This is a genomic window from Polaromonas sp. P1_F8 (genome assembly GCF_056405635.1).
The window spans coordinates 113,232-169,046 of the sequence record NZ_JBFUBS010000009.1 but is presented as its reverse complement, the minus strand read 5'-3'; the positions used below and the strand labels follow the sequence as shown (position 1 = coordinate 169,046).

Sequence of the window (55,815 nt, the reverse complement as noted above, 5' to 3'; positions counted from 1 at the left end):
CCTGCGCCAGTTGCGCGAACGCATCCTGCGCGTGCGCGAACTGCTGGACGCCCTGCTTTCGCCCAAACCCGGCATGGCTGCGCTGAAACTGCTGACGCGCCGCGTCATCACGGCGCAGGAGAGCAAAAGCATAGGCGCGCTGATCAGCGCCAACTCCACGCTGCTGTCGGCCAAGATGGCTGAGCGCAGCGCGGAGACCGGGGAAACCTACATCACCCGTACCCGCGAGGAATACCGCGAAATGCTGGGCAAGGCCATGGGCGGTGGAGCGATCACCGCTTTCACCACGCTCCTGAAATTCATGGTCGTCGCCGTTGGTCTTTCTGCCTTCTGGGGGGGCTTCTGGTCCAGCGTCGTCTATGCCGGCAGCTTTGTTGTCATCCAGCTGCTGCATTTCACATTGGCCACCAAGCAGCCAGCCATGACCGCACCGGCGATGGCGGCCAAGCTCAAGGACATCGGTTCGGTCGATACGACCGGCCCCATTGAAGCGTTTGTCGACGAGGTGACGCACCTGGTGCGTTCGCAAGTTGCGGCGGTGTGCGGCAATGTATTCATGGTCGTGCCGGCCGTGCTGCTTGTCAACACGCTGATCCAGGTCGTTCTGGGCCGGCCCATGATCAGCATCGCCGACGCGCACCACGTGCTGGAAACCCTCACCGTGATGGGCCCCGCTCTGCTATGGGCCGGGTTCACCGGCGGCATCCTGTTCGCAGCCAGCATGATCGGGGGCTGGACCGAGAACTGGTTTGTACTGCATCATCTTGACTCGGCGATGCGCCACAACCCGCGCATCACTTCCGTGCTGGGCGGCGAGCGCGCTGCGCGATGGTCCGGCTTCATGCGCGACAACATTTCGGGTTTCGCGTCCAACATCGCACTGGGTTTCATGCTCGGCCTCATACCGGCCTTCACCGGTTTTTTCGGGCTTGAACTCCAGGCCCGCCACGTCACCCTGTCAACCGGACAACTGGCGGCGGCCGGCGCCTCTCTCGGGCTCGAAGCATTCCGGCACTGGCAAATCTGGTCCTGCATTCTTGCCATTCCCCTGATAGGCGCGCTCAACCTCGGCGTGAGTTTTTACCTGGCGTTTCGCCTGGCCCTGCAGGCGCACAACGTGAGCAACCTGGACCGGGCCCGCATACGCATCGCCATCTGGGCACGCCTGCGCAGCCATCCGCGCAGCTTCTTTATGCCCTAAAAGCTGGCTCCCCCTGTCCAGGCTCACTGCGTGTAGCCTGTTCTCCCCTCAAGGGGACGGCGCCTGCAGGCCGGCAAAGCCGGACCTGCGGCCCCTACTGACTTGGAACTGGGCGCACTGCTGAAGCCGGGGCTCTTCAACCAAGCAGGGGCCGCGGAACCGGCTTTGCCGGGCCGCAGGCGCAGCGGCCCCCTCGGGGGGCAGGGAGCGACACGCAGTGCGCGACCGTGGGGGCCACATTCAGGCCTTGTCCTACAGCCCCCGCCGCGAGGCGCCTGTAAATTAATGCAACGTTTCTTTTCAGGAACACCACCGGGCTTCATGCCGCCAAGGCTGGCCACTCAACGCGCAACATGCTGCAGACACAGGGCATGCTTGTAGAAGAAGTCCTGACGACAGTGGAGACCACCCCGTATGAACGAAATCCTGGCCATATGGGCTGAATGGATCAAGCCGTCGGCAGGTTTGCCGACCGTGCAATGGTCCATCCTGCTGGCGGTAGCCGCCGCCGCCGGCCACCTCGCCAACCGCTACACCGGCCTGCCCAAGGTCATCGGCTATTCACTCGTCGGCGGCCTGGCCGGCCTGGCCGGTTTTACCGGCGCCGTGTGGCCATTGCAGGGCACCGGGCTTTTCCTGCTGGAGCTCGGCGTTGCCGTGGTGCTGTTTGAAGCGGGCGGGCGCATTCCGCTGCGCTGGTTTCGCCACAACCCCATGGTGCTGGTGCAAAGCCTGGCTGAATCTGCCCTCACCTATGTTTTTGTCCACTGGGCCCTGAGCAAGCTGGGCGTACGCGAGATCGTTGCGGAGTCGCTCGCGCTGCTGGCCATGGCCGCATCACCGGCCGTTCTCTCGCGTGTGGCGATCGACACAGGTGCCGCCGGACCGGTGACGGAACGTGCCCTGGTGCTGTCAACGCTGGGCACGCTGTATGCCCTCACGCTGTGCAGCGCCCGCGCCGGCCTGATGCCGCGGGGCGAAGCCGCGCTGTCAAGCCCGCTCTATGCGGTGCTGGTGGTGCTGGGCCTGTCTGTCGTGGTCGGCGCTGTGCTCGCCCTCACATTGCGCATCGCGTTGCGGGTGATGAGCCCCACCAGCGAAAACACCGCCATCCTGCTGCTGGCACTGATCGCCACTGGCGCGGCGCTTGCAGCCCACTTCGGCGGCTCGGCGCCGCTGGCGGCCCTGCTGGGCGGCATGCTGCTCAAGCAACTGAACCCGCGCCCCTGGTCATGGCCGCGGCAGATGGGAACGGCCTCGTCGATGCTGACCATGTTGATGTTTGTGCTGGTCTCCGTGGTCGCCGCGCAAGCAGACTGGAGCGGGCCTGTTGCCGGGCTCGTCATCGGTATGGTCGTGGCCCGCATGATTGCCAAGATTGCCGGTGTCGCCATCGGCAACGTGGGCAGCGGCGCCAGCTGGAAGCAGGCCCTCTGGGTCGGCTGCGCGATGTCGCCGATGTCATCGGTGGCGCTACTGCTGGTCTCACAGTTTGCGGCAGCCTCGGGCGCCACAGGGCGCCAGATTGCCAGCGTGGCCCTGCCTGCAATCTTGCTGATGGAAGTGCTGGGTGCCGTGCTCGCCACCGTGGCCATCTACCGCTCGGGCGAAAGCTCCAAACCCTGGGCACCGCTCACACGCAGCCCTTCAACAGGACCTGTTCATGAGTCTTGAGCCTTTCCAGAAATCCGCGGCCCTCTCGCTGGGTGTCGAGCTTGAACTGCAGCTCGTCAATACCCACGACTACGACCTCGCGCCGTATGCCGAAGACATGCTGCGCCTGATGGCCAAAATTCCGCTGCCCGGCGCCGTGGTGCCGGAGATGACGTCCAGCATGATCGAAATCTCGACCGGCGTGTGCCATAACGCCTCGGAGGTACTGGGCCAGCTTTCGCAGATTCGCGACGCGCTCGTCAAGAGCGCCGACAAGCTCAACATTGCGGTGGTCGGCGGCGGCACGCATCCGTTCCAGCAATGGCACGAGCGCCGCATTTACGACAAACCGCGCTTTCGCGAACTGTCGGAGCTGTACGGCTACCTTTCCAAGCAGTTCACGATCTTCGGCCAGCACGTGCACGTGGGCTGCCCCGACGCCGACAGTGCCTTGCTGACGCTGCACCGCATGTCGCGTTACATCCCGCACTTCATCGCCCTGTCGGCGTCTTCACCCTATGTGCAGGGACAAGACACGGCGTTTGATTCGGCGCGGCTCAACTCCGTGTTTGCCTTTCCGCTGTCGGGCCGTGCGCCGTTTGCCCTGACATGGGACGACTTCACCGTCTACTTCGACAAGATGACGCGCACAGGCGTGGTCAAGAGCATGAAGGACTTTTACTGGGACATCCGCCCCAAGCCGGAGTTCGGCACCATCGAGATCCGCGTGTTCGACACGCCACTCACGGTGGAGCGTGCCACCGCCCTGGCCGGTTTTGTGCAGTCGCTGGCCTCCTGGTTCATGCACGAACAACCCTTCATGCCGACCGAAGACGACTACCTGGTCTACACCTATAACCGCTTCCAGGCCTGCCGCTTCGGGCTGGACGCGGTCTATGTCGACCCGGCCACCGGCGGCCACATGCCGCTGCGCGAGCACATCCTGCTGACCATGGCGCAGATTGAACGCCATGCCACCGGCATGGGCGCCGGTGCATCGCTGCACCTGCTGCGCAACAGCGTGGAACGTGCCGACAACGACGCCCGCTGGCTGCGTGAGAAGCAGGGCGAGGAGCACCTGCTGGCCGAAGTCATACGCCAGGCGGCCGACCGTTTCCGCGGTGGCGTCACGCACCAGCAGCATCCCTGATCCGGCTTTTCCGGATGCCCTCGGCTCCTGGAACCTGTTCACGGGCCTGTATGCTCGCTGTATGGGTGAATTTGACCTGATCGCACGCTATTTCACGCGCCCCGCCAGCCGGGCCGTCCTGGGTGTCGGTGACGACTGCGCATTGCTGCAGCCCGCGCCCGGCACACAGCTGGCCATCTCCAGCGACATGCTGGTCGAGGGGCGGCATTTCTTTGCGGAGGTGGATCCTTTTACGCTGGGCCACAAGGCCTTGGCCGTCAATCTCAGCGACCTGGCCGCCAGCGGCGCCCAGCCCCTGGCATTCACACTGGCCCTGGCCTTGCCCCGTATCGACGAGGCCTGGCTGGCCGCGTTTTCGCAGGGCTTGCTGGCGCTGGCCGACGCGCACGGCTGTGAACTGGTGGGCGGCGACACCACCCAGGGTCCGCTCAACATCTGCATCACGGTGTTTGGCGAAGTGCCTGTGGTCGGCGGCAAGAGCCAGGCGTTGCTGCGCTCCGGCGCAAAGCCCGGCGACGACATCTATGTCAGCGGCACGCTGGGTGACGCCCGGCTCGCACTGGAGGCGCTGCGCGGCGCCCTGGCCCTGCCTCCAGGCGTCCTTGCACAGACCCGGCAGAGGCTCGAACAACCCACGCCGCGCGTCGCCCTCGGCCTGGCCCTGCGGGGTATTGCTTCTGCCGCCATCGACGTGAGCGACGGCCTGCTGGGTGACCTGCAACACATCCTCAAGGCATCCGGCGCCGGCGCTACCATCGACACCTCGCCTACTATTAATTTGATAGCTGCCCGCGCCCGTCCTGATTGGACCGAAGGCACAATTCCCCATGAAAAGCAGCTGGAATGCGTACTGGCCGGCGGGGATGACTATGAGCTCGCCTTCACCGCGCCGCCCTCCGCGCGTGAGGCCGTGCGGGCAGCTTCACGGCTTGCCGCAACGCCCGTCACCCGCATCGGGCAAATCGACTCCCAGCCGGGCCTTCGCCTGATCGACGCACAGGGAAAAGCTGTTTCGCAGCAGTTTTCCTCGTTTGATCACTTTGCCCGGAAGTAAGAAGCGTCGGAAGAAAGCGTCTGCGCCTTTACTTCGCGTCCACCAGGGTGCGAATGTCCAGCAAGGTCAGCTCATTGGCATCCGGCTTGCCGATTTCACGGCCTGACGAATACGGGAAATTGTTGTCGTTGACCAGCACGATGTGCGTGGCGTCAACAATCGCCAGCCCTTCAGGGCCCAGGTGCGGCAATGAAAACACCGCTTCATTGGGCTCCAGCCTGGCCAGCCGCTGCGGATTGGCGATGCGGGTCAGGTCGACATAGGCCACCTTGCGCACAAAGCCGTCCGCATCGCTTGCCGCCAGGTCGATCTTGTAGACACGCTTGAAACGCGCGGGCCGGGTGAAGCAGTCGGTGCGCGCTTCGCCTGGGCACGCCGGCGACTGGCCTTCGGTGCTGTCGTCGCGTTCAATCACCAGACCGGTCGTGGCGTCCAGCAACTGGAAGTCGGCGGCGACGTTGCCCACTTCTTCCAGCAGGTACTTCCACTGCTTGCCGGTGAAACTGCGCGAGGCTGCATCCACCTCATTGATGCGTACATAGGTTTTGTCGCCTGCCTTTTCCACGCTTTTGGCGGCGGTATCGAACAGCGGGCCTTCAAACATCGGGTACAGCTTGCTGCCGTCGGGCGATCGGGCCATGGCTTCAAACCCGTTGGAACGGCGCACCTCAAACAGGGCCTCGCCCGGCAGGTTGGGCAAACGGCCCTGCATGTAGTGATCGGGCGATGCCAGCAGCTTGCCGTTGATGACCGTCTCGGTCACGCCCAGCACGCGGCCCTGAAAGTCCGTGCGCAAGAGGTAGGGACCATACTCGTCGCCGATCCACCATTCGTTGCCCACCACCTGGATGGACTCGGGATCGAAATCGATGCCGGTGAGATAACGGCGCTGGCTGTTTTCGTTCTGGATGTGAAAAGGCACACGCTTGTCGGGATCGCTCAGGAAGACGGTGCTGCGCCGCCGGACCTGGCCTTTGGCCCAGTCCACCGACAACCGGTGCACCATCAGCAGCGCGTCCTGCGAATTGACCTTGTTGCCAAAACCGTTGTCGGTCAGCGCCAGGAAGTCACCTTTGCCCAGGGACACAATACCCGAAAACCCCTGCACCGACTGCCCCTTCATGGGCAGGGTGCCGCCGGAAGCACGCGGGTATTTGGGGTCGCCCACAAAAGTGTTGGCGCTTTCGCTGCCCAGCCGCTCATTGCGCTGACGTTTTGCATTGGCAAATTTCCCCGCCGTGGCGAAAAAAGGACCTGCATCGCGAGGCGCTGCCACGGCCGTGGTGGCACTCAGGGCTGCATGGCCGGCAAGAACCGCCTCCACCGCCGGGGCCGCCTGTGTCTGCGCGCGCCCGGCACCTGAAGCCAGGCACAACGCGCAAGCCGCCGCCAGGGTCAATCCATTCATCTTTGTCAAAACCGACATGCTCATCCTCCGTATTGAAGCGGTGGACTTTGACGCCTTTCTGTGAAGCGGCTGTGACAGGCGGGTGCACCCGCGTGTTCAGGTCTCCGTCTGTTTGCGCAGCCGGGCATGGCGCGCCAGACTCTGTACAAACCGGGTTGCGGCCCGCAGGGCGGCCGGGCCGGCCCCGTTGCCGAAATTCTCCACGGCCTCGCGGCGCAATTGCCTGGCACGCTGCCCGGCCAGACCGATCAGGCGATTGTGCTCGTCAAGCGAAAGGGTGCGGTTCATGATGTTTTCCTTTTCTGCCCCCGGGGTTCGCGGGGGATGAAAGCACTGTAGGAAAAGCACGGCCTGCCGGAAACGGCATGGTCCGCAAATGGGTCTTGCGCTGGCTGCAAAGCCGCTCGCAGGCCCTGTACTGGTTACCATTGGCCCATGCGCAACCTTGGCTTCGACGACATGCTCCTCTTTGCCCGCGTGGCCGAGCTGGGCACCCTCTCGGCTGTTGCCCGCGAACGCGACGTGCCGGTCAGCCAGGTTTCGCGCAGCCTGAGCCGCATCGAAAAGGCCTGCGGTACACGCCTTATCCATCGCTCCACGCACGGCTTGGCGCCCACCGCCGAGGGCGAAACCTTTCTGCAGTACTGCCGCCGCATCGTGGGAACGCTCGACGAACTGGAAGGCGAATTTGCCAGCCAGTCGCGGCAAGCCACCGGCTGGGTGCGTGTGGCGGCCAGCACGGTGGTCGCCCAGTACCTGCTGGCGCCCAGTTTTGACAGCCTGCACCGGCGCCATCCGCAGCTGTGCGTGGACCTCCAGGTGGAAGACCGGCTGGTGGACATGGCACGGGACGGCATCGACATCGCGATTCGCACAGGCACCCCGGTAACCGACACAGTCGTTGCCCGGCAAATCGGTGCGCTGGGCCGGCGCCTGTATGCTGCGCCGGGCTACCTTCAGGCCTACGGAACACCCCGGCACCCCGATGAGCTGCACAGCCACCGGCTGATCACCAACAGCGGCGTGCCCATGCTCAACCACTGGCCCTTCGTGATTGACGGGAAACCCAGCGTGATCGTGCCCAAAGCATCCTGGCGCTCCGACAATACCGGCATGACCGCCACGCTGACGCTGCAGGGCCTGGGTATTTCACGCTGCGCCACGCTGGTCGCCGAACCGCTGGTGCGCCAGGGCTTGCTCGTCCCGGTGCTTGCAGACTTTGTCGACGACCAGCCCAGCCCGATTTACGCCGTGACACTTACCAACCGCCACCGCCTGCCCAAAATCAAGGCCTGTATCGACCATTGGGCCGAATGGCTGGAGAAAACCAGCACGGCCCCAGCCTCATGACCAGCATGTCCGAACTCACTCCCCCATCAGAAACCCTCAGCCCACCGCGGTTCCGGCCCAATGTCCGGTTCCTGCTGTCGCATCCTGCGCATTTCATCGCCCTCGGTTTCGGCTCGGGCCTGAGCCCGGTGGCACCCGGCACGGCCGGCACACTCTGGGCCTGGCTGGCTTTTCTGGTGCTGCAGCAGTGGCTGTCGCCGGCCGACATAGGTTGGCTGATTGCCGCCTCTACCCTGATTGGCTGGTGGGCCTGCACCGTCACCGCGAAGGCCATGAACGTGCTGGATCCCGGCAACATCGTCTGGGACGAAGTGGTGGCCTTCTGGCTGGTGTTGTGGCTGGTCATGCCGGCGGGCTTCGAAGCGCAGCTCGCCGCATTTTTGCTGTTCCGCTTTTTTGACGCCGTGAAGCCCGGCCCGGTGGCGTGGGCGGACCAGGTCTTCAAGGGCTTTGGCTGGCGCGGCGGCTTCGGCATTTTGTTTGACGATTTTGTGGCGGCGTTCTGCGCCCTGCTGGTGATCGCCTTCTGGAGATTCTGGTGAGCAATGAATTGCTATCAAAAGAGGAGCTGCTTGCGCCCATTCCTATTGGCTTGGCGGCCGATTTATTGCTTAAAAAAGGCTGGATGCTCGCCACGGCCGAAAGCTGCACAGGCGGCATGATTTCGGCGGCGTGCACCGACCTGGCGGGCTCCAGCGCCTGGTTTGAGCGTGGCTTTGTCACCTATTCCAACGAAGCGAAAAACGAACTGTTGGGTGTAGATGCTGCGCTGATTGCCGGACACGGGGCCGTCAGCGAAGAAGTGGCCCGTGCGATGGCCTCCGGCGCCTTGGCCCGCTCGCGCGCGCAGGTGTCCGTGGCCGTCACCGGAGTGGCCGGTCCGACAGGCGGCAGTGCCGCCAAGCCTGTCGGCACGGTATGGTTTGGTTTTGCGCTGCCCGGCCGGCTGGTGTCTGAAGTCCGGCGCTTTGACGGCGACCGGGCCGCGGTGCGCAGCGCCACGGTGCAGCATGCGCTGCAGCGGCTGCTGCAATTGCTGCGCGAAGCCGGCTGACGCGTGAGCGACGCCGGCCCCTACCAAAGCGCTATAGAGTCGCGAAGCCACGAGGCCACCCGAAAACAACCACCCAGGAGACAGCATGCACCCCAACCAGGCCACACTCGAGAAGTTTTACAGCGCTTTTACACGGCTGGATTCCGACACCATGGCGACCTGCTACGCCCCGGACGCCGCTTTCGACGACGAGGCGTTTTCACTGCGGGGGCACCGCGAGGTCACCGGCATGTGGCACATGCTGTGCGACGCCACAAAAGCCAAGGGCCTGGATGTCTGGAAGCTCACCTACAGCGGCCTAGAAGCGGGTGCGAGCACGGGAAAGTCGCACTGGGATGCCTACTACCGCTTCAGCGCCACCGGTCGCATGGTGCACAACAGCATTGACGGCGCGTTTGAATTCAATGAACAGGGCCTGATCACGCGGCACCGCGACCACTTTGATTTCTGGACCTGGTCGCGGCAGGCGCTGGGTGCGCCCGGCCTGCTGCTAGGCTGGACGCCTTTCCTGCGCAACAAGGTGCGCGTGCAGGCGGCAGCAAATCTGCAAAAATACCTGGTGACGCGACACTAGGCCCGCGCAAGAGTTGATTTGAACGGGGGTTTTCATGTCCTGGTTTGACGGTTTTGAATCACGCAGCTTTGAGGTCAACGGTGCGTCCATCAACGCGCGGTTTTCCAGGGTCGTGCCGGGTGATCCGCTGCGCCCGGCCCTGATGCTGTTGCATGGTTTCCCGCAGTCGCATGTGATGTGGCACCGCGTGGCGCAACGCCTGGCAAAACACTATTTCCTGGTCATGCCCGATTTGCGGGGTTACGGAGACTCTTCCAAAACCGCGGGCCTGCCCGACCACAGCAACTACAGCAAACGCAACATGGCGCACGACATGGTCGGCGTGATGGATGCCCTGGGTGTGGACCGCTTTTACCTCTGCGGCCACGACCGTGGCGGACGCGTGGCACACCGGCTGGCGCTGGACTATGCGGCACGCGTGCAAAAACTCTGCATCATCGACATCGCTCCCACACTGGACATGTACGAAGGCCGCAGCATGACGCAGCCCTACATGGCGTTTGCGCGCGCCTATTACCACTGGTTCCATATGTTGCAGCCGGCGCCGCTGCCCGAAATCATGATGGGCGCCAACCATCCTGAAACCGCCAGGGCTTACCTGCACGCCAAGCTCGGCGGCTGGGGCAGCGCGGGTCTCAATTACATCGAGCCTCAGGCCCTGGCCGAATACGAACGCTGCTTTTGCAACGCCGAAGCGCTGCATGCGGCCTGCGAAGACTACCGGGCCAGCGCCGGGATTGACCTGGACCATGACCGCGAAAGCCGCGCGCAACACTTGAAGGTGGTCTGCGATTTGCTGCTCCTGTGGGGCGAACGCGGTGTCGTGCACCGGATGTTCGATCCGCTGGCGCTGTGGGAGGCGCAATGCAGCGGCGAGGTCTCGGGCCATGCCATGCCGGCGGGCCACTTCATCCCCGAGGAGCAGCCCGTGGCGACGGCCACCGCGCTGCACAACTTCTTTCGCTGACTTCGGGGGCGGCCATGTCGACTTACACGGCAGAGGTTTTATGGGAAATCAATGGCGGTGATTTCCCGGGAAACCGCTACAGCCGAAGGCACCTGATCCGCTTCGACGGCGGCCTCGAAGTGCCGGGCTCTTCTTCACCGCATGTGGTGCCCCTGCCGATGTCGGACGCGTCAGCCATGGACCCGGAAGAAGCATTCGTCGCCTCGCTGTCGAGCTGCCACATGCTGTGGTTTTTGTCGATCGCAGCCAAACGCAAGTTTTCCGTGACACGCTACTTTGATGCGGCCAGTGGCGTGATGGAAAAGAACGCGGAAGGAAAAGTCGCCATGACCACCGTCACCTTGCGGCCCGAGGTGGCGTTTGCCGGTGAACGAATGCCGACACGCGCCGAGATCGACAAGCTTCACCACGAGGCCCACGACGCCTGCTTCATCGCGAACTCGGTGAAAACCGATGTGCGCTGCGAGCCTGTGTATGGCGACGCATGACTGACCGCAGGCCGCTGCTTATCGCTCTCGGCCTGCTGGTACTGGCCGCGCTGGTGTGGTCGGGCATGGCGCCGTATGACCGGGGCACCTGGATGCTCGAGGTGGCGCCCGCCGTCATCGCCGCGCCGGTGCTGCTGGCCACCGGCCGGCGCTACCCGCTGACGACCTTGCTGTACGTGCTGATTGCGCTGCACATGCTGGTGCTGATCATGGGTGGTGCCTACACCTATGCCAGGGTGCCTCTGGGTTTCTGGCTTCAGGACATGTTTCACCTGGGCCGTAACCCTTACGACAAGGTCGGCCACTTCATGCAGGGGCTGGTGCCTGCGATGGTGGCACGCGAGGTATTGCTGCAGCGCGGCTACCTGGGCAGCCGCCGCATGGCGGGGTTTCTGTCGGTGTGCGTGGCCATGGCCATCAGCGCGGTGTATGAACTGGTGGAGTGGTGGGCGGCCCTGGCGCTGGGTCAGGGCGCGGATGAATTTCTGGGAACCCAGGGGGATCCCTGGGACACGCAGTCGGACATGTTCATGGCCTTGATCGGAGCTGCGGTGGCGATCACGCTGCTGGGCCGGTGGCATGACCGGCAAATGCGCAAGCTTTCGGGTTTGTAGATATTTGGGCCGCAGGGCAATTGGGCTGGGCGCAAGCAGCTATTGAATTCATAGCAATCAGATGGCATCCATCCGGAAGGCGGTTCTTCCTCTTGCGACCTCAGGCCCTGCGTGCCAATCCTGCCAGAATCCCCCCATGCAATTTTTCAAAGACCTCAACCTTGCCGCCTTCACCGCGGGCTTCGTGGCAGTACTGGTCGGCTTCACCAGCTCGGTTGCCATCGTCTTCCAGGCAGCCCTTGCCTTCAACGCCACGCCTGCCGAGATTGCCTCGTGGATGTGGGCGCTCGGCATCGGCATGGGTTTGTGCTCTCTTGTGCCGTCGTTGTGGTTGAAGAAGCCGGTGATGGTGGCCTGGTCCACACCGGGTGCCGCCGTGCTGGCTACTGCAGGGCTGGCTGGCGGTTTCTCGATGGGAGAGGCGGTTGCGGCATTTATGGTCAGCGCGGCGCTCATCACCTTGTTCGGCATCACCGGCTGGTTTGAAAAAGTCATGAACCGCATTCCTGTGGCCATCGCCTCCGCGTTGCTGGCCGGTGTGCTTGCGCGCTTCGGCATCCAGGCCTTTGCGGCAGCGCAAACGGCTTTGCCTTTGGTGCTGCTGATGCTGGCGATCTACTTATTGGGCAAGCGGTTGATGCCGCGCTATGCGGTGGTGCTGACGCTGGTAGGCGCCATTGTGTTTGCCGCCGCGCGCGGGCAACTGGCGTGGTCCGAAGTCGCTTTTTCGTTGGCGATGCCGGTGTTCGTGATGCCGAAGTTCACACTGGCCGCCACTGTCAGCCTGGCCATTCCGCTGTTTGTGGTGACCATGGCTTCGCAGAATCTGCCGGGCGTGGCGGCCATCCATGCGGCGGGCTATGGGCCCGACAGTCCGGACGGCGGCATTCCGGTGTCAAAAATCATCACGCTGAGCGGCCTGGCCACGCTGGTGCTGGCGCCTTTTGGCGCGTTTGCCCTCAACCTGAGCGCCATCACGGCGGCCATCTGCATGGGCCGGGAAGCGCATGAGGACCCCGCCAGGCGCTACACCGCGACCGTTTGCTGCGGCGCCATTTACATCGTGATCGGCATATTCGGCGCAGCGATCACCGGCCTGCTGACAGCTTTTCCGAAGGAGCTGGTCGTGGCCATTGCCGGGCTGGCGCTGCTGGGTACCATCGGCAACGGCCTGGCCGCGGCGGTGAAGGAGGAATCGCACCGGGAAGCGGCGCTTATCACTTTTCTCGTCACCTTGTCGGGCGTCGTAATAGCCGGTGTGGGCTCGGCCTTTTGGGGTGTCGTCGCGGGCGCGATTGCGCTCTTTGTACAACAATACGGCCAACAGCGCCGCGAAGCCCGCTCCGGGGCGGCGCCAAACCCAGGGACACGTTCCACACCATGAACCTTCTTTTTGTTGCCGATCCGCTCGAGTCATTCAAGATTTACAAGGACACCACTTTTGCCATGATGCGCGAGGCGCAGCGGCGCGGGCACCGCATCAGCGCGTGTGAACCGGCCGACATGAGCTGGCAGACCGGCGCGAAAGTCACGGCCCAGGTGCGCCACATCACGCTGACAGGCGACGCAGATGTGTGGTTCACGGCCGATGCCGCCCGGCCCGACGGCCGCGAAGCCATTGCGGGTTTTGATGCGGCGGTCATGCGCAAGGACCCGCCCTTTGACAGTGAATACTTTTACAGCACGCACCTGCTGGAGCAGGCCGAGCGTGAAGGCGCCAGGGTTTTCAACAAACCCGCCGCCTTGCGCGACCATCCTGAAAAGCTCGCCATCCTCGAGTTCGCGCAATTCAGCGGCCCGACGCTGGTCACGCGCAGTGCGGCCGACATCAAGCGCTTTCATGCCGAACACAAGGACATCATCCTCAAGCCGCTGGACGGCATGGGCGGCATGGGCATCTTCCTCGTGAAGGAAGACGGCCTGAATCTGGGTAGCATCACCGAAACACTGAACAGGAACGGCGCCGAAAGCGTGATGGTGCAGAAATTTTTGCCCGAGATCGTCAAGGGCGACAAGCGCGTGCTGGTCATCGGGGGCAAACCGGTTCCCTTCAGCCTGGCGCGCATTCCCCAAGGCAGCGAAGTGCGCGGCAATCTGGCGGCCGGCGGCGTGGGTGTGGCGCAGCCGCTCTCAAAGCGGGATTTTGAAATTGCCGAAGCGCTGGGCCCGGTGCTCGCCGCGCGCGGCCTGCTGCTGGCCGGTGTCGACGTGATCGGCGACTATGTGACCGAGATCAATGTCACCAGCCCGACCTGTTTCCAGGAAATCCACGATCAGGCCGGCTTTGACGTGGCGGCCATGTTCATTGATGCACTGGAACAGGCTGTCACGACAGCCGGCGCCTGACAGCCCGATCACACAGGCGGGCTACGCCTGTCAGGCGGCGATGAGTGCGCCGCCTTCAAACACCTTGAGTTCCCCGGGCGCAAATGACGTCCAGGTTTCGTTGGTGGTGAGCGGCGCCGTGACCACCACAGCGACGCGGTCGGTCGGCCTGGTGTGCTCGGCAAAGTTCACGCTCACGTCCTCGTCGCTCAGCGTGGCATGCGCAAAGGGGTGCTTGCGCTCCACGTAATAGAGGTTGGTGGACGCGTGCGCCCACAAGGCCTGACCGTTGCTGAGCAAAAAATTGAAAGTGCCATGGGGAGCGATGTGCGCCGCCAGCTCCCGCAGCGTGATGCTCAGTTCCTGCACGCTGGGAACGCCCGCGTGCGACTTGGCCATCTCTTGCATGATCCAGCAAAAGGCGCGTTCGCTGTCGGTGGTGCCGACGGGCCGGAAGCTGCCGTGCAGGCGGGGTGAAAAATCTTTCAGGTCGCCGTTGTGGGCGAACACCCAGTAGCGGCCCCACAGCTCGCGCACAAAGGGGTGGCAGTTCTCCAGCGCGACACGGCCCTGCGTGGCCTTGCGGATGTGCGAGATGACGTTGCGGCTTTTGATCGGGTAGCGGCTGATCAGCTCGGCCACTGGTGAACTGCAGGCCGGCTGGTGGTCGACAAAGTGGCGCAGGCCGCGGTCGCTGCCACCGGCCACGCTGTCGTCACCTTCAAAAAAAGCGATGCCCCAACCGTCGGCATGGTGGTCGGTGTGGCCGCCCCGCTGCGCGAAGCCCCTGAAACTGAAGGTCACATCCGTTGGGGCATTACAGTTCATGCCGAGAAGTTGGCACATGTCAGTCCGCTTCCTGCTTGGTATTCGGTAAGTTATCAGGTTGGGCGGGGGGCGGCACGCGAAGCTGCCATGCGGCCACCACGGCCAGTACGCACAGGGCGGCCAGCATCAGGAAGGCTTCATTGAAAGCAGCCAGCCGCGCCGGGCTGCTGGTGGCGTTGGCCAGCGAATCGCCATGGGCCGCAAGCCGCCACTCCAGCACGATGCCGCACAGGCTCACGCCGATCGCGCCGCCCAGCATGCGCAGGAAGTTGATGGCGCTTGCGCCCTGCGATAACAGATGCTCATGCAGTGGCCGGAGTGACCCGAGGTTGAGCGAAGGCAGGATAAAACCCAGCCCGATACGCCCCAGCGTGGCCCACGCCACCAGCATCCAGAGCCCCGAAGCCAGGTTCACCGTGAGCATCAATGCAAACGAGGCTGCCAGCAAAGCCAGCCCCGTGCTGACCAGCAGCCAGGTCGGGTGTTTGTCCGCCAGCCGGCCCACGCCCGCAATCGTGGCCGCCAACACCAGGCCCGCAGGCAACAGGATGGTGCCGACGTGCGAAGCCGAGAGATTCAAGCCCAGCTGCAGGTACACCGGCAGCAGGTAGGTGGAGCCAAACAGCGCGGTGCCGTAGATGAAAGCCACGATGCTGCCCATGGCAAAAGGCCGGTAGCCAAAGAGCGCCAGGTTCATCAGCGGTGCACCGCCCGAAGCCGCCAGGCGACGTTGCCACCAGATGAATGCTGCCAGCGCCACCAGCGCGGCGCCCAGCAATACAAAGGCATGCGCGCGCCCGGCGCCGTGCAGCTCAACCATGCCGTTGAGCAGGCACAGCGTGCCCACCGCGCCCAGCAACAGGCCGCGCCAGTCGATCATCGCGCCGTTGCGGTTGGGCTCCACGCCGCCGGGCGCTGTGTCGGGCACGTAGCGGTAAGCCATCCACAGAGATACCAGGCAAAGCGGCACCACCATGAAAAAAATCGAGCGCCAGCCAAACAGGTCGACCAGGACCCCGCCTACGCTGGGGCCCAGCGCCGGCGCCAGCACCACGCCCATACCGAAGAGGCCGCTGGCGCGCCCCTGCTCGTGTGGCCCGAAGGCCCGCATGATGATGATGGCGGGAATCGGTTGCACCACACCGGCCGCCAGGCCCTCGGCCACGCGCGAACCCAGCACCAGCCCAAAGCTGTTGGCCAGACCGCCCACAATGCCGCCGGCCATCAGCAGCACCATGGTGCCCACATAGGTGCGGCGATAACCGTAGCGCGAAAGCAGCCAGGGCGTGGTCAGCATGGAGACCGTCATGGCCACCATAAAGCCCGAACTCACCCACTGCGCGCGCTCCTGCCCCAGCGTGAAGTAGTGGCTCATGTCGGGAATCGCCACGTTCACGATGGTCGACGACATGATGGAAGCCATCGTGCCGATCATGACCGACAGCAGCAGCAACCACCGGTAACGCGGACCGTGGCGCGCCTGCAGGCCGGCAAGGGATGCGGGCATGGCCCGGGTGTCCGTCGTCAGTCTCTCGGCTCGGACCAGAGTTTGCCGCCGGTCGCCCAGTTTTCGCGCTTGATGTCGGTGATCAGGATGTCCACTGAGTCAGGCTGGCCGCCGAGAATTTCGACGCTGACGCGGGTAATGGCCTCGACGAGCTTTTTCTTCTGCTCGATGGTCCGGCCTTCCATCATTTCGACGTGGTAAGTGGGCATAGTGTCCTCTGGGGTGTGGTGGTTGATGCGGGTTGAACACAGGGTTTTACGGGTGTCCGGTTAACTGGCCCGCAAACATGTCTGATACCCGATGATAAAAGCAAGAGCCCGGCCTTGTTTTGTCGGCCTCCACTGACAGCATGACAGGTGTTGGCGCCGGGCCCCGGAGGCTTCGCCGGGGCTATCCTGTACCCTCGGGTTCTCCTGCCGGGTGTTCTCCTGCCAGGTGCTTTGCGCTTTCGGCCTTGCGGGCCCACCATTCATTCGGGCAAGCCACTTGTTTTTCACCACGCCATCCAGATCCACCGACCAACCCCTGCCTTTGCTGGCCGGGCGCAACTACCGTTGCCATTGCGGGCAGCCCGTCTTTTTTCGCAACAGCAAATGCCTGGCCTGCGGCACGCCGCTGGGTTATGACTGTGAGCGCGGCCTGCTGCTGCCGTTGATGCCTGGGCCGGAAGAGGGCACCTGGCAGGAATGGCAGGCCGCCGGCGCACCGGCCGGCGCGCCGCCCGACGACATCCAGCCGCCTTTGCTCGAGGAAATTCCTGGCCAGGAATCTGCGCCTGCCGCACCCGTTGAGGAAGCCGAGGCGACGCAGGCACCGCCCGCCCAGCCTGCCGAAAGCGGCGAACCGCTTTACAGGCGATGCCTCAATCTCTCGACCCCCGCGTCGTGCAACTGGCTGGTGCCGGTGGCAGACACCGCCGACATGTGCCGGGCCTGCCGCCTCAACCGCACCATTCCGGACCTGACGGACCCAGCCCTGCCCGACAACGGTTACCTGTGGGGGCTGGTCGAGCTGGCCAAGCGCCGGCTGGTGTCCGCACTGATCCTGCTCGGGCTGCCGGTGGCGTCCCGCATGAGCGAAGACACCGAGCGCGGCCTGATGTTCGACTTCCTGCGTTCACCGGTGAACGGCCCGCACATCATGACGGGCCACAACACCGGCCTCATCACGCTCAACGTGGACGAGGCCGACGACGCCAAGCGCGAGGCGGTCCGCAAGGCCATGCGCGAACCCTATCGCACGCTGCTTGGGCATTTCCGCCATGAGGTGGGCCACTACTACTGGGACCGCCTGCTCGCCGGCACTGCCTGGATGGACGGCTTTCACGCACTCTTCGGTGACGAAACCCTGGACTACAAGACCAGCCTGCAGCGCAACTACGACGAAGGCCCGCCCGCGGACTGGCCGCTGCATTACGTGAGCGCCTACGCCAGTACTCACCCCTGGGAGGACTGGGCCGAGTGTTGGGCGCATTACCTGCACATGCGCGATGCGATCGACACCGCTTTAAGTTTCGGCCTGAGCGTCGATCACTTCGACCTGGAGTTCACGCCGTTCACGATCGATGCCTTGTACCAGCCGCAACACCCTGATGCCGAGCAGTTCCTCACCTTCCTGAACCACTGGACGCGCCTGACCACCATGCTCAACGAGATGTCACGCAGCATGGGCCAGCCCGATTTCTATCCCTTCATCCTGCCAACGGAGGCGGTCGCCAAGCTGCACTTCATTCACCTGGTGGTGTCGTCGGGCAGCTGGCTGCAGGAGCTGGCCCCAGGGGGGACGCAGACGCAGATTCAGGGTCCATCAGAGGACGAGGAAGAAAAGGAAGAAATGAAGGAATCGCAGCAACAGCAGCAAGGTAGTGAGTAATTTTCAGCTGAAAAGAAGCTGCAACCCAATAAGAACGGGCGCAAGCAGCTATTTTTTTGATAGCACCCAAATGAACTGCGATGCGTTAAAGTCGGCACAACGCCCACCCTTCACGCCCGCCCATTCATGCCCACCCGACCCAGAGGCCACCACTACAGCGTCTATGTGATCGAGCTTGGGCCCGAAGTGTGGAACGTGGCACGCTTTCGCCGCGCCAATCCGGACTACCAGCTGGGCAAGCCTTTTGTGTATGTGGGCATGACCGGGCTGGACCCGGATGTGCGTTTTGACAAACACAAGGCCGGCATTCAGTCCAACCGTTTCGCCCGTGATTTCGGCGTGCGGCTTTTACCCAAGCTGTATGAGATGTACAACCCCATGCCCTACGACGCCGCGCGCGACATGGAAGTCGAACTGGGTATTGCCCTGCGCGAAGCGGGTTACGGTGTGTGGCAAGCCTGAGCGGGGCAGCACCAGGGCCGATTATTCAAGTGCACTCACGGCCACGCCGTGCTGCTTCGAAAACGCCTGGAGTGTTGCGGCGACCTGGGGGTCCTGCAGGGTGGTCGTCAATTCAATGATCTTGTTGCCGTCGCCCTTGTGGCTGTCGCTCACCGTCACGGTGGCCGAAGGGTCGTCTGCGGCAAACAGCTTCTGCAGCGAAGGGCCCAGCGACCCCATCAGGCCGTCGCGTTCGTCCTGCGCGGCGCCGGACTGCGCGGCATACTGAACTTCAAAAGAGAAATTTGTCTTTGAGGTCATGTTGGTGCTTTCTGTGCGCCGTGAAAACTACTGACGCAATGTTGCCGAGAGCGTGATTTCGGGAACGCTGGCCAAAGCCTTGGACAGCGGGCAGCCTTTCTTCGCGGCTTCGGCAAGTTCCTGAAATTTCGCTTCATCGATGCCCGGAATCACTGCTTCCAGGGTCAATGCGATTCGGTCGATCAGAAAGCCATCCCCCTGCGGCACCAGACGGACCCTGGCGCGGGTGTCCACCGAGCTGGTGCCGAACCCGGCCTTGTCGCAGGCAAAAGAAAACGCCATGGTGAAACAGGCTGCATGCGCGGCGCCCAGCAACTCTTCAGGATTGGTGCCGCTGCGGTCGTCCTCAAAGCGGCTGCCAAAGCCGTAGGGATACGCCTTGAGCGCGGCGGTGTCGGTGCTGATCTGGCCCTGGCCCTTTTTGCCTCGGCCTTCCCAGTGAACGGATGCGGTCTTTTCGGTCATGGGGTTCTCCAGGTTTGTGCGCGTGCAGGGTATATCCGTGCAGGGCAGTGAAATGAAATGTTGAACGTTCCAGCGTGCCTGTTTTTTTGGGGGCTCGCCGTCGGACAGCGCCTCACGTGGAGGTAAGGCCTTCCCGCCGTGGCCGGATCCGGTGTGAGCCGGGATGCACCGGTCAGGCGTCGTCTGCGCCGGGGTCTTTCATGTGCCAGGTGATCCGCCCAAGCTCGGCCCTGAGCTGGGCCCGACCCTCGTCGTCCGCCAGTGCGGCAAGAGCTTGCGCCACCGAGAGCCCGCGTGCGGAAGAGGGCTTCCCGCGAGAGGCAAAAACGATGCTGTTGGTTTTTTCCTGGGCAAGAATTTCTACGGAATTGCCATCGAAACTGCGCGCAATGCGGCCCGCCAACAGCGGATAGTCCGGGTCATCGTAGTGCAGGTTCACCGCCAGTACGCCGCCCGGCGACAGTGCGGCAAAACAGTCGTCATAAAAGCGCTGCGAACAGAGAGCCGGCGGTTGCCCCTGGTGGTCAAACCCGTCGATCAGCAGCACGTCGAACCGGGAGGTACCGGCCTGCAGAAAATCGGCCCCGTCTGCGGCGATGACGCGGAACCGCGCATCATCGTCGGGCACGCGGAATTCGCGCCGCAGCGCCACCACCTGCGGGTTGATCTCCAGCACGGTCATCTGGCTGGACGGCAGCTGCCGGTGGCAGAACTTGGCCAGGGAGCCGCCTCCGAGGCCGATCATTCCGATGTGCAGGGGCGCGGGCCGAAAGAGCAGGAAACCCATCATCGTCAGCGTGTAGTCCACTTCCAGGCGCCAGGGGCTGTGCATCAGCATGCGGCTTTGCAGTTCACCCATCGTGAAATGAAGCGACCGGGTGTTTCCGTCGTCATGCACAAACGGCTGGGCATGCGCTGGGGGCGGCAGTTCAGCCGGGCCCGCGGGCACAGGATCGGCAGGAAGTTGCGTGAGGTCGGGCCAGGAGGTCATGGGATTTAAGCTGTGCGGGATGGCTCCACCATCAGGCCGGCGGCGGCAGGTTTGCCGCCCCGTTCGGGACCCGCCTCAGACCGGCTGGGATTCCGGCTGCGTCGTGGTGGCGACTTCCGAAGCGACCGCGTCCAGGGCCTGCGCCACCACACCCTGGCTGTCGACCGGCCGGAGCAGGCGTTCGCGGATCAGCCGTTCGCAGCTGCGCTTGGTCATCGAGTGGGGCTGGCCGCCGTGGCTCACGAACATGAACAGCGTGCCCTTGGTGCTGGCCCAGATCAGCTGGGCTCGCAGCCAGCGGCGCCTGGAGTACATATCCACCCAGTGGCCGGAACGCAGGCTGAGCAACAGGCGCTCGGCTTCGCTTTGGGCCATGGCCGGTACTGCATTTGCGGAGGCTGCCGCCGCGGCAAGGTATTCCGGATGGCTGGAGTCGGGCTCATTTGCCGCTTGCATGGGTTCTATCGGCGGCGGTTCGTCTTCCTCGATCGGAGCAAGTTCTCCGGGCACGGTCGGCAGCGTGTCTTCAAAACCGGCGGCGTCCAGGTCGTCGCGCGCAAGCCAGGGGTGCGCGGCGGCCTTGGCAAGACGCTGTTCAGGCGTGGCCGAATCTTCTTCGGGCTCCAGCGGTACGGCGCCCGATTCTTCGGCGTCACGCCGGCTCTTCAGGCGGCGCAGCTTGAGCACGGGCCGGTGCAGCATCATCAGGCCTTCGAAGAAGGGCTCGCTTTCGCGCGGGTCCTGCCCCAGCAGCTCCAGCCCCTCATGCAGCTTGCCCAAAAGGCTGGGAATCATCTCGATCAGTTTGGCCGGGCGTTTCAGGGTGACTTCGCGCTTGACGCTCCAGAGCAGGTCAGGCACCACCGAACCGAAGCCCATCGGATCAACCTGGTGGCGTGTATCGGAGAGTCTGGCGTGCGCCATGGCCAGCGCCCAGGGGCCGAACAGGAAGTCCAGCACCAGGCCCGGCACCTTGTCCAGGTCCGAGCGCGTGCTCAGCTCAAAGGCGATCTGGTCCGCCTGCGTCTGGCGCTCTTCGGCGAAACGCAGGGCCTGCAGCACGTTGTTGCGGTTTTCCGCTTCGAACTGGTCCTGCTCGTCCCAGCCGTATTCGAGTTCGGCCAGTGCCATCGCGAAAGGCTGGGCATCTTCGATCGTCAGGCTGTTCAGCCCGTTGAAAGCGCGCGTAACCGGCTCAAAAAACGCCAGGAACTCGGGGCTGAATTCGTCGTTGTACTTGAAGCTGCGCTGCGCCACGCGCTCCATGACGCGGCGCCCGGCGTGGCCTTCGTCGCTGAAAAAGCGCGGGTCCACCATGGCCAGACGCAGCAGCGCAGGCTCCAGCGCCACGATGGCTTCCCGCACCGGCACCAGCAGGCGCGGGTCTTGCGCGACCTGTTTGACCAGCTTGCGCACCACTTCCAGGCCCAGCACCTGGCCGACCTGCTTGGCCTCTTTCTTCAGCTGGGTCCGGACGATGGCGCGCTCGCGGGGTCGGGCGTACGAGCCCCAAACCTGCGGGCTGAGCTGGCTGCGCTCATCGACCATCCGCTGCGGACGGTCTACCGCCGGCAGGTTTTGGTATTCATGTGAGGGCGTGGCTTGCGACTCACCCAGCGGCGCGCCGGAAGAGTCGGGCGCTTCCTGCAGGGCGACCAGCTCTTCCTCGACCGTTTCGTAATACGACGGCGCCAGCCCGTGATGGGCGTTGCTGCCGCCATGGAACAGGAAATCCTGGAACAGCTCGTCGCGGATCTCATAGTTGGAGAGGTCGGCATATTGCGGGGGCGGCTGGTGGTGGCCGGATTCGACGGAGCCCCCACCGTTTCCGCCCTCACCGCCGCCGGCGCCTCCGGTACCGGCGCCTGACCCGGAGCCCGTGCCACCCGCGCCCCTGGCCCGGCCGGGGGCCGCGCCCGCAGGGGTTTGCAATACGCGGTAGCTGGCGCCCTGCACGTTGGCAAGTTCCAGCTGGTTAACCAGGCGTTCGTAGACCTGCCCGAGTTCGCGCCCCAGAGGCTCGGCAAGATACCTGAGCCACAGGGAAACGACGGCCGGACCCGCATTGCTTGCGGTGATCATTTCGCGCAGGGTCTGTGCAAACACTTCAGGGCGCAGCGGATTGAGCTCCGGGCGCACATTGGGCAGCCCCTGCACGGTGCTGATCAGCTTGTTGAGTTCGGCGAGGACGTGGTCGACCGCCGGCAGCACCAGCTGGAGCAGCCGTGACGATTCAATGGCCTGGGACACGTCCTCGTCATCAACGAGGGCGAAGCTGGCATAAGACAGGGCGGCAAAGGTGCTGGATGCGGCGGCAGCTGACGCAGCGAGCTGGTCTGGCGATGCTGCCGGCGTGCGCACCGCCTGCACCGCAACAGCCACATTCGCCTTGAAATGCACCAGCAGGTCTGCGGGGTATTGCACGACCCAGACGGGCTTGTTTTGTTGAAGTCCCCGCCAGGCCGCCGCGAGTTCGTCGCGCTCAGCCACCTTCATGCTCTGGGTCTCGGCAATCTGCAGTCCCGCCACGGCGTCATCAATGCACCGTTCCAGCGCAGGCCGGGCTGCTTTGGCAGCCGCCTGAAGACAGGATTGAAGGACGTCAGGTTGCGAAGCCATCGAGGAGTTCGGGAAAATTGGTATTAATCACATTTGCCGGCCAGCTTGCAACCAATCTGTGGCCGGAGAGAGGGGAGACGCTAGCGTAAGGGCCAACCGCGATTTCATTGAAGTACTTGCAAAGTGTTTCACTTGGTTTCCAACGCATACAAATGAATTACAGGGCTTTTGTCACGGAACGGTCCGTAACCAGCCCTTAAATCCCGCGAATGGCGATGAGCGGCCGGTTTTGCAAGATCGGCGGCCCTTTGTAAAGGTCAGTTTGGCGCAACACATCGGCAAGCTCACGGCGTGATCAACGCCCGACCACCAGCCATCCGCCACGAGGCACACCGGCGCCAGCGGGCCGGACCCAGATTTCAGGGATATTTGGCCTGCAGGCCAATAACAGCGGGCGCAAGCAGCTATCAATTCAGCAGCAACCCGACCCTGCCAGGCGCAGGCTACAGCAGGCGCAAGCCGCACGCCTGCCGCGGACTTAACGGCTTACAAGCCGGCTTTTACCTTCAGCCGCCAGGCGTGCAACAGCGGCTCGGTGTAGCCGCTGGGTTGCTCCAGACCCTTGAAGACCAGGTCGCACGCCGCCTTGTAGGCCGCCGACGTCTCGAAGTTGCCCGCCATCTTTTTGTAGAGGGGGTCGCCGGCGTTCTGGCCGTCGACCACGGCGGCCATGCGCTCGAAGGTTTCCTTGACCTGCGCTTTCGTGACCACGCCATGCAACAGCCAGTTGGCGATGTGCTGACTGGAAATACGCAGCGTGGCGCGGTCTTCCATCAGGCCAACGTTGTGGATGTCGGGCACCTTGGAGCAACCCACACCCTGGTCGATCCAGCGCACCACGTAGCCGAGGATGCCCTGGGCGTTGTTGTCCAGCTCCTGCTGCTTCTCGGCGGGCGTCCATTGGGCGTCGGGCGAGACCGGCACCAGCAGCAGCTCGGGCAGCAGGCGGGCGATTTCGGACTTCAGGTCGACCTTCTTCTCGATGTCTTTCTGCACCGCCGCCACGTTGACCTGGTGATAGTGCAGCGCATGCAGCGTGGCAGCCGTGGGCGAGGGGACCCAGGCGGTGTTGGCGCCGGCCTGCGGGTGCGAGATTTTGGCCTTGAGCATGTCGGCCATCAGGTCGGGCATGGCCCACATGCCCTTGCCGATCTGGGCGCGGCCGCGCAGGCCGCAAGCCAGGCCGACCAGCACGTTGCTGCGTTCGTAGGCGCTGAGCCATGGGCTGATTTTCATGTTGCCCTTGCGGATCATCGGGCCGGCCTGCATGGCCGTGTGCATTTCGTCGCCGGTGCGGTCCAGGAAACCGGTGTTGATGAAGGCCACGCGGCTGGAAGCGGCGGCGATGCAGGCCTTGAGGTTGACGCTGGTGCGGCGCTCTTCGTCCATGATGCCGAGCTTGACCGTGCTGCCCGGCAGGCCGAGCATTTTTTCGACGCGGCTGAAGAGTTCGGCGGCGAACGCCACTTCAGCGGGACCGTGCATCTTGGGTTTGACGATGTAGACCGAGCCCTTGCGCGAGTTCCTGATGCCGGCCTTGCCCTTGCGCTTGAGGTCGTGGATGGCGATCGTGGTCGTGACCACGGCGTCCAGGATGCCTTCCGGAATTTCCTTCGTGCTGCCATCCGCGGCGGTGTACAGCACGGCCGGGTTGGTCATCAGGTGGCCCACATTGCGCACGAACATCAGCGAGCGGCCGTGCAGTACCACTGCTTTGCCCTTGGGTCCTTTCGGCGAGGTGTATTCACGGTCCGGGTTCAGGCCGCGGGTGAAGGTCTTGCCGTCCTTGGTGACGCTTTCGGTCAGCGTGCCCTGCAGGATGCCCAGCCAGTTGCGATAGGCCAGCACCTTGTCGTCGGCGTCCACCACGGCCACCGAGTCTTCCAGGTCCATGATGGTCGACAGCGCAGCCTCTATCACCAGGTCGCTCACGCCGGCCGGATCCGTCTTGCCGATGGGCGTGCCGCGGTCAATGCGGATGTCGATGTGCAGGCCGTTGTGCTGCAGCAGCACCGACGACGGCGCAGAGGCCTTGCCCTGGTAGCCGATGAACTGGCTCGCATCTTCCAGTGCTGTGGTCTTACCGCCTTTCAGCGTGACGACAAGCTTGCCGCCCTTGATCGCATAAGCGGTCGAGTCGATGTGCGAGCCCTTTTTCAGCGGCGCGGTGCGGTCCAGCACATGGCGTGCATATTCGATCACCCTGGCGCCGCGCACGGGGTTGTAGCCTTTGCCTTTGGTGGCGCCGTCTTCCTCGGAAAGGGCGTCGGTGCCATAGAGCGCGTCATACAGGCTGCCCCAGCGCGCATTGGCGGCATTGAGCGCATAGCGCGCGTTCAGGATGGGCACCACAAGTTGCGGGCCGGCCTGTTTGGCGAGTTCGGCGTCCACGTTGGCGGTGGTGATGGTGACCTTCTTCGGCGAAGGCACGAGGTAGCCGGTTTTTTCGAGGAAGGCGCGGTAAGCCTTCATGTCCGCGATGGGGCCGGGGTGGGCCTTATGCCAGGCGTCCATCTCGGACTGCAGGCGGTCGCGCTCTGCCAGCAGGGAGAGGTTCCTGGGCGCCAGATCGGCCACGATGGCGTCAAAGCCCTTCCAGAAAGCGCCGCTGGGCACACCCGTGCCAGGCAGCACCTCGTCTTCGATGAAACGGTAAAGCCCGGTGGCGACCTGCAGACGGTGGCTGGAGGTGCGTGCGTTGGTTGTTGTGTTCATGGTGCGGTCCCTTTTCTCAAAAGCATCAGAAGAATCAAAAAAACTAAAAACAAAAAAATAGAACGTGCCTGCGAAATCAGTGCAGCGGCAGCGAGAGCACTTCACGCAGGCTGCTGCCGGTGTACAGGGGCTGCGTGCCCAGCTCTTCAAACGGCAGCTGGTAACGATTAACCCACAGCGTCTGGTAGCCATACCAGGTGGCCGCCAGCGCGTCCCAGCTGTTGCAGCTCACGAAGGCGATCTGTTTGGCCTCCAGCCCGGTGGCTTTCAGCCCGAGCGCATAGGCTTCGGGCGCGGTCTTGTATTTGCGGATGCTGTCCACGCTGATGATGTGGTCCAGCAGGCCTTCCAGCCCGGCCGACTTGACGGCCACATCCAGCATGGAGGGGTCGCCGTTGGACAGGATGCCGGTGGTGATGCCACGCGCCTTCAGCGCCTGCAGCACCTCGCGGTTTTCCGGAAACGCCGACAGGTGGCGGTACTGGTTCATGAGCTGCTCCTCACGGGCGGCATTCAAATCCAGCCCCAGACGCTTGCACGCATAACGCAGGCCAGCGCGCGTGAGGTCCCAGAACGGCCGGTAATGCGCCCCACCGCTGCTGAGGGACACCAGACGCGTGTACTCAATCTGCTTGTCGCGCCACAGCACGCCCAGCGCTTCGCCTTTGCCCGGAAAGAACTGCTCCGCCAGCAGGCCCACGCTGTACACGTCAAACAGCGTGCCGTAGGCGTCAAACAGCACGGCACGAAGCTTGGGCTGTGGGTTGGAGCGGGACTTTTCCATAAGCCTCTACTGTATTTGATACATCAAGCGCGATTAATTACCCAAGAATCGCTTTATCCATGACATTCATACCCCTAATCGGGTGACAAGCAGACATTAAAGTGCTTTCCGGCCACCGTCAGTGGTCGGGGGGACGGTTCTACGGATTGGCATAGCTCTTGCATCTCATCTTGTACACAAGTATGGATGCCTTCAATTGGTGCACACCTCTTCACTGCCGATCTCTCCCGAATCGTCCGCCTCGCCCGGGCAGGTGATGGCACCTGCAGGCGCGGATGCCGGCTGGGCTCCCGAGGCCTGGATTACCAGGACCGCCTCTTTCCCGCCTGGCCGCGGCGGTGCGCTGGCCGGACTCTCATTTGCGGCTAAAGACAATATTGATGTGGCTGGCGTGCCGACCACCGCCGCCTGCCCCGCCTTTGCCTACACCCCCACGGCGCACGCCGCCGTGGTGCAAAAGCTGCTCGATGCGGGTGCGCAGCTGCTGGGCAAGACCAACCTGGACCAATTCGCCTGCGGCCTCAACGGCACGCGCTCCCCCTACGGCGCCGTCCCCAACGCGATCAACCCCGCCTATATATCAGGCGGGTCCAGCTCCGGCTCCGCCTACGTGGTGGCGACCGGGCAGGCGGACTTCGCGTTGGGCACGGACACGGCAGGCTCTGGGCGCGTACCCGCAGGCCTGAACAACATCGTGGGCATGAAACCTTCCAAAGGCCTGATCAGCGCGCGCGGTGTGGTACCGGCCGCGCAGAGCGTGGACTGCGTGTCCATCTTCGCGCGCACCGTGGCCACCGCTGCTCGCGTGCTCGAAGCGGCCATGGGTTACGACCCGCTGGATCCCTACTCGCGCGTGCTGGCGATGGCCGACACCGCCTTGCCCGCAGGCTTTCGTTTCGGTGTGCCTTCAACACTGGGCTTCTGCGGCGACGCGCTGGCCGAGCAGGCTTTCGGCGAAGCTGTCACCCGCATGCAGGCCCTGGGCGGCGTGCCGGTGCCCATCAATTTCGCGCCGCTGGCCGAGGCGGCCGCGCTGCTCTATGAAAGCGCGCTGGTGGCTGAACGCTACACCGCCGTACGCGATTTTTTCGACGCCCATGAAGACGCAGTGATCGAACCGGTCCGCAGCATCATCGGCGCAGGCCGCCAATACAGCGCCGCCGACCTGTACGCGGCCCAAACGAAGCTGCGCGCACTGGGCCAGCAGGCGGCCGCGATGTGGCATGACATCGATGTGCTGTTGCTGCCGACCGCGCCCACGCACTACACGCTGCAGGCCATGCAGCGCGACCCCGTCACGCTGAACCGCAACCTGGGCACCTACACCAACTTCGTCAACCTGCTGGACTACGCGGCCCTTTCCGTGCCCAGCAGCCTGCGTCCCGACGGCCTGCCTTTCGGCATCACGCTGGTGGGGCTGGCGGGCAGCGACTGGCAGCTGGCCGAACTCGGACAGCGCTACCACCACGCCAGCGGTTTGCCGCAGGGCGCGTTGAACGAAGCGCTGCCCGCGCCCGCAGCGTTGCCAGGCATCCAGCCGGCAGCCACAGTCAGGCTGGCCGTGGTGGGCGCACATCTTTCCGGCATGCCGCTGAACAGCCAGCTGACCTCGCGCGGCGCCACGCTGGTGGGCCCGGCACGCACCGCGCCAGACTACCGCTTTTACGCCCTACCGGGCACGGTGCCGCCCAAGCCGGGGCTACTGCGCGTGGCGGCCAATGAAGGTGCAGGCATCGCGCTGGAAATCTGGGAGATGCCGGTGCAGCACTACGGCTCTTTCGTTGCGCTGATCCCCGCGCCCCTGGGCATAGGCACGCTGGCGCTGGAGGGCGGCGGCAGCGTCCAGGGTTTTGTTTGCGAGGCGCACGCGCTGCAAGGCGCCGAGGACATCACGCATCTGGGTGGCTGGCGCGCCTACCTCGAATCACTGAAGTCCAGCGCACCGGCCTGAAGCTTTCATCACCCTTTACCAACCCGTTCATCCACCGTTTACCCATCACCAGCAGGAGCATTTCATGAAGCCCGTTCCCACACCGTCATCCGCCCCCCACGGCCCGGCACGCCGCTCGCTGCTCAAGGCCACGGCCGCCGGCGCCACACTGGGCTTGCTGGGCATGCCGGCCTTCCTGCATGCGCAGGGCGGTCCCAAGATACGCATCGGCTACTGGCCCATCGCCGCCGGCCTGCCGTTCTACTCGGCCATCGAACTGGGCTATTTCAAGGAGGCCGGCCTGGACGTGGAGCCGCTGAAGTTCGCCGGTGCGCAGCAGGTGATGGAGGCGGTGCTCTCGGGCCGCGCCGACGGCACCGCCAACGGCACCGGCTCGGCCAACATCGCCATCGGCGAGATCGCCCAGCCCGGCACCTTCAAGATTTTCTGCTCCAACCCCAGCAACGTGAAGAACGTGCTCGACGAGGTCATCGTGCCGGCGGCCAGCCCGGCCAAGGTCATGGCCGACCTCAAGGGCAAGCGCATCGGCTCCGGCCCCGGCATCCAGAACGTGACGCTGGCCAAAACAGTGCTCGAGCGCGGCGGCGCCACCGGCGCGACCGTGGTCGAGTTGCCCATCGGCCAGCATGTGGCCGCACTCGCCGCCGGCCAGATCGACGGCGCCTACACGCTGGAGCCCACCGGCACCATAGGCCGTATGAACGGCACCACCCGCGTGCTGGAAGCCGGCGTGATTGCGCGCTATGTGCTGGGCGACCCGATGGCGCCGTGGTTCGGCGGCTCGGCTTCGCTCTCGTCGGACTTCATCAAGAAGAACCCGGATGCTGCGAAGAAGTTCGTCGCCGCTTACGGCAAGGGCGTGGCGTACGTGCGCAGCAAGTCGGTCGAGGCGCGCCAGTACCTCAAGGGCTACACCGCCATCGAAGGCCCGCTCACCGGCGAGGTGCCTCTGGCTGCCTACACCATGTACAACGAGTTCACCCCGGCCGACGTGGCGCATTTCCAGAAGTTCTTCGACCTGTTCTCCGAAAAAGGCATCTTCAGCTCGCGCCTCATCGTGGACTCCATGCTCTACAAGGGTTGAACACCATGAGTACCACCTCTCCCGTGACGGCAACGCCCGCCAAACCCTGGACGCCTCCGGCCGCACCGGCGGCCGTCGTGCAGCGCAAGCCGGCGCTGGACAAGGCCCTGCCCTTCATCGGCCCGGTGGCGCTCTTCATCATCTGGGACCTGGCCGTGCGCCTGGGCTTCATCAAGGCCATCCTGCTGCCGCCACCCATCGATGCGCTGGGCGCGCTGCTCAGCGGCCTGGCCGGCGGACCGCTGCTCAAGGACTTTGCGGTCACCGTATGGCGCACGGTGCAGGCCTTCATGATCGCCGCCGCGGTCGGCATGCCGCTGGGCGTGTTGCTGGGCAGCAATGAAAAAGCCTACCGCAGCGTGGAATTCCTGATCGACTTCTTTCGCTCCACACCGTCTTCGGCGCTGATCCCGCTGTTCCTGATGATTTTCGGCGTGTCGGACATCAACAAGGTCGCGATTGCCGCCTTCGGCGCGCTGCTGATCGTGGTGTTCAACAGCGCTTACGGCGTGATCAACGCGCGCAAGCAGCGTGTCATGGCGGCCAGGGTCATGGGCGCCTCGCGCTGGCAAGTGTTCAAGGACGTGTTGATCTGGGAAAGCCTGCAGCCGAGCTTTGTCGGCCTGCGTTCAGCGGTGTCCATGGCACTCGTCATCGTGATCGTCGCCGAGATGTTCATCGGCGCCGACACCGGCCTGGGCAACCGCATCATCAACTCGCAGCAGGTCATGAACGTGAAGGACATGTACGCGTCCATCCTGGCTGCCGGCGCCCTGGGTTATGCGCTGAATATTTTGTTTCTCATCGCCGAGCGCCGCATCGTGCATTGGAGCGGAAGATGATGTCGCCCCCACGTTCGCTCACTGCGTGTAGCTCTCTGCCCCCCGAGGGGGCCGCTGCGCCTGCGGCCCGGCAAAGCCGGTTCCGCGGCTCCTGCTTGAAGGGAGCGCCTGCTCGCTGCTTTATCAACGGTGAACCCCACTGGAGTTGGACATGTCCGCTGTAATCAACGCCCCCGTATTCGCCGATATTCCGGTGCGTGAGTTCCAGCCCGGCCCGGCCGGCACGCACATCACCATACGCGGCCTGACCAAGTACTTCGCCGGCTGGCCGCTGTATGAAGACTTCAACCTGGACATCCCCAAGCACAAGATCGTCTCGGTGTTCGGGCCCAACGGCTGCGGCAAGTCCACGCTGATCAACATGATCGCAGGCCTGATTCCCATCGACGCCGGTGAAATCCTGTTTGACGGGAAATCGCTCAAGGACACCAAGATCGGCTACGTCTTCCAGAACTACCGCGAAGCCATGTTCCCGTGGATGCGCACCATCGACAACATCGCCTATCCGCTCAAGCTCGAAGGCAGATCCAAGGCCGAAGTCGACAGGCGCATGGCCGAACTCGTGGCCTCCTTCGACGTGAAGTTCGACCTGAACCGCTACCCCTATGAGCTGTCGGGCGGGCAGCAACAGACGGCTTCCATCATGCGGGCGCTGGCGCCCAACCCCGAGGTGCTGTTTCTGGACGAGCCGTTTTCGGCGCTGGACTTCGAGATGACGCTGTTCATCCGCGAAAAGCTGCAGGAAGTGTTCATGCAGACCGGCACCACCATGCTGCTGGTGTCGCACGACCTGGAAGAAGCCGTGTACCTGGCCGACCAGGTGCTGCTGCTGACCAAGCGCCCGACGCGCGTGGCCGAAATCCTGCCTTATGGCGATGCGCGCCCGCGCACGGTAGAGACGCTGTCCGAAGCCAGCTTCATCCGCACCAAGAAGCTCAGCCTGGAAATCTTCCAGCGCGAAGTCAGGCGTTGAGAAAGCTGCAGCCATGATGGACGAAGCAAGCATTGCAAGTTATGTCGCAAGCGCCGGCGCGGTGCTGGACCTGCCGCTGCCGCCGGACCGCGCGGCACGCGTGGCCGCCCACCTGCAGCGCACCGCCGTCATGGCCGCGCTGCTGGACGCGGCGCCGCTGGCCCCGCACGACGAGCCGGCCGAAATTTACTGCCCGGCGGTTTTCCCATCCAGCGACGGCGGGCGCGAGCAGTCATGAAAAGCATGGTGTTTGATGCGTCCGCCATGGCCGCCGCCGTTGCGGCAGGGCAGGTCAGCGCGCGCGAACTGCTCGATGCCAGCCTGGCATGCATTGACAGCACGGACGGCCGGGTCAATGCCTTCACCGAAACAACCCGCACCCGGGCCCGCGCCGAGGCCGACGCGGTGGACGCGCAGCGGGCGCGCGGCGAAGCCCTGGGACCGCTGGCTGGCGTGCCGTACGCGGTCAAGAACCTGTTCGACATCGAAGGGCTGACCACACTGGCCGGCTCAAAAATCAACCGCGGCCTGCCCGCGGCTTCGGCCGATGCGGTCCTCGTCACGCAGATGAAGGCGGCCGGCGCCGTGCTCGTCGGCGCGCTGAACATGGACGAATACGCCTACGGTTTCACCACGGAAAACACACACTACGGCCCCTGCCGCAACCCGCACGACCTGACGCGCATCGCCGGCGGTTCGTCGGGCGGCTGTGGCGCGGCGGTCGCGGCCGGGCAGGTTCCTGTCACCCTGGGCTCGGACACCAACGGTTCCATTCGCGTGCCGTCGTCGCTGTGCGGTGTCTGGGGCCTGAAGCCGACGTTTGGCCGGCTGTCGCGCCGCGGCAGTTATCCCTTTGTGCACAGCATCGACCACCTGGGGCCGCTCGCCGGCAGCCTGGGCGGGCTGGCGCTGGCCTACGATGCGCTGCAGCAGCCCGACCCGCTGGACCCGGGCAGCCATGCGCTACGCGTACAGCCGGTCTCTCCAGTCCTGGGCAAGGGTGCGGGTGGCCTGCGCATCGGTGTGCTGGGCGGATATTTTCACGACAACGCCGCCCCTGAGGCGCGCGAAGTGGTGACGCTCGCCGCTGCGACACTGGGTGCGGTGTCCGAAGTTCAGTGGCCCGACGCTGCACTGGCGCGCGCGGCGGCCTTCATCATCACCGCGAGCGAAGGCGGCAGCCTGCACCTGGGCGACCTGCGCACGCGTGCCGACGAATTCGAACCGCTGTCGGTGGACCGTTTCATCGCCGGCGCGCTGCAGCCCGCTGATTGGTATGTGCGCGCACAGCGCTTTCGCCGCAGCTACCGCGACAAGGTCAACGCCCTGTTCCAGGACTGGGACGTGCTGCTCACGCCTGCCACACCGGTCGGCGCCACGGTCATCGGCACCGAGTGGCTGGACATCAACGGCGTGCGCCAGCCCTGCCGCGCCGCGATGGGCCTGCTCACCCAGCCCATCTCTTTTTCCGGCTGCCCCGTGGTCACCGCGCCCATGTGGCCGGCAGCCGGCGGCATGCCGATAGGCGTGCAGGTCATCGCCGCGCCCTGGCGCGAAGACCTGGCCTTGCGGGCCGCGCAGGTGCTCGGCGACGCCGGCGCCGCCCATATCCGGCCCGCCACACTGGTGACACAAGCATGAACCCCGGCCTTGCCATCAACCTCCCCGACGTCCTGGCCGAAGTCACGGCGGTGTTTGCGCGTTATGAGGATGCGCTGGTCAACAACAAGGTGGACGTGCTGGACGAGCTGTTCTGGAACAGCCCGCACACCCTGCGCTACGGCGCGACGGAAAACCTTTACGGCTACGCCGACATCCAGGCCTTCCGGGCGGGACGGCCGTCGCAGGGCCTGGAGCGGCGGTTGCTGAAAACCGTGATCACAACCTATGGCCGCGACATGGCGACCGCCAATACTGAATTCCAGCGCGCCGGCAGCGCCAGAACCGGCCGGCAGAGCCAGACCTGGATGCGCACGCCCGAGGGCTGGCGCGTGGTCGCCGCGCACGTGAGCCTTCTTGCCTGAGTTTCATTTCCTTGACCTCATAACCCCTGGAGCATTGACCATGAGCAACTTCCTCAATCGCCGCGATTCGATCAAGACCCTGGCCGCGCTCGGCGCCGCGGCCACCGGCCCGTTTGCCTTCGCGCAAAAACCCCTAACCGTGGGCGTGATCTACGTCGGCCCGCGCGACGACTACGGCTACAACCAGGCCCAGGCGCAAGCGGCGGCCGAGCTCAAGAAGATGCCGGGCATCAAGGTGGTGGAAGAAGAAAACGTGCCCGAAACCGCGGCCGTGCAGAAAACCATGACCGGCATGATCGCGCAGGACGGCGCCAGCCTGGTGTTTCCCACCTCCTTCGGCTACTTCGATCCGCACATGCTGGCGGTGGCGACCAAGTTTCCCGCAGCGCGTTTTGCGCATTGCGGCGGCATGTGGACGGAAGGCAAGCACCCGAAAAACACCGCCAGCTTTTTTGGTTACATCGATGAGTGCCAATACCTCAACGGCATGATCGCCGGCCACATGACCAAGAGCAACAAGATCGGTTTCATCGCCGCCAAGCCGATCCCGCAAGTGCTGCGCAACATCAATGCCTTCACCATGGGCGCGCGTTCGGTCAAGCCCGGCATCACGACCAGCGTGATCTTCACCGGCGACTGGTCCATGCCGGTCAAAGAAGCCGAGGCCACCAACAGCCTGGCCGACCAGGGTGTGGACGTGTTCACCATGCATGTGGACGGCCCGAAAGTCATTGTCGAGACCGCCGCCAAACGCGGCAAGATGGTTTGCGGCTACCACGCCAGTCAGGCCAAGCTCGCGCCTAACGCTTACCTGACCGGCGCCGAATGGAATTGGCTCACGGCCTACACCACCTTTGTGGAAGCGGCACGCAGCGGCAAGCCGCACCCCAACTTCATACGCGGCGGCCTGAAGGACGGCTACGTGAAGATGTCGGCCTACGGACCCACCGTGACCGAGGCGGCGAAAAAGCAGGCCGACGGTGTCAAGGCGCAGATGATGGCGGGCAGCTTCGACATCTTCAAGGGTCCGCTCAAGGACAACAAGGGCGGCACCATCGTGCCTGCCGGCAAGGTCTTCAAGCAGACCGACCTTGAGCTCGAGAAGATGAACTACTTGGTTGAAGGGGTCATCGGCAGTGTTTGACGAACACCCCCGAAGCGCCTGCGGCGCTTCCCCCTCAAGGGGGCGCCACCGGCGGCCCGGCAAAGCCGGTTCCGCGGTGGCCCTGAACAGGCGCGTCGGTCGCTAACGCCATTCCCATGCGCCACTCCCTCGCCAACTTCCTGTTGCCGGCAGGCGCCATCATCGCGGCGCTGGGCCTGTTCGGCGTTTTCGTCTGGTTCGCCGGTGTGAGCCCGCTGGAGGTTTGGCTGCTGCTGTTCAAGGGCGCGTTCGGTGACTGGTATTCCTGGCAGAACACGCTGCAGCGCGCCGCACCGCTGATGCTCACGGCCCTGTGTGTCGCCGTTCCGGCGCGCGCGGGCTTGACAGTCATAGGCGGCGAGGGCGCGGTGGTGCTGGGCGGACTGGCCTGCGCCGGCCTCGCGCAAAGCCTGCCCCTGCCCGCGAACATGGCGGGCACGGTGACGGTCTGCCTCGCCGCCGCGTTGGCCGGTGCCTTGTGGATTGGGTTGGCGGGCTGGCTGCGGCAATACCGTGGCATCAACGAAACCATCAGCAGCCTGCTGCTGGCCTATGTGGCCGTCGGCCTGTTCAAGCACCTGGTCGAAGGACCGCTGCGCGACCCGTCCAGCCTCAACAAGCCGTCGACTTTTTCGCTGGCCGAAGGCCTGCTCATTGGCGGCATCGCCGGCTCCGACGTGCACTGGGGGCTGGTGATCGGCGTGCTGGCCTGCCTGGCGGCAGGCCTGTGGTTTCGAATGACGCCCTCGGGCTTCGCGGTGCGCGTGGTCGGCGGCAACCCGCGTGCGGCGCAACTCGTCGGGCTACCGGCCTCCAGGCTGATCCTGCTGGCCTGTGCGCTGGGCGGGGCCTGCGCCGGCCTGGCCGGCGCCATCGAGGTCGCGGCCGTGCACACCAATGCCAACGCCGCCCTGATCGCGGGCTACGGCTACGCCGGCATCCTGGTGGCTTTCATCGCACGCCAGCATCCCGTGGCCATCATCCCGGTGGCCATCCTGTTCGGCGGCTTTGGCGCGGCCGGCAGCCTGCTGCAGCGCCGCCTGGGCCTGCCCGATGCCTCGGTGCTGGTGCTGCAGGGCATCGCCTTTGTGCTGATCCTGGCCAGCGAGGCCCTGCGCGATGTGGACTGGAAAACTTTTTTTGAGCGTATCAGCCGCTTTGGCCCTTCGGAGCCGAGCCCGATTCCTTTGCCGGAGGAAAAGCCATGACCGCCGACCAGCTCCTGATCTTTTTCGCCGGTATCGTCGGCGGCGCGCTGCGCGTCGGCGCGCCCTTCCTCTTTGTCAGCCTGGGCGAATGCATCACCGAAAAATCCGGCCGCATCAACCTGGGGCTGGAGGGCGTGCTGGTGCTGTCGGCCATGTCGGCCTTCGGCGCCTCCTGGCTCTCGGGCTCGCCCTGGGTCGGTGTGCTGGCGGCGGCGGCCACCGGCGCGCTGCTGGCCGCACTGCATGGCGTTCTCTGCTCGCTACCGCGGGTCAACGACATTGCCACCGGCATTGCATTGATGCTGCTGGGCACGGGCCTGGCCTTCTACCTGGGCAAGCCGCTGATCCAGCCGCAGGCGCCGCAACTGCCCGCCATCGCTCTGGGCGGCTGGAGCAGCTCGGCCGCCGTCCGCTCGGCGCTGCAGATCAATGTGCTGGTGCCGATCGGGCTGGCGCTGGCCGTGGCCTTGTGGTGGGCCTTTGCCAACACACGCGCTGGCCTGATGGTACGCATGGCGGGGGATTCGGCCAACGCCGCGCGCTCGCTCGGTTACTCGGTGTCCGCCATCCGCATTGCCGCGACCGCCGCCGGCGGCCTGGTTGCCGGCCTGGGCGGCGCTTCGCTCACCCTGTTTTATCCCGGCAGCTGGAACGAAGGCATCTCCAGTGGCCAGGGCCTGATCGCGGTGGCGCTGGTGATCTTCGCGCGCTGGAGCCCCCTGCGCTGCGTGTACGCCTCGCTGCTGTTCGGCGGCGCCGGCGCCATCGGCCCGGCCCTGCAGTCCGTCGGCATCAACTGGGGATACCACCTTTTCAACATTGTTCCCTATGTGCTCACCCTGCTGATCCTGGTCATCACCTGCCGGCCGGGCAGCACCGTGAGTGGCAGCCCGGGCGAGCTTTCCGCCACCCGCTAGTGACTGCAAGCACTGACAAGGAAAACATCCAGATGGAACGCTTCGTCAACGCCAACCCCTACCCATGGCCGTACAACGGCGACCTGCGGCCCGGCAACACCGCGCTTATCGTTATCGACATGCAGACCGACTTCTGCGGTGAAGGCGGCTACGTGGACAAGATGGGCTATGACATCTCGCTGACGCGCGCGCCGATTGAACCGCTCAGGGCCCTGATGGCCGGCATGCGTGCCGCGGGCTACCACGTGATCCACACGCGCGAAGGCCACCGGCCCGACCTGTCGGACCTGCCGGCCAACAAGCGCTGGCGCTCGCGCCGTATCGGCGCCCACGGCGCGGGCATCGGCGACGACGGCCCTTGCGGGCGCATCCTGGTGCGCGGCGAACCGGGCTGGGAGATCATTCCCGAATTGGCACCGCTGCCCGGCGAGGTGGTGATCGACAAGCCCGGCAAAGGCTCGTTCTACGCCACCGACCTGGAGATGGTGCTGCGAACGCGCGGCATCGAGAACCTGATTCTCACCGGCATCACCACCGACGTTTGCGTGCACACCACCATGCGCGACGCCAACGACCGCGGCTTCGAATGCCTGTTGCTGTCGGACTGCACCGCCGCCACCGACCGCGGCAACCATGAGGCAGCGCTGAAGATGATCACCATGCAGGGCGGCGTGTTCGGCGCGCATGCTTCATCGGCGGCGGTGCTGGCCGCACTGGCCACGCCATGAGTCCAGGCACCACCATCGGCAGCCTGCCGCCCGCCACCGGCGCGCTGGCGCTGGACATCTACCGCATGAGCATGCGGTTCGGCAGCTTCACGGCACTCGACGGTGTCAACATGAAGGTGGCGCCGGGAACCGTGCATGCGCTTCTCGGTGAAAACGGCGCGGGCAAAAGCACGCTGGTCAAGTGCGTGGCGGGATTCCAGCGGCCCTCGGAAGGCAGCATCGTCATCGACGGCCGTGAGCAGGCGATCGCCAATCCGGTGGTGGCTCGCGCGTTGGGCATTGGCATGGTCTACCAGCATTTCACGCTGGCGCCCGGCATGACGGTCGCCGAAAACCTGCTGTTGGCCGGCGGCAAGACGCCGGCGCTGATCGACTGGACGCAAAAACGCGCGGAGCTGGAGGCCTTTGTGCAAACCACGCCCTTCAGGCTGGACCTGGACACGCGTCCGCTGGACATGGCCGCCGGCGAGAAACAAAAGCTCGAACTGCTCAAGCAGCTCTATCTCAAGCCGCGCCTGCTGATCCTGGACGAGCCGACTTCGGTGCTGACGCCGCAGGAGGCCGACGAAGTGCTGGGCCATGTGCGCGACTTCGCACGTGCCGGCCACTGCACGGTGCTCATCATCACCCACAAGTTCCGCGAAGTCATGGCCTATGCCGACGACGTGACCGTCTTGCGCCGCGGCAAAGCGGTACACGTCACTTCGGTGCCGGCGACCGACCCGGCGCGGCTCGCGCAGGCCATGGTGGGTGATGCGGCCGCGGCCCACCCCGAAAACCAGGCCACGGAACCCAAGGTGCCTGCCACCAGCGCCGTGCGGGCTGTCGATGTTGCGGCACAAACCGCATCCCTTGATGTTCACGGCCTGCAGGTCATGGGCGACCGCGGCACGCTGGCGGTGCGCAACCTGAGCCTGTCGGTGCTCGCGGGCGAGATTCTCGGCGTCGCCGGCGTGTCCGGCAACGGCCAGCGCGAGCTCGTTGAAGCGCTGGTCGGCCAGCGGGCGCACGCCGCCGGCGTGGTGCGGGTGGACGGTCAGCCTTACGCCGCCACGCGGGGCGAGAACCACCGCCTGAAGGTGCGCAGCCTGCCTGAGGAGCCGCTGCGCAATGCCTGTGTGGGTGACTTCAGCGTGGCCGAAAACATGGCGCTGCGCGACTTCGACCGGCCGCCGCTATGCGCCGCGGGACGCTTGCGATTCGGGCTCTGGCGCAGCCGCGCGCGCGAATGGATCAAGGGCTATGGCATCAAGACGCAGGGGGAGAACGCACCCATTCGCAGCCTCTCTGGCGGCAACGTGCAGCGTGCCGTGCTGGCGCGCGAGCTGCATGGCGAGATCAAGGTGCTGATCGCCGCCAACCCGGTGTTCGGCCTGGACTTCGCCGCCGTGAAGGAAATCCACACCCGCCTGCGGGGCGTGGCGCAGCAGGGCGCGGCCGTGCTGCTGGTCAGCGAAGATCTGGACGAACTGCTTGAACTGGCCGACCGCATCGTGGTGATGAGCGAGGGGCGCATCGTCTTCGAGACCGCGGCCTCCGGGGCCCAGCGGCAGGTGCTGGGTGCGCACATGGGCGGAGGACGATGAGTTCCCCCCCGAAGCGGCCTGCAGCCGCCCCCCCCGAAAGGGGGCTGAGTACCGCGGCTCCAAGCCTGCCTGCGCAGGCTTGGACGGTGCGAAGAGTCAGCGACTCTGACGCTGATGCGGCCTGCAAGGCACACCAGCGGCCCGGCAAAGCCGGTTCCGCGGTTGCCCACGAAGGAGCACTCCTATGAAAATCGCAGCGGCTCCTTTCGCCTACGAGTTCGAGCTGGCGCACACCGCGCTGGTCATCATCGACATGCAGCGCGACTTCATCGAGCCCGGCGGCTTCGGTGAAACGCTGGGCAATGACGTCTCTCTGTTGCAGGCCATCGTGCCGGCCTGCAAGGCCGTGCTGGAGGCCTGGCGCCGCGCGGGCGGGCTTGTGGTGCACACCCGCGAGGCGCACAGGGCCGACCTGGCCGATTGCCCGCCCGCCAAACGCAGCCGCGGCAATCCGACCCTGCGTATCGGCGACATGGGAGCGATGGGCCGCATCCTGATAGCCGGTGAACCGGGAAACCAGATCATCCCCGAGCTGGCGCCGCTGCCCGGCGAGATCGCCATCGACAAGCCCGGCAAAGGCGCCTTCTACGCCACCGGCCTGCACGAGCGGCTGCAGCATGCCGGTATCACACACCTGCTGTTCATGGGCGTGACCACGGAGGTCTGCGTGCAGACCTCCATGCGAGAAGCCAACGACCGCGGTTACGACAGCGTGCTGCTGGAGGACTGCACCGAAAGTTATTTCCCGGCCTTCAAGTCGGCGGCCGTGGCGATGATGCGCGCCCAGGGCGCCATCGTCGGCTGGACCGCCACCAGCGGCGAATTGCTGGCGGCGCTGCCGGCACGGCCCGAACACTGCTAGAGTTTCACCATGCACTTTGCCTCCAGCCATCCCGCGAGCCTTGCCGTCGCGCTCGCCCATCGTTCGCGGGCCGACGAAGTATACGAAGAGCTCAAGCGCGACGTATCCGAGTTCAAGCTGGTGCCGGGCGACCGCTTCACCGAAACCGAAATCAGCGAGCGCCTGGGCGTCTCGCGCACGCCCGTGCGCCAGGCCCTGTTTCGCTTGCAGCAGGAAGGCTTCGTCGAGGTGCTGTTTCGCAGTGGCTGGCGTGTGCTGCCCTTTGATTTCGACAAGTTTGAACAGCTCTACGACCTGCGCATGGTGCTGGAAACCACGGCCGTGCAGCGGCTGTGCGCCGGTAGCCAGACGATTGACACGGCGCTGCTCGATGAACTGGCGGCCATCTGGCTGGTTCCGGTGGGCGAGCGCAGCACCGATCATGTTCGGGTCGCCCAGTGGGACGAAGCTTTTCATTGCGCGCTGGTGGCGGCTTCCGGCAATGCCGAGATGGCGCGTGTGCACCGCGACGTGACCGACCGCATTCGCATCATTCGCCGGCTTGATTTCATCAAGCAGCCGCGCATTGAGGCCACCTATGAAGAGCACGCCAAGATTCTCAAGGCAGTGCGTGCCAAGCGCGGCGACCAGGCCGCCATGCTGCTGCGCGCCCATATCGAAACCAGCCAGACCGAGGTGCGGAAAATAACGCTGCACCAGGTGCATCTCGCGCGCCAGATCGGCTCCGGAACACCGCCCAAGACATAAAATCGCCTTAAGCCGTTAACTGGCGGGCGCAAGGAGCTATCAAAAAAGGAGCAATGTGCGGGGCACTACCCCCTGCGGTGTGCCCTGCTTACCGCCCCCAGCGCAGCACAAGCGGATCAAGCCGCCTGGCGGTCGCCAGCAGCCCAGTGCGCGTGTCCGGGTGCATGGCCGGAAAAGGATGACGCGGCGCCTCGCAGGCGATCACGCCGCCTTCCTTCATCAAGGTCTTGGCGGCCAGCAGCCCTGCCTGGCGATTCTCGTAATTGATCAGCGGCAGCCATTGCTGGTAGAGGGCATAGGCCTTGTCGTGATCACCAGCGCGGTGCGCCTCGATGATCGGACGAATACCATCGGGGTAGCCGCCGCCGGTCATGGAGCCGGTGGCACCGGCATCAAGGTCGGGCAGCAGTGTGATGGCCTCTTCGCCGTCCCAGGGCCCTTCCACCGCGTCGCCTCCCAAACGGATCAGTTCGCGCAGTTTGGATGCCGCACCGGCGGTTTCGATCTTGAAATAGGCAACGTGTTCAATCTCACGGGCCATACGCGCGAGGAAGCAGGCTGAAAGCACAGTGCCGCTGGCGGGCGCATCCTGGATCATGATAGGAATGTTGACCGCATCCGACAGCCGCGCATAAAACTCGTAAATCTGCGGCTCGCTCACGCGAAAGGTAGCCCCGTGATACGGCGGCATGACCATCAGCATGGCGGCGCCCATGTCCTGCGCCCGGCGGCTGCGTTCGGCGCAAACTTTCGTGCCGTAGTGGGTGGTGGTCACGATCACCGGCACGCGGCCGGCCACATGTTCGAGGACGGTACGGGTCAGGGTTTCACGCTCTTCGTCCGAAAGCACGAATTGCTCGGAGAAGTTGGCCAGGATGCAGATGCCGTCTGAGCCGGCGTCGATCATGAAGTCGATGCAGCGCTTCTGGCTTTCAAGGTCAAGCTCGCCGGTTTCGGTGAACGTGGTGGGGGCAACGGGGAAGATGCCGCGGTAACGCGGCTGGCGGAGCGTGTTCATGTGGCTGGATCAGGTTGAAGAAAGTTCAGTAGTTCACTGCTTGCGCGATTTAATGGGAGTGCCGGGGAACTTCGGAGCCGCGGCAGCCGACCAGAAAATCGAAATCACAGCCCTCGTCGGCCTGCAGCACGTGGTCGACATACAGGCGCTGGTAGCCGCCGCGCATGCCTGCAGGGGCCTTCTGCAGGGCGGCAAGGCGCTCAGCCAGCTCGGCATCGCTGATGTCCAGGTGCAGGCGGCCCGCATCGCAGTCGAGCTCGATCCAGTCGCCGTCGCGTACCGCGGCCAGCGGCCCGCCGGCCGCTGCTTCTGGCGCCACATGCAGCACAACGGTGCCGTAAGCGGTGCCGCTCATTCGTGCGTCCGAGATGCGCACCATGTCCTTGACGCCCTGGCGCAGCAGCTTGGGCGGCAGGCCCATGTTGCCGACTTCGGCCATGCCGGGGTAGCCCTTGGGGCCGCAGTTCTTCATCACCATCACGCAGCTGGCATCGATGTCGAGGTTCTCGTCGACGATGCGCTCCTTGTAGTGCTCGAGGTTCTCGAATACGACCGCGCGGCCGCGATGCTTGAGCAGTTCGGGCGAGGCCGCAGAGGGCTTGAGCACGGCACCGCGCGGCGCCAGGTTGCCGCGCAGGATGCAGATACCGCCGTCGGCGATCAAGGGGTTGTCGAGAGGGCGGATCACCTCGTCGTTGTACTGCGGCGCCTCACGCACGTTGTCCCATATCGATTTGCCATTGACGGTGAGCGCATTGGGATGCGGCAGCAAGCTGTTTTCACCCAGCCGGCGCAACACGGCGGGCAGGCCGCCGGCATAGTAAAACTCTTCCATCAGAAAACGGCCGGAAGGCTGCAAGTCGACGAGGGTGGGGGTGTTGCGGCCAATCCGCGTCCAGTCTTCCAGGTCCAGCTGCACACCGATGCGGCCCGCAATCGCCTTGAGGTGAATCACTGCGTTGGTGGAGCCGCCAATGGCGGCGTTGACCCGAATCGCATTTTCGAAGGCTTCGCGTGTGAGAATTTTCGACAGCGTCAGGCCTTCGCGCGCCATCTCGACAGCCCGCGCGCCCGACATTTGCGCCAGCACATAACGGCGTGCATCCACCGCGGGAATGGCGGCGTTGTGCGGCAGCGAAGTACCCAGCGCTTCGGCCATGCAGGCCATGGTGGAGGCCGTGCCCATGGTGTTGCAGGTGCCGGCGGAACGCGACATGCCGCCCTCGGCTGCCAGGAACTGGTGCAGCTGGATTTCGCCCGCTTTTAACGACTCGTGAAGTTGCCACACCGCCGTGCCCGAGCCGATGTTTTTGCCTTCAAGCTTGCCGTTGAGCATGGGCCCGCCGGTCACCACAATGGCCGGAATGTCGCAGCTCGCCGCACCCATCAGCAAGGCGGGCGTGGTCTTGTCGCAGCCGGTGAGCAGCACCACGGCGTCAATCGGGTTGCCGCGAATCGCTTCTTCCACGTCCATGCTGGCAAGGTTGCGTGTGAGCATGGCGGTGGGACGCAGGTTCGACTCGCCGTTCGAGAACACCGGAAACTCGACCGGAAAGCCGCCCGCCTCTGAGATGCCGCGCTTCACATGCTCGGCAATCTTGCGGAAGTGGGCATTGCAAGGCGTGAGCTCCGACCAGGTATTGCAGATGCCGATGATGGGGCGGCCGTCGAACTCATGATCGGGAATGCCCTGGTTCTTCATCCAGCTGCGGTACATGAAGCCGTTTTTGTCGGCCGTGCCGAACCACTCGGTGGAACGTAGTTTTCGTTTGGTGCTTGTCATGATGGTCTGGCCATTAAGGTTTCAGGAAGATTTGGGTGTGCGATTTGCCAGCAGCCGTTGCAGGAGGCAAAAAACAAACAGCAACACGCCGACGACAATGCGCGTCCACCAGGAGCTCAAAGTGCCGTCAAAAGAGATCAGGGTCTGGATGATTCCGAGCATCAACACCCCGAACAGGGTGCCGGCCACATAACCCACGCCGCCGCTGAGCAAGGTGCCGCCAATGACCACGGCGGCAATGGCGTCAAGCTCCATGCCGGTGGCGTGCAAGCCGTAGCCCGAAAGCATGTAGAAAGTGAAGACCACACCGGCCAGCGCCGAGCAAAAACCCGACAGCGTGTAAACCCCCACCAGCGTGCGACGCACCGGCAGACCCATCAGCAGTGCCGATTGCTCGTTGCCGCCGACGGCATACACCGCGCGGCCAAAGGGAGTGCAGTGTGCAATGAACACCGCCGCCAGCAGCACCGCGATGGCGATCACGGCACTGATCGAGAGCGAGGCGTCTTCCCACAAGGGAATGCGCAGCTGCGAAACCTCTGAATAAAACTCGTTGGTGATGCTGATGGAATCGACGCTGATCAGGTAACACAGGCCGCGCGCCAGAAACATGCCGGCCAGCGTCACGATGAAAGGCTGCAGGCGAAAACGCTCAATCAGAAAACCCATGAAGGCGCCGAACGCCGTGCCCATGAGGAGCACCAGCGGAATCACCGCGGCCGGACTCCAGCCATGGTGCTCCACCAGCGCGGCAGACACCATGGTGGTGAGTGCGACCACGGAGCCGACGGACAGGTCAATGCCGCCCGACAGGATGACAAACGTCATGCCCACGGCGATGATGACCAGAAAGGCGTTGTCAATCAGCAGGTTGAGGAACACCTGAGCCGAAAAGAACCCGCTGTAGAGCACCGAACCCATGGTCGCCATGGCAACGAACAGCGATATGGTGGCCGCCAGCGGCAGGTATTTGGGATTAAAACCTGAAGCCGGCGCAGCAGGTGCCCGTTGGCTGGAGGCGGCCTCTACGGGGGGCCGGGTGACGGTTGTGTTCATGGCCGCATCCCCCGCGCGGCCGGCCGCCGCATCCAGATACCGATCTCGGCCCGGAATTCAGCCGATTGCAGCAGCATGACCACAAATACCACCACAGCTTTGACCACCAGGTTGATCTCAGGCGGCACACCCAGCGAGTAAATGGCATAAGTCAGCGTCTGGATGATCAGCGCGCCGATCACGCTGCCCACGAGGCTGAACCGCCCACCGGTGAGGGCGGTGCCGCCCAGCGTCACGGCCAGGATGGCATCCAGCTCGAGCAACTGACCCGCGTTGTTGCCGTCGGCGCTTTTGACGTTGGAGCTGATCAGCAAGCCCGCGATGCCCGCGCACAACCCGCAGAAGGCATAGGCCGCAACCATCAGGCGCCGGGCCTGCACACCGGCAACGCGTGCCGCAGTCGGGTTGATGCCCACAGCCTGGATGAACAGCCCGAGGGCCGTGCGCGTCACCGCCAGATACAGCAGCACAAAGACTACGGCCACAATAAAGAGCGAGAAGGGCAAGCCCAGCAGGTAGCCACTGCCCAGGAAGAAGAACGGCGCGTAATAGATGGTGATGATCTGCCCGCCAGTGATCAGCTGCGCGATGCCGCGACCCGCCACCATGAGGATCAGTGTGGCGATGATGGGTTGCATGCCTACCCTGGCGACCAGCAGCCCGTTCCACAGTCCGCACAGCAGCGCGATGGCCAATGCCGCCAGAATTGCCAGCGGCATCGGGAAACGGCTCACGCTCCCTGCCACTGACCCGCCAATCATCCAGGCGGCCACTGCGGCAGCAATGGCCACCACGGCGCCCACGGAAATGTCGATGCCGCGGGTGGCGATCACCAACGTCATGCCGAGCGACACCAGCACCAGCGGCGCGGCACGGTTGAGAATATCGATCAGGCTGCCGTACAAATGACCGTCACGCCACTCGACGTGCAGGAAACTGGCGTTAAACACTGTGTTCACAGCCAGCAGCAGGAACAGCGTGATGAGCGGCCAGGCCAGGCGGTGCCTCATGGCAGTGGCCAGAGGCGAGGGGTGGTGTTTCTCTTCAGGCATGTTCAGCCGCAATCAGTTCATAGACGGTGTCTTCGCTGCTGCCTGCCGGCAACTCACCCACCTTGCGGCGGTCACGCAGCACCACAATGCGATGCGCCACGCGAACCACTTCGCTCATTTCGGAAGAGATGAAAATCACGGCCATACCGGCTTCTGCCAGGCGCAGGATCTGCTCCATGATTTCCTGCTTCGCGGCCACGTCGACGCCGCGCGTGGGTTCGTCCAGGATCAGCAGGCGCGGCTCGGTCGCGAGCCAGCGCGCGATCATGGCCTTTTGCTGGTTGCCGCCCGACAGCAGACCTATGGGGGTGTCCACACTCGCGGTCTTGATACCCATCGCCTGGACAAAGCGTTCGGCCAATGCGGTTTGTTCGGCACGCGACAAAAACCGGCGCATGCCCATGCGGGCTTGCAGCGCCAGCGCAATGTTTTCCCGGACCGACAGCTCGGCCACGATGCCATCGGTCTTGCGCTCTTCCGGGCACAGCGCCAAGCCGTGGCGGATCGCGTCTGCCGGGCTGGAAAAAGTGACCGTCTGGCCGTCGATCCTGAGCACGCCGCGATCAGGTGCCTCCAGGCCGAACAACAACCGCGCCAGTTCCGTGCGTCCCGCACCCAGCAAGCCGGCCAGGCCCACCACTTCGCCGGCACGCACGCGCAGATCCACAGCTTGCAGCTGGCCGGCCTGACCCAGGCCTTCGGCTTGCAGAAGTGCCGGCACGGCATCGTCAAACGCCTGAGGTACCGCGGCACCCGCTGATTGGGCGGCCAGTTCCCGGCCGAGCATGGCCGCGATCAATGCCTGCGGTCCCAGCTCGCTGGCCCGCCACTCGCCCACCCAGGTGCCGTTGCGCAGCACCGTGATGCGGTCTGACACCGCATAGACCTGGTTCAGGAAATGGGTCACAAAAACGATGGCGAGCCCATCGTCGCGCAAGCGGCGCAGCACCTCAAAGAGTTTTTGGACTTCGTCGTCATCCAGGCTGGAAGTCGGCTCGTCGAGGATCAGGACTTTCGATTCGATGCTGATGGCACGCGCGATGGCAACGAGTTGCTGCACCGCGACCGGGTAGCTGGACAACAGGCGCGAGACGTCGATGTCCAGGCCGACGCGCGCGACCAGCTCGCGGGCGCGGCGATTCAGCGCGGCCCAGTCAATGCGGTATCCCTGCGAAATGCCGCACCGCGGATAGCGGCCCGCGAAGATGTTTTCTGCCACGGAGAGGTTGGGGCAAAGATTGACTTCCTGGTAGACCGTGCTGATGCCCAGACGCTGTGCGGCCAGGGGAGAGCCCGGCCACACCGGCTTGCCGGCCAGTTGCATCTGGCCGCCGCTGGCTTCAAGCACCCCGGTCAGGACCTTGATCAGGGTGGATTTTCCCGCACCGTTTTGCCCCATCAAGGCATGGATTTCACCGGGATACAGGCGCAAACGCACATCGCGTAATGCATCAATGCCCGCAAACTGCTTGTGAATGCCCGCGAGTTCCAGTACGGGGACGATGTCTGTGGCGGTAGTGGCCGGGGTCATAGAACAAGTTCCGTGCTGTGTGCTGCGGTATTTGTCTTCGAAACGGCCGGGCGGCTCATGCCTTGTTCTTGTTGTAGACGTCGACAAACACGGCGGCCAGCAACACCACGCCCTTGATGACCTGCTGGTAGTCGATGCCGATGCCCAGGATGGACATGCCGTTGTTCATCACGCCCATCACAAATGCGCCGATCACCGCGCCCATGACCTTGCCGACACCGCCCGAAGCCGAGGCCCCGCCGATAAAGCAGGCGGCGATGACATCGAGTTCAAAGCCCAGGCCGGCCTTGGGTGTAGCAGTGTTCAGGCGCGCGGCAAACACCAGGCCCGCCAGCGCCGCCAGCACGCCCATGTTCACGAAGGTGTAGAAGGCCAGGCGCTCGGTCTTGATGCCCGACAGCTTGGCTGCCTTTTCGTTGCCGCCCAGCGCATAGACGCGCCGCCCGATAGTGGTGCGACCCGTGATGAAGTGGAACAGGAAAATCAGCGCGGCCATCACGATCAGCACATTCGGCAGCCCCCTGTAGGAAGCCAGCAGGTAGCTGAAATAGATCAGCAGCGCCGAGAACATCGCCGTTTTGACGAAGAAAATGGCGGCGGGCTCGGCCTGGATGCCGTGCTTGAGCTGCTTGGCCCGCGCGCGTATGCCGGCCACGGCGAGCACGGCGGCCAGCGCCACGCCCAGCAGCAGCGAAGTCATGCGCAGGCCTTCGCTGCTCAGCAGGTCGGGCATGAAACCCGAGCTGAGCATCTGGAATGAATCGGGGAAGGGGCCGACCGACTGGCCTTGCAGCAGTGCCAACGCCAGCCCCTTGAACACCAGCATGCCGGCCAGCGTGACGATAAAAGAAGGGATGCGGAAGAACGCGACAAACCAGCCCTGAACCCCGCCTATCAGTGCGCCGCAGAGCAGGCACACCAGCGAGGCCGGCACGAAATGCCAGCCGTACTCCACCATCAGCACGGCCGCCAGCGCGCCGATGAAGCCGCACACCGAACCGACCGACAGGTCGATATGCCCGGCCACGATCACCATCAGCATGCCCAGCGCCATGATGACGATGTAGCTGTTCTGCAGGACCAGGTTGGTGAGGTTGAGGGGCTGCATGAGCGTGCCCTCGGTCATGTACTGGAAGAAGCCCATGATGGCAACCAGCGTGATCAGCATGCCGTACTCGCGGAAGTTGTGCTTCAGGTAGTCGAGCGGCGATTTGCCGCTGGCAGCGGCGTTTTTTGCCGCAATCGCGGTGGCGTTGGAGGACTCGTTGTTCATTTCAGCTTGCTTTCATGATCGCGCGCATGATCTTTTCCTGGGAGGCTTCGGCCGTCGGCATCTCGACGATGAAGCGGCCTTCGTTCATGACGTAGATGCGGTCCGTCATGCCCAGCAATTCGGGCATTTCCGAGGAAATCATGATGATGCATTTCCCTTCTGCCGCGAGCTGGGCCATCAGGGTGTAAATCTCGTACTTGGCGCCCACGTCGATGCCGCGCGTGGGCTCGTCGAGGATGAGCACTTCGGGACTGGTGAACAGCCATTTCCCGAGCACCACTTTCTGCTGGTTCCCGCCCGAGAGGTTGAGGACTTTCTGGCCGACGCTTGAGCACCGGATGCGGAGTTTTTCGCGGTAGCTCTGCGCGACCTGGTATTCGCGGCCGCTGTCGATGACGGAGGCACTTGAAACGCCCTTGAGGTTGGCCAGCGAGACGTTGAACTGGATGTCTTCGTTCAGTACCAGCCCGTTGCCCTTGCGGTCTTCGGTCACATAGGCCAGGCCGTGGCGGACAGCTTTCTCCACGGTGCCCACGTCGACGGGCCGGCCGTTGAGCAGGACCTGGCCGCTGATGCGGCGCCCCCAGGAGCGGCCGAAGATGCTCATGGCGAGCTCCGTGCGCCCCGCACCCATCAGCCCGGCAATGCCGACGATTTCACCACGCCGCACCTGCAGGCTGACGCCTTTGATGAATTTCCTGTCCGTGTGCAGCGGGTGGTAGACGTTCCAGTCGCGCACTTCAAACACGGTCTCGCCAATTTGCGGCTGGCGCGGCGGGTATCGGTCAGCCATCTCACGGCCCACCATGCCGCGAATGACGCGGTCCTCGCTGATGGCTTCGGCACGGCAGTCCAGTGTTTCGACGGTGCTGCCGTCGCGCAGGATGGTGATGGCGTCCGCCACGCGTGAAATTTCGTTGAGCTTGTGTGAAATAAGGATGCAGGTGATGCCCTGCCCCTTGAGTTCCAGCAACAGGTCCAGCAAGGCCTGACTGTCGTTTTCGTTGAGGCTCGCCGTCGGCTCGTCAAGGATCAGCAACTTGACCTGCCTGGACAAGGCCTTGGCAATTTCCACCAGTTGCTGCTTGCCCACGCCGATGTCCGTGATAAGTGTGGCGGGTGATTCCTTGAGACCCACTTTTTTCAGCAGGGCCTGCGTCTTGCTATGCGCAACCATCCAGTCGATCACGCCGCGCTGTGCGGTCTCGTTGCCGAGGAAAATGTTCTCCGCTATGGACAGCAGCGGCACCAGCGCCAGTTCCTGGTGGATGATGATGACGCCCAGCTGCTCGCTGTCGTGGATTCCGAGGAACTGGCGCTCCTGGCCTTCGTAGACGATGTCCCCGCTGTAGGAGCCGTGGGGATAGACCCCCGAGAGCACTTTCATCAAGGTCGATTTTCCGGCGCCGTTTTCACCGACGATGGCATGAATCTCACCCGCGCGCACGCGCAGGTTGACCTTGTTCAGCGCGACCACCCCTGGGAAGGTTTTGCGGATGTCGCGCATCTCGAGAATCGTTTCCAATGCCTGTCCTTTGGTACAAAAATCGCTCCGACGGCGACTGACACCGATGGGCGTAAACAGTCCCGCGCCTCCCCGGCACGGGACCGTCGTGCTTTCACCCTTCAGCCGGGGTTACTTGATTTGTGACTCTTTGTAGTAACCGCTGCCAATCAGAACCTGGTTCCAGTTAGAGGCATCCACAGCCACCGGTTTGAGCAGGTAGGAGGGCACCACTTTCACGCCGTTGTTGTAGGTCTTAGTGTCATTGATCTCGGGCTGCTTGCCGGAGAGGGTGGCGTCCACCATGTTGGCCGTCACCTTGGCCAGCTCGCGCGTGTCCTTGAAGACCGTCGAGTACTGCTCGCCTTTCAGGATGGACTTCACCGAAGGAATTTCAGCGTCCTGCCCGCTGACCACCGGGCAAGGCTGCTGCGCCGTGCAGTAGCCGACGCCTTTGAGCGATGACAGAATGCCGATGGACAGGCCGTCGTATGGCGACAGGACCGCGTGGACTTTTTCCTTGCCGTAGTAGGCCGAGAGCAGGTTGTCCATGCGTGCCTGGGCGACCGCACCGTCCCAGCGCAGCGTGCCGACCTTGTTCATTCCCATTTGCTTGCTGCGCACTACCAGCTTGCCGCTGTCGATGTAGGGCTTGAGCACGCTCATGGCACCGTCGTAAAAGAAAAACGCATTGTTGTCGTCCGGGGAGCCGCCGAAGAGTTCGATGTTGAAAGGGCCCTTGCCCTGCTTCAGGCCCAGCTTGTCGACGATGGAGGTGGCCTGCAGCACACCAACCTGGAAGTTGTCGAAGGTGGCGTAGTAATCCACATTCTTCGAACCCTTGATCAGACGGTCATAGGCGATGACCTTGACACCCTTGTCGGCCGCGTTCTGCAACGCCTTGGACAGTGTGGTGCCGTCGATGGAGGCGATCACCAGCACCTTCGCGCCCTTGGTGATCATGTTCTCGATCTGGGCGAGCTGGTTCGGGATGTCGTCATCGGCATATTGCAGGTCGGTTTTGTAGCCGCGCTCCTTGAGCACCTTGACCATGTTGTCGCCGTCGGCGATCCAGCGGGCAGAGGATTTGGTGGGCATCGAAATGCCGATGCTGCCTTTGTCTTGCGCCTGGGCTGACGGTGCAATACCGAGGGTTCCCAGCACGAGGCCGGCGAGCAGGGTCTGGAGAAATGTACGTTTCATGAAATAGTTTCCTTCTGGAGGTTTGAAAGAGCGCCTCAGTATCGGGGCGCTGGTCCGGATGCTGATCAGTATTTACGCTTGGGGAATTCCTTGGCGGCTACTTCCATCGGAAAAATACCCTCTTCGGTAACGATACGTTTCTGAACGGGTTTGCCGGCCTTGATGTCCTTGACTGCCGCCATCAGCTGCGGGCCCAGCAAGGGGCTGCACTCCACGGAGACGTTGAGCTTGCCGGCCATCATGGCTTCGAAAGCGCCCTTGACGGCATCGATCGAGATGATGGTGATGTCCTTTGCCGGCTTCATGCCAGCCTCTTCAATCGCCTGGATCGCGCCGATAGCCATGTCGTCGTTGTGCGCGAAAAGCACATTGATCTTCTTGCCTTCGGCCTTGAGGAAGGCTTCCATCACTTCCTTGCCTTTGGCACGGGTGAAATCACCCGTCTGCGAGCGGATGATCTTGAATTTCGGGTCGGCCTTGATGATTTCTTCAAACCCTTTTTTACGGTCAATCGCCGGTGCGGAACCCACGGTTCCCTGCAGCTCAACGATGTTGACCTGGCCGCTTGTGCCCTTCATTTTTTCGACAAGCCAACGGCCTGCCTTGCGGCCTTCCTCCACAAAGTCCGAGCCCATGAAGGAAACATACAGCGAGGTGTCTTTGACGTTCACGGAGCGGTCAGTCAGCACTACCGGAATTTTGGCGGCCTTGGCTTCACGCAAAACGGTTTCCCAGCCCGACTCGACCACGGGCGAGAACGCGATCACGTCAACCTTTTGGGCAATGAAGGAGCGAATCGCCTTGATCTGGTTTTCCTGCTTCTGCTGGGCATCGGAGAATTTGAGTTCGATGCCCGCGTCCTTGGCGGCCGATTTGATGGATTCGGTATTGGCGGTGCGCCATTCGCTCTCTGCGCCGACCTGGCTAAAGCCCAGCACGATGGGCTTTTGTGCCCATGCTGAAACCGGCAACAGGCCGGCAAGGGGGGCGCAGGCGAGTGCGACGGCGAGGGTGCGGCGATGGATTTTCATTTTGTCTCCTTGGTTGAAATGGAACTGACAGCTCTCTGGTGATCTTCAGTGGCTCAGGCTAGCACGTAACCGGTCTTGACGGTGGTGTAAAACTCGGCAGCGTAGCGGCCTTGTTCGCGTGAGCCGTAACTCGACCCCTTGCGCCCGCCGAACGGAACGTGGAAGTCGACACCCGCAGTAGGCAGGTTCACCATGGTCATGCCGACTTCTGCGTGACGCTTGAAGTGCATGGCGTGCTTGAGGGACGTCGTGCAGATGCCTGCACAGAGGCCGAAGGGGGTGTCGTTGGCCAGGGCCAGCGCGTGTTCAAAGTCATCGGCCTGCAACACACACGCTATGGGTCCAAAAATCTCTTCGCGCGCAATGCGGTGTTCCGGCCGGGCCAGGAAGAGCGCCGGATTCATGTAATGCCCCGGTGTCGGGCGCTCCAGCAATTCGCCGCCCCAGACATGCTCTGCACCCTCGTTACGCCCTATGTCCAGATACGACTGGTTCTGTTCGAGCTGGCTGCGGTCAACCACCGGACCCATATCGATGCCCCGCTCCAGCGCGTGGCCCACCTTGAGCCCGGCAATGCGGTGGCGCAGGCGCGCAACGAATGCATCGTGTACAGGCGCTTCCACGATGAGCCGGCTTGACGCGGTGCAGCGCTGGCCGGTCGAAAAGTACGAGCCTTGCACGGCGCATTCGACGGCCTGGTCAAGATCGGCATCAGCCAGTATCACCAGCGGATTTTTGCCACCCATTTCAAGTTGCACTTTGGCGCGGCGCGCGGAAGCCGACTGAAGGATGCGTTCGCCGGTTGTCACCGAGCCCGTGAAGCTCAGCGCATTGACCAGGGGATGGTCGACCAGCGTTTGCCCGACTTCCCGGCCGCTTCCCATGACAAGGTTGAAGACGCCCGCAGGCAGCCCGCAGCGGCTGATGATTTCGGCCAGAGCCCAACCGCAGGTGGGCACCAGCTCGGCCGGTTTGAAAATCACCGTGTTCCCATAGGCCAGTGCCGGCGCGATTTTCCAGGCCGGAATCGCCAACGGGAAATTCCATGGCGCGATGATTCCCACCACGCCGACAGGTTCACGCGTCACGTCGACCTGAATGCCGGGCCGGACCGACGCCATGGTCTCCCCCTGAACACGCAATGCTTCGCCTGCGAAAAACTTGAATATCTGGCCGGCCCGCGCCGCTTCGCCCACGCCCTCGGGCAAGGTTTTTCCTTCTTCCCGTGCCAGCAGCATGCCCAGTTCATCCTTGCGCGCCAGGATCTCGCTGCCGATCTGGTCAAGCACATCAGCCCGGCGTTGCGGCGTGCTGTGGCTCCAGTGTGGCAATGCCTCGGCCGCGGCCCGGATCGCGAGTTCGGTCTGGTTGCGGTCGGCACGTGCGTACTCGCTGACCACTTCCCGGGTATCCGAGGGGTTGGTGCTGGTGCCCGTGGTGGTACCGGTTTCCCAGCGCCCATTGATGTAGTGCCGGGCGTTTTGTTGCAGTTCGCCGAATTTCATGACATTGAGAGCTTCGTCTTTATAGCGCTGCAGTCTAGAATCAATTTTGATATCAATCCAATCGTTTTTTTGACAAAATAGATATCGTTCTACGCATTCTGGAAAACCCGATGAGCACCTACAACCACTGGTTCATACGCGCGCGGCTCAAAACACGGCAATTGCTGTTGCTGGTTGCACTGGCCGAAGAAGGCAATATTCATCGCGCAGCGCAGGTTCTCAGCATGACCCAACCGGCGGCGTCCAAGTTGCTCAAGGATCTGGAAGATGTTCTGGAGGTACAGCTTTTTGAGCGCTTGCCCCGGGGCATGCGGCCAACCTGGTATGGCGAAACCATGATCCGGCACGCGCGCATGGCACTGGCCAGCCTGAACCAGGCGCATGACGAGCTCACCGCACTCAAAACCGGCCACTTCGGCCAGGTCGGCATCGGCGCCATCACATCGCCGGGGCTGGCCTTGTTGCCGTCTGCGGTGGCCGTGGTCAAACAGGAGCACCCGAGCCTGCGCATTTCGCTGGACATCGAAACCAGCCCGGTGCTGCTGGAACGGCTGGAGCAGGGCAAGCTCGACATCCTGGTGGCACGCCTCTTTGCCGAACATGACAAGACCAATTTGCGCTATGAGCCCCTGGTCGAGGAGCCGGTGTGCGCCATGGCGAGGCCGGGGCACCCACTGCTGGGCGTGTCAGGCCTCACCCTGCGCGACGTGGTGGCGGCCGCCTGGATTGTGCCGCCCGCGGGCAGCGTCCTGCGGCACCGGTTCGAGCTGATGTTCCGGGAGGATGGGCTTGCACCACCCATCAACGTGGTGGAGTCTTCAGCCCTGCTTTTCATCACGCGCATGCTGCAGCAAAGCGACATGGTGGCCGTGGTCGCGGCCGATGTGGCGCGGTATTACGCCGCGCACGGTATCGTCTCGGTGCTGCCGCTGGACATGCCCTGCCACATGGACGCCTTCGGCATCATTACCCGCACCGACCGGCTGCCATCGCCAGCCGCCAAGGTCATGATGAAAGCGCTGAAGACAGCGAGCCTGACCCTCTACGGCCGCAGGTTAGAAGCGGACTAAAAATCTTCGCCACCAAGGCCAGGGACACCGCGGAACCGGCTCCGCCGGGCCGCCAGTGTCGCCCCCTGAGGGGGAGGCGCCGAAGGCGCCCCGGGGGGGATTGTTAAACCCAGCCGGCATCCACCGTGAACTCCTGCGCGGTGCACATGGCGGCGTCATCGGATGCCAGGAACAGCACCATGCGCGCGATGTCGTGGGGCAGCAGTTTGTCGGGCAGGCACTGGTTGCGCTGGAGTTCCTTCTCGCCTTCGGCATCCAGCCAGAGCTTGATCTGCCGCTCGGTCATGACCCAGCCCGGCGACACGGTGTTGATGCGGATGCGGTCCCGGCCCAGCGTTTTCGCAAGGCCGCGCGTCAGGCCGTTCACCGAGGATTTGGCGATGGCATAACAGGGGTAGCCTGCGCCCTTGCCTTGCCAGCCGGTGGAGCCCAGGTTAATGATGGAGCCGGCGCCGAGGCGTTGCATACCGGGCACCACCGACTGGATTGCAAAGAAGGCGGGCCGTTCATTGATCGCGATGCGGTCGTCGTAGTAGGCGGGCGTTACAGACTCCAGGCTGTGGCGGTCATCGCTGGCAACATTGTTGACCAGCACCGAGAAGTCGCCCAGCGCGCTTGCTGCGTCGGTGATTGCCGACTGCAGCGCGGCCACGTCCCGGACATCGCAGGCGCGCCACCATGGGCGGGCGTGCCCCGCATCCGCCAGCTCCTGCGCAAGCGCTTCACTGGCCTCCTTCGCGACATCGATGAAGGCAACGCGCGCGCCCTGCTGCGCAAAGGCTGTCACGATGGCGGCGCCTATGCCGCTGCCTCCGCCGGTGACAAATACCGACCGCTTGTTCAGGCTGGGAAAGACGGAGAGAGTCTCGCTTGCGGGAGCGGCACGCATGGGGGCAGAGCTGGAGATGTTTGACATTGCAAGTTGTGTATCAATTAATATAAAAAGAATAAGTTTCCAACATCACTATGCATTGATATCATCCACCGCGTCAAGAGGCCACCGCACAGCCCCGCAATACGGAGACATTAGTGACATTGATTCCAGACACGCCCGCAGGCATGCATCAGCAGCGGCTGGCCATGCCGGTCCCTGGCAAGGTGCATTGCGTCCATCCGGCGGGGGCCCTGCTGGGTGAGGGTACCTTGTGGTCGCCGCGGGAGCAATCCCTGTATTGGGTGGACATTCTTGGCTGCCGCCTGCACCGCCTTCACCCCGCCACCGGCGCGCGCAGCAGCTGGGCCTTTGACGAGGAAATTTCCGCGCTGGCCGAGCGGGCGCATGCGCCCGGTCTGATCGTGACCCTGCGGCGCGGCTTCGCGCTGTTTGACCCCGCTTCAGACG

General features: G+C 63.9%; 53 protein-coding genes (2 of these 53 running past the window's edge). 31 read left to right on the top strand and 22 right to left on the bottom strand.

The annotated features are described in order from the left end of the window. The 4 genes from AC1D1J_RS21725 to thiL all read left to right on the top strand — a co-directional run. A protein-coding gene (locus tag AC1D1J_RS21725) for a site-specific recombinase (protein ID WP_477687426.1) crosses the window boundary here: on the top strand, nt 1-1,201 show its 3' portion. The gene continues 761 nt to the left of window position 1, outside the view; only the last 1,201 of its 1,962 coding nucleotides appear in the window; its start codon lies off the left edge, out of view; the stop codon is at nt 1,199-1,201. A gap of 414 nt (nt 1,202-1,615) precedes the next feature. Then, a complete protein-coding gene (locus tag AC1D1J_RS21720) occupies nt 1,616-2,875 on the top strand; it encodes a cation:proton antiporter (RefSeq protein ID WP_477687427.1) in 1,260 nt (419 codons plus the stop codon). Continuing rightward, nucleotides 2,865-4,004 carry a YbdK family carboxylate-amine ligase gene (locus AC1D1J_RS21715; RefSeq protein WP_477687428.1) on the top strand — a complete coding sequence of 380 codons (1,140 nt, stop codon included), beginning with the start codon at nt 2,865-2,867 and terminating at the stop codon, nt 4,002-4,004. Before AC1D1J_RS21720 ends, AC1D1J_RS21715 begins: the two co-directional genes overlap by 11 nt. A 61-nt stretch (nt 4,005-4,065) precedes the next feature. Further along, the gene (gene thiL / locus AC1D1J_RS21710; protein ID WP_477695833.1) at nt 4,066-5,058 is read left to right on the top strand and encodes a thiamine-phosphate kinase; all 993 of its coding nucleotides are present in this window, start codon (nt 4,066-4,068) and stop codon (nt 5,056-5,058) included. 28 nt (nt 5,059-5,086) lie between these two features. On the opposite strand, the gene AC1D1J_RS21705 is transcribed toward thiL, so the two are convergent. Both AC1D1J_RS21705 and AC1D1J_RS21700 read right to left on the bottom strand, forming a co-directional pair. Next, nucleotides 5,087-6,484 (bottom strand): esterase-like activity of phytase family protein, encoded by a 1,398-nt coding sequence (locus AC1D1J_RS21705; RefSeq protein WP_477687430.1) that lies wholly within the window; start codon nt 6,482-6,484, stop codon nt 5,087-5,089. Between the two features lie 78 nt (nt 6,485-6,562). Then, the gene (locus AC1D1J_RS21700; RefSeq protein ID WP_477687431.1) at nt 6,563-6,754 is read right to left on the bottom strand and encodes a hypothetical protein; all 192 of its coding nucleotides are present in this window, start codon (nt 6,752-6,754) and stop codon (nt 6,563-6,565) included. Nucleotides 6,755-6,901: 147 nt separating this feature from the next. Between AC1D1J_RS21700 and AC1D1J_RS21695 the strand changes: the two genes are divergently transcribed. The 9 genes from AC1D1J_RS21695 to gshB all read left to right on the top strand — a co-directional run bounded on the left by AC1D1J_RS21695 (nt 6,902) and on the right by gshB (nt 13,859). Beyond that, nucleotides 6,902-7,816 (top strand): LysR family transcriptional regulator, encoded by a 915-nt coding sequence (locus AC1D1J_RS21695; protein WP_477695832.1) that lies wholly within the window; start codon nt 6,902-6,904, stop codon nt 7,814-7,816. Next, the gene (locus tag AC1D1J_RS21690) at nt 7,813-8,358 is read left to right on the top strand and encodes a phosphatidylglycerophosphatase A family protein (RefSeq protein ID WP_477695831.1); all 546 of its coding nucleotides are present in this window, start codon (nt 7,813-7,815) and stop codon (nt 8,356-8,358) included. The genes AC1D1J_RS21695 and AC1D1J_RS21690 overlap by 4 nt, the downstream gene beginning before the upstream one ends. Continuing rightward, a complete protein-coding gene (locus tag AC1D1J_RS21685) occupies nt 8,355-8,870 on the top strand; it encodes a CinA family protein (protein WP_477695830.1) in 516 nt (171 codons plus the stop codon). Before AC1D1J_RS21690 ends, AC1D1J_RS21685 begins: the two co-directional genes overlap by 4 nt. Before the next feature lie 85 nt (nt 8,871-8,955). Then, nucleotides 8,956-9,444, top strand: a complete 489-nt coding sequence (locus AC1D1J_RS21680) for a nuclear transport factor 2 family protein (protein ID WP_477687434.1) — start codon at nt 8,956-8,958, stop codon at nt 9,442-9,444. 34 nt (nt 9,445-9,478) lie between these two features. Next, the gene (locus AC1D1J_RS21675; protein WP_477687435.1) at nt 9,479-10,411 is read left to right on the top strand and encodes an alpha/beta fold hydrolase; all 933 of its coding nucleotides are present in this window, start codon (nt 9,479-9,481) and stop codon (nt 10,409-10,411) included. Nucleotides 10,412-10,425: 14 nt separating this feature from the next. Further along, nucleotides 10,426-10,899: an OsmC family protein gene (locus AC1D1J_RS21670; RefSeq protein ID WP_477687436.1), complete on the top strand. Its 474-nt coding sequence runs from the start codon at nt 10,426-10,428 to the stop codon at nt 10,897-10,899. Then, entirely contained in the window at nt 10,896-11,513 is a 618-nt protein-coding gene (locus AC1D1J_RS21665; protein ID WP_477687437.1) for a DUF2238 domain-containing protein, read from the top strand. Before AC1D1J_RS21670 ends, AC1D1J_RS21665 begins: the two co-directional genes overlap by 4 nt. 136 nt (nt 11,514-11,649) lie before the next feature. Next, nucleotides 11,650-12,897 (top strand): benzoate/H(+) symporter BenE family transporter, encoded by a 1,248-nt coding sequence (locus tag AC1D1J_RS21660; protein WP_477695829.1) that lies wholly within the window; start codon nt 11,650-11,652, stop codon nt 12,895-12,897. Further along, nucleotides 12,894-13,859 (top strand): glutathione synthase, encoded by a 966-nt coding sequence (gene gshB / locus AC1D1J_RS21655; RefSeq protein ID WP_477695828.1) that lies wholly within the window; start codon nt 12,894-12,896, stop codon nt 13,857-13,859. The genes AC1D1J_RS21660 and gshB overlap by 4 nt, the downstream gene beginning before the upstream one ends. Nucleotides 13,860-13,889: 30 nt before the next feature. Here the strand turns inward: gshB and AC1D1J_RS21650 are convergent, their stop codons facing one another. The 3 genes from AC1D1J_RS21650 to AC1D1J_RS21640 are packed head-to-tail and all read right to left on the bottom strand — an operon-like array spanning nt 13,890 to nt 16,382. Next, the gene (locus AC1D1J_RS21650) at nt 13,890-14,684 is read right to left on the bottom strand and encodes a class II glutamine amidotransferase (RefSeq protein WP_477695827.1); all 795 of its coding nucleotides are present in this window, start codon (nt 14,682-14,684) and stop codon (nt 13,890-13,892) included. Between the two features lies 1 nt (nt 14,685). Beyond that, nucleotides 14,686-16,173, bottom strand: a complete 1,488-nt coding sequence (locus tag AC1D1J_RS21645) for an MFS transporter (protein WP_477695826.1) — start codon at nt 16,171-16,173, stop codon at nt 14,686-14,688. A gap of 17 nt (nt 16,174-16,190) precedes the next feature. Beyond that, on the bottom strand, nt 16,191-16,382 hold the full coding sequence (locus tag AC1D1J_RS21640; protein ID WP_411881369.1) for a 4-oxalocrotonate tautomerase: 192 nt from the start codon (nt 16,380-16,382) through the stop codon (nt 16,191-16,193). Between the two features lie 277 nt (nt 16,383-16,659). Here AC1D1J_RS21640 and AC1D1J_RS21635 point away from each other — a divergent pair, with 277 nt between their 5' ends. Both AC1D1J_RS21635 and AC1D1J_RS21630 read left to right on the top strand, forming a co-directional pair. Next, nucleotides 16,660-18,045 (top strand): zinc-binding metallopeptidase family protein, encoded by a 1,386-nt coding sequence (locus AC1D1J_RS21635; protein WP_477695825.1) that lies wholly within the window; start codon nt 16,660-16,662, stop codon nt 18,043-18,045. 126 nt (nt 18,046-18,171) lie between these two features. Then, entirely contained in the window at nt 18,172-18,507 is a 336-nt protein-coding gene (locus tag AC1D1J_RS21630) for a hypothetical protein (RefSeq protein ID WP_457282321.1), read from the top strand. 21 nt (nt 18,508-18,528) lie between these two features. Here AC1D1J_RS21630 and AC1D1J_RS21625 read toward each other — a convergent pair whose 3' ends face one another. From AC1D1J_RS21625 to AC1D1J_RS21600, 6 genes are all read right to left on the bottom strand, one after another. Further along, nucleotides 18,529-18,807, bottom strand: a complete 279-nt coding sequence (locus AC1D1J_RS21625) for a hypothetical protein (protein ID WP_477687441.1) — start codon at nt 18,805-18,807, stop codon at nt 18,529-18,531. 27 nt (nt 18,808-18,834) lie between these two features. Then, nucleotides 18,835-19,272 (bottom strand): OsmC family protein, encoded by a 438-nt coding sequence (locus AC1D1J_RS21620; RefSeq protein ID WP_477687442.1) that lies wholly within the window; start codon nt 19,270-19,272, stop codon nt 18,835-18,837. A gap of 172 nt (nt 19,273-19,444) precedes the next feature. Beyond that, a complete protein-coding gene (locus tag AC1D1J_RS21615) occupies nt 19,445-20,263 on the bottom strand; it encodes a fused MFS/spermidine synthase (protein ID WP_477695824.1) in 819 nt (272 codons plus the stop codon). A gap of 75 nt (nt 20,264-20,338) precedes the next feature. Then, on the bottom strand, nt 20,339-22,882 hold the full coding sequence (locus tag AC1D1J_RS21610; protein WP_477695823.1) for a DUF1631 family protein: 2,544 nt from the start codon (nt 22,880-22,882) through the stop codon (nt 20,339-20,341). Nucleotides 22,883-23,368: 486 nt separating this feature from the next. Next, nucleotides 23,369-25,597: a malate synthase G gene (locus AC1D1J_RS21605; RefSeq protein ID WP_477687445.1), complete on the bottom strand. Its 2,229-nt coding sequence runs from the start codon at nt 25,595-25,597 to the stop codon at nt 23,369-23,371. A gap of 76 nt (nt 25,598-25,673) precedes the next feature. Further along, nucleotides 25,674-26,381 carry a haloacid dehalogenase type II gene (locus AC1D1J_RS21600; protein WP_477687446.1) on the bottom strand — a complete coding sequence of 236 codons (708 nt, stop codon included), beginning with the start codon at nt 26,379-26,381 and terminating at the stop codon, nt 25,674-25,676. A 256-nt stretch (nt 26,382-26,637) separates the two neighbouring features. On the opposite strand from AC1D1J_RS21600, the gene atzF reads away from it, so the two are divergent. The 14 genes from atzF (at nt 26,638) to AC1D1J_RS21530 (ending at nt 40,447) form a co-directional block, all read left to right on the top strand. Continuing rightward, a complete protein-coding gene (atzF, locus tag AC1D1J_RS21595) occupies nt 26,638-28,332 on the top strand; it encodes an allophanate hydrolase (protein ID WP_477695852.1) in 1,695 nt (564 codons plus the stop codon). 64 nt (nt 28,333-28,396) lie between these two features. Beyond that, nucleotides 28,397-29,416, top strand: coding sequence for an ABC transporter substrate-binding protein (locus AC1D1J_RS21590; RefSeq protein WP_477687447.1), 1,020 nt, complete (start codon nt 28,397-28,399; stop codon nt 29,414-29,416). Between the two features lie 5 nt (nt 29,417-29,421). Then, a complete protein-coding gene (locus tag AC1D1J_RS21585; RefSeq protein WP_477687448.1) occupies nt 29,422-30,258 on the top strand; it encodes an ABC transporter permease in 837 nt (278 codons plus the stop codon). A 151-nt stretch (nt 30,259-30,409) separates the two neighbouring features. After that, nucleotides 30,410-31,231: an ABC transporter ATP-binding protein gene (locus AC1D1J_RS21580; RefSeq protein WP_477695822.1), complete on the top strand. Its 822-nt coding sequence runs from the start codon at nt 30,410-30,412 to the stop codon at nt 31,229-31,231. Nucleotides 31,232-31,244: 13 nt separating this feature from the next. After that, nucleotides 31,245-31,469, top strand: coding sequence for an AtzG-like protein (locus AC1D1J_RS21575; RefSeq protein WP_477687449.1), 225 nt, complete (start codon nt 31,245-31,247; stop codon nt 31,467-31,469). 5 nt (nt 31,470-31,474) lie between these two features. Beyond that, a complete protein-coding gene (locus AC1D1J_RS21570) occupies nt 31,475-32,872 on the top strand; it encodes an AtzE family amidohydrolase (protein WP_477695851.1) in 1,398 nt (465 codons plus the stop codon). Then, nucleotides 32,869-33,255: an oxalurate catabolism protein HpxZ gene (hpxZ, locus tag AC1D1J_RS21565; RefSeq protein ID WP_477687450.1), complete on the top strand. Its 387-nt coding sequence runs from the start codon at nt 32,869-32,871 to the stop codon at nt 33,253-33,255. The genes AC1D1J_RS21570 and hpxZ overlap by 4 nt, the downstream gene beginning before the upstream one ends. A gap of 40 nt (nt 33,256-33,295) precedes the next feature. Next, the gene (locus tag AC1D1J_RS21560) at nt 33,296-34,399 is read left to right on the top strand and encodes a BMP family ABC transporter substrate-binding protein (RefSeq protein ID WP_477695821.1); all 1,104 of its coding nucleotides are present in this window, start codon (nt 33,296-33,298) and stop codon (nt 34,397-34,399) included. Between the two features lie 116 nt (nt 34,400-34,515). Next, the gene (locus AC1D1J_RS21555) at nt 34,516-35,607 is read left to right on the top strand and encodes an ABC transporter permease (RefSeq protein WP_477695820.1); all 1,092 of its coding nucleotides are present in this window, start codon (nt 34,516-34,518) and stop codon (nt 35,605-35,607) included. Beyond that, nucleotides 35,604-36,524, top strand: coding sequence for an ABC transporter permease (locus AC1D1J_RS21550; protein WP_477687453.1), 921 nt, complete (start codon nt 35,604-35,606; stop codon nt 36,522-36,524). The genes AC1D1J_RS21555 and AC1D1J_RS21550 overlap by 4 nt, the downstream gene beginning before the upstream one ends. Before the next feature lie 32 nt (nt 36,525-36,556). Beyond that, nucleotides 36,557-37,252, top strand: a complete 696-nt coding sequence (biuH, locus tag AC1D1J_RS21545; protein WP_477687592.1) for a biuret amidohydrolase — start codon at nt 36,557-36,559, stop codon at nt 37,250-37,252. Further along, nucleotides 37,249-38,838 carry an ABC transporter ATP-binding protein gene (locus AC1D1J_RS21540; protein WP_477687454.1) on the top strand — a complete coding sequence of 530 codons (1,590 nt, stop codon included), beginning with the start codon at nt 37,249-37,251 and terminating at the stop codon, nt 38,836-38,838. The genes biuH and AC1D1J_RS21540 overlap by 4 nt, the downstream gene beginning before the upstream one ends. 184 nt (nt 38,839-39,022) lie before the next feature. Further along, nucleotides 39,023-39,700, top strand: coding sequence for a cysteine hydrolase family protein (locus AC1D1J_RS21535; protein ID WP_477695819.1), 678 nt, complete (start codon nt 39,023-39,025; stop codon nt 39,698-39,700). A 9-nt stretch (nt 39,701-39,709) separates the two neighbouring features. Continuing rightward, complete coding sequence (locus AC1D1J_RS21530) at nt 39,710-40,447, top strand: GntR family transcriptional regulator (protein ID WP_477687456.1); 738 nt, start codon at nt 39,710-39,712, stop codon at nt 40,445-40,447. An 88-nt stretch (nt 40,448-40,535) separates the two neighbouring features. Here AC1D1J_RS21530 and AC1D1J_RS21525 read toward each other — a convergent pair whose 3' ends face one another. The 10 genes from AC1D1J_RS21525 to AC1D1J_RS21480 all read right to left on the bottom strand — a co-directional run bounded on the left by AC1D1J_RS21525 (nt 40,536) and on the right by AC1D1J_RS21480 (nt 53,403). Then, the gene (locus tag AC1D1J_RS21525; protein WP_477687457.1) at nt 40,536-41,465 is read right to left on the bottom strand and encodes a dihydrodipicolinate synthase family protein; all 930 of its coding nucleotides are present in this window, start codon (nt 41,463-41,465) and stop codon (nt 40,536-40,538) included. Between the two features lie 49 nt (nt 41,466-41,514). Further along, nucleotides 41,515-43,248, bottom strand: coding sequence for an IlvD/Edd family dehydratase (locus AC1D1J_RS21520; RefSeq protein WP_477695818.1), 1,734 nt, complete (start codon nt 43,246-43,248; stop codon nt 41,515-41,517). A gap of 21 nt (nt 43,249-43,269) precedes the next feature. Next, the gene (yjfF, locus tag AC1D1J_RS21515; protein WP_457282342.1) at nt 43,270-44,304 is read right to left on the bottom strand and encodes a galactofuranose ABC transporter, permease protein YjfF; all 1,035 of its coding nucleotides are present in this window, start codon (nt 44,302-44,304) and stop codon (nt 43,270-43,272) included. Next, nucleotides 44,301-45,356 carry an ABC transporter permease gene (locus AC1D1J_RS21510; protein ID WP_477695817.1) on the bottom strand — a complete coding sequence of 352 codons (1,056 nt, stop codon included), beginning with the start codon at nt 45,354-45,356 and terminating at the stop codon, nt 44,301-44,303. The genes yjfF and AC1D1J_RS21510 overlap by 4 nt, the downstream gene beginning before the upstream one ends. Beyond that, nucleotides 45,349-46,887, bottom strand: a complete 1,539-nt coding sequence (locus AC1D1J_RS21505; protein ID WP_477695816.1) for a sugar ABC transporter ATP-binding protein — start codon at nt 46,885-46,887, stop codon at nt 45,349-45,351. Before AC1D1J_RS21505 ends, AC1D1J_RS21510 begins: the two co-directional genes overlap by 8 nt. A 55-nt stretch (nt 46,888-46,942) precedes the next feature. Further along, a complete protein-coding gene (mmsB, locus tag AC1D1J_RS21500) occupies nt 46,943-48,160 on the bottom strand; it encodes a multiple monosaccharide ABC transporter permease (protein ID WP_477695815.1) in 1,218 nt (405 codons plus the stop codon). A gap of 1 nt (nt 48,161) precedes the next feature. After that, on the bottom strand, nt 48,162-49,667 hold the full coding sequence (gene mmsA / locus AC1D1J_RS21495) for a multiple monosaccharide ABC transporter ATP-binding protein (protein WP_477695850.1): 1,506 nt from the start codon (nt 49,665-49,667) through the stop codon (nt 48,162-48,164). A gap of 129 nt (nt 49,668-49,796) precedes the next feature. Next, nucleotides 49,797-50,867, bottom strand: a complete 1,071-nt coding sequence (gene chvE, locus AC1D1J_RS21490; RefSeq protein ID WP_477687460.1) for a multiple monosaccharide ABC transporter substrate-binding protein — start codon at nt 50,865-50,867, stop codon at nt 49,797-49,799. A gap of 65 nt (nt 50,868-50,932) precedes the next feature. Then, nucleotides 50,933-51,898: an ABC transporter substrate-binding protein gene (locus AC1D1J_RS21485; protein ID WP_477647162.1), complete on the bottom strand. Its 966-nt coding sequence runs from the start codon at nt 51,896-51,898 to the stop codon at nt 50,933-50,935. Between the two features lie 53 nt (nt 51,899-51,951). Continuing rightward, entirely contained in the window at nt 51,952-53,403 is a 1,452-nt protein-coding gene (locus AC1D1J_RS21480) for an aldehyde dehydrogenase family protein (protein ID WP_457282348.1), read from the bottom strand. 110 nt (nt 53,404-53,513) lie between these two features. Here AC1D1J_RS21480 and AC1D1J_RS21475 point away from each other — a divergent pair, with 110 nt between their 5' ends. Then, the gene (locus AC1D1J_RS21475; protein WP_477647164.1) at nt 53,514-54,473 is read left to right on the top strand and encodes a LysR family transcriptional regulator; all 960 of its coding nucleotides are present in this window, start codon (nt 53,514-53,516) and stop codon (nt 54,471-54,473) included. 103 nt (nt 54,474-54,576) lie between these two features. On the opposite strand, the gene AC1D1J_RS21470 is transcribed toward AC1D1J_RS21475, so the two are convergent. Further along, nucleotides 54,577-55,362, bottom strand: coding sequence for an SDR family NAD(P)-dependent oxidoreductase (locus AC1D1J_RS21470; protein ID WP_477666913.1), 786 nt, complete (start codon nt 55,360-55,362; stop codon nt 54,577-54,579). A 170-nt stretch (nt 55,363-55,532) separates the two neighbouring features. Here AC1D1J_RS21470 and AC1D1J_RS21465 point away from each other — a divergent pair, with 170 nt between their 5' ends. Then, a protein-coding gene (locus tag AC1D1J_RS21465) for an SMP-30/gluconolactonase/LRE family protein (protein ID WP_477695849.1) crosses the window boundary here: on the top strand, nt 55,533-55,815 show its beginning. It continues 629 nt past the right edge of the window; the window shows 283 of its 912 coding nt (coding positions 1-283); its start codon is at nt 55,533-55,535; the stop codon falls past the right edge of the window.

What these genes read in the sequence shown, in the direction of transcription:
- AC1D1J_RS21680 (WP_477687434.1), top strand. Translation starts at nt 8,956, where the DNA reads ATGCACCCCAACCAGGCCACACTCGAGAAGTTTTACAGCGCTTTTACA.
- AC1D1J_RS21615 (WP_477695824.1), bottom strand. Translation starts at nt 20,263, where the DNA reads ATGACCTCCTGGCCCGACCTCACGCAACTTCCTGCCGATCCTGTGCCC.
- AC1D1J_RS21715 (WP_477687428.1), top strand. Translation starts at nt 2,865, where the DNA reads ATGAGTCTTGAGCCTTTCCAGAAATCCGCGGCCCTCTCGCTGGGTGTC.
- AC1D1J_RS21470 (WP_477666913.1), bottom strand. Translation starts at nt 55,362, where the DNA reads ATGCGTGCCGCTCCCGCAAGCGAGACTCTCTCCGTCTTTCCCAGCCTG.
- AC1D1J_RS21720 (WP_477687427.1), top strand. Translation starts at nt 1,616, where the DNA reads ATGAACGAAATCCTGGCCATATGGGCTGAATGGATCAAGCCGTCGGCA.
- AC1D1J_RS21640 (WP_411881369.1), bottom strand. Translation starts at nt 16,382, where the DNA reads ATGCCCACTTACCACGTCGAAATGATGGAAGGCCGGACCATCGAGCAG.
- AC1D1J_RS21555 (WP_477695820.1), top strand. Translation starts at nt 34,516, where the DNA reads ATGCGCCACTCCCTCGCCAACTTCCTGTTGCCGGCAGGCGCCATCATC.
- thiL (WP_477695833.1), top strand. Translation starts at nt 4,066, where the DNA reads ATGGGTGAATTTGACCTGATCGCACGCTATTTCACGCGCCCCGCCAGC.
- AC1D1J_RS21480 (WP_457282348.1), bottom strand. Translation starts at nt 53,403, where the DNA reads ATGAAATTCGGCGAACTGCAACAAAACGCCCGGCACTACATCAATGGG.
- AC1D1J_RS21590 (WP_477687447.1), top strand. Translation starts at nt 28,397, where the DNA reads ATGAAGCCCGTTCCCACACCGTCATCCGCCCCCCACGGCCCGGCACGC.
- AC1D1J_RS21485 (WP_477647162.1), bottom strand. Translation starts at nt 51,898, where the DNA reads ATGAAAATCCATCGCCGCACCCTCGCCGTCGCACTCGCCTGCGCCCCC.
- AC1D1J_RS21510 (WP_477695817.1), bottom strand. Translation starts at nt 45,356, where the DNA reads ATGCCTGAAGAGAAACACCACCCCTCGCCTCTGGCCACTGCCATGAGG.
- AC1D1J_RS21645 (WP_477695826.1), bottom strand. Translation starts at nt 16,173, where the DNA reads ATGCCCGCATCCCTTGCCGGCCTGCAGGCGCGCCACGGTCCGCGTTAC.
- AC1D1J_RS21605 (WP_477687445.1), bottom strand. Translation starts at nt 25,597, where the DNA reads ATGAACACAACAACCAACGCACGCACCTCCAGCCACCGTCTGCAGGTC.
- yjfF (WP_457282342.1), bottom strand. Translation starts at nt 44,304, where the DNA reads ATGAACACAACCGTCACCCGGCCCCCCGTAGAGGCCGCCTCCAGCCAA.
- AC1D1J_RS21560 (WP_477695821.1), top strand. Translation starts at nt 33,296, where the DNA reads ATGAGCAACTTCCTCAATCGCCGCGATTCGATCAAGACCCTGGCCGCG.
- AC1D1J_RS21570 (WP_477695851.1), top strand. Translation starts at nt 31,475, where the DNA reads ATGGTGTTTGATGCGTCCGCCATGGCCGCCGCCGTTGCGGCAGGGCAG.
- AC1D1J_RS21700 (WP_477687431.1), bottom strand. Translation starts at nt 6,754, where the DNA reads ATGAACCGCACCCTTTCGCTTGACGAGCACAATCGCCTGATCGGTCTG.
- hpxZ (WP_477687450.1), top strand. Translation starts at nt 32,869, where the DNA reads ATGAACCCCGGCCTTGCCATCAACCTCCCCGACGTCCTGGCCGAAGTC.
- AC1D1J_RS21550 (WP_477687453.1), top strand. Translation starts at nt 35,604, where the DNA reads ATGACCGCCGACCAGCTCCTGATCTTTTTCGCCGGTATCGTCGGCGGC.
- AC1D1J_RS21695 (WP_477695832.1), top strand. Translation starts at nt 6,902, where the DNA reads ATGCGCAACCTTGGCTTCGACGACATGCTCCTCTTTGCCCGCGTGGCC.
- gshB (WP_477695828.1), top strand. Translation starts at nt 12,894, where the DNA reads ATGAACCTTCTTTTTGTTGCCGATCCGCTCGAGTCATTCAAGATTTAC.
- AC1D1J_RS21630 (WP_457282321.1), top strand. Translation starts at nt 18,172, where the DNA reads ATGCCCACCCGACCCAGAGGCCACCACTACAGCGTCTATGTGATCGAG.
- AC1D1J_RS21650 (WP_477695827.1), bottom strand. Translation starts at nt 14,684, where the DNA reads ATGTGCCAACTTCTCGGCATGAACTGTAATGCCCCAACGGATGTGACC.
- AC1D1J_RS21690 (WP_477695831.1), top strand. Translation starts at nt 7,813, where the DNA reads ATGACCAGCATGTCCGAACTCACTCCCCCATCAGAAACCCTCAGCCCA.
- AC1D1J_RS21670 (WP_477687436.1), top strand. Translation starts at nt 10,426, where the DNA reads ATGTCGACTTACACGGCAGAGGTTTTATGGGAAATCAATGGCGGTGAT.
- chvE (WP_477687460.1), bottom strand. Translation starts at nt 50,867, where the DNA reads ATGAAACGTACATTTCTCCAGACCCTGCTCGCCGGCCTCGTGCTGGGA.
- AC1D1J_RS21660 (WP_477695829.1), top strand. Translation starts at nt 11,650, where the DNA reads ATGCAATTTTTCAAAGACCTCAACCTTGCCGCCTTCACCGCGGGCTTC.
- AC1D1J_RS21610 (WP_477695823.1), bottom strand. Translation starts at nt 22,882, where the DNA reads ATGGCTTCGCAACCTGACGTCCTTCAATCCTGTCTTCAGGCGGCTGCC.
- AC1D1J_RS21525 (WP_477687457.1), bottom strand. Translation starts at nt 41,465, where the DNA reads ATGAACACGCTCCGCCAGCCGCGTTACCGCGGCATCTTCCCCGTTGCC.
- AC1D1J_RS21585 (WP_477687448.1), top strand. Translation starts at nt 29,422, where the DNA reads ATGAGTACCACCTCTCCCGTGACGGCAACGCCCGCCAAACCCTGGACG.
- AC1D1J_RS21505 (WP_477695816.1), bottom strand. Translation starts at nt 46,887, where the DNA reads ATGACCCCGGCCACTACCGCCACAGACATCGTCCCCGTACTGGAACTC.
- AC1D1J_RS21540 (WP_477687454.1), top strand. Translation starts at nt 37,249, where the DNA reads ATGAGTCCAGGCACCACCATCGGCAGCCTGCCGCCCGCCACCGGCGCG.
- atzF (WP_477695852.1), top strand. Translation starts at nt 26,638, where the DNA reads ATGGCACCTGCAGGCGCGGATGCCGGCTGGGCTCCCGAGGCCTGGATT.
- mmsA (WP_477695850.1), bottom strand. Translation starts at nt 49,667, where the DNA reads ATGCGCGACATCCGCAAAACCTTCCCAGGGGTGGTCGCGCTGAACAAG.
- biuH (WP_477687592.1), top strand. Translation starts at nt 36,557, where the DNA reads ATGGAACGCTTCGTCAACGCCAACCCCTACCCATGGCCGTACAACGGC.
- AC1D1J_RS21535 (WP_477695819.1), top strand. Translation starts at nt 39,023, where the DNA reads ATGAAAATCGCAGCGGCTCCTTTCGCCTACGAGTTCGAGCTGGCGCAC.
- AC1D1J_RS21620 (WP_477687442.1), bottom strand. Translation starts at nt 19,272, where the DNA reads ATGACCGAAAAGACCGCATCCGTTCACTGGGAAGGCCGAGGCAAAAAG.
- AC1D1J_RS21625 (WP_477687441.1), bottom strand. Translation starts at nt 18,807, where the DNA reads ATGACCTCAAAGACAAATTTCTCTTTTGAAGTTCAGTATGCCGCGCAG.
- AC1D1J_RS21580 (WP_477695822.1), top strand. Translation starts at nt 30,410, where the DNA reads ATGTCCGCTGTAATCAACGCCCCCGTATTCGCCGATATTCCGGTGCGT.
- AC1D1J_RS21520 (WP_477695818.1), bottom strand. Translation starts at nt 43,248, where the DNA reads ATGACAAGCACCAAACGAAAACTACGTTCCACCGAGTGGTTCGGCACG.
- mmsB (WP_477695815.1), bottom strand. Translation starts at nt 48,160, where the DNA reads ATGAACAACGAGTCCTCCAACGCCACCGCGATTGCGGCAAAAAACGCC.
- AC1D1J_RS21665 (WP_477687437.1), top strand. Translation starts at nt 10,896, where the DNA reads ATGACTGACCGCAGGCCGCTGCTTATCGCTCTCGGCCTGCTGGTACTG.
- AC1D1J_RS21675 (WP_477687435.1), top strand. Translation starts at nt 9,479, where the DNA reads ATGTCCTGGTTTGACGGTTTTGAATCACGCAGCTTTGAGGTCAACGGT.
- AC1D1J_RS21600 (WP_477687446.1), bottom strand. Translation starts at nt 26,381, where the DNA reads ATGGAAAAGTCCCGCTCCAACCCACAGCCCAAGCTTCGTGCCGTGCTG.
- AC1D1J_RS21705 (WP_477687430.1), bottom strand. Translation starts at nt 6,484, where the DNA reads ATGTCGGTTTTGACAAAGATGAATGGATTGACCCTGGCGGCGGCTTGC.
- AC1D1J_RS21475 (WP_477647164.1), top strand. Translation starts at nt 53,514, where the DNA reads ATGAGCACCTACAACCACTGGTTCATACGCGCGCGGCTCAAAACACGG.
- AC1D1J_RS21575 (WP_477687449.1), top strand. Translation starts at nt 31,245, where the DNA reads ATGATGGACGAAGCAAGCATTGCAAGTTATGTCGCAAGCGCCGGCGCG.
- AC1D1J_RS21530 (WP_477687456.1), top strand. Translation starts at nt 39,710, where the DNA reads ATGCACTTTGCCTCCAGCCATCCCGCGAGCCTTGCCGTCGCGCTCGCC.